Genomic DNA, 54,746 nt, shown 5'->3' with positions numbered 1-54,746 from the left:
CCACCGGCGGGTGGTGTGGGCCCCTTCCTCGTGTGCGTACGTGCCGGCCGGTCAGTCCCGGGCGGGCGCCAGGCCGGCGGCGGTGAGCGAGCGACGCACCGCGGGCTGCACCCGGGTCAGCCGCAGCGGCACGCCGGTGCGCTCGGCCGCCTCGTGTCCCGCCATCAGCGCGGCGATTCCGCCGGCGTCGAAGCCACCCGCGCCGACCAGGTCGACGACGACCTCGCTCGGTTGGCCGTTGACGGCCTCCAGCATCGCGCGGCGCAACTGGTCCGCGCCGTCCCGGTCCACCTCGCCGCCGACCTCGACGACGACCCCGTCGCCGTTCTGCCGCACCGAGATGCGGGTCTTGCCCGGGTCCGGTTCGGCGGCGCCGTTCTGCCAGGGCGGTGGCGCGTCGGCGAGCATGGCCTGCCGCAGCCAGGTCAGCGCCCGCGACAGCAGCCGGGAGACGTGCATCTGCGAGATGCCGAACCGGGCGGCGATCTCCGCCTGGGTCTGGTTGCCGTAGAAGCGCATGGCGAGGATGCGGCGTTCGCGCCAGGGCAGCCGGTGCAGCAGGCCGCTCACCGTCACCCGGTCGTCGACCGATTCCAGCGCGTTGTCCGACTCGCCGACCAGGTCACCGAACTCCGCGGAACTCTCCCCGCCGACCGGCGCGTTCAGTGACGCCGGGCTGTAGCCGGCCGCCGACTCCAGCGCCGCGAGGATCTCCTCCTGCGGCGTCTCCAGGCGGGCCGACAGCTCGGCCACCGACGGCGCCCGGGACAGCTCGCTGGTCAGCGCGGCGGTGGCCTGGCCCACCTCCAGGATCAGGTCGCGCAGCCGCCGGGGCACGTGCACGCCCCAGGTGCGGTCCCGGAAGTGCCGTTTGATCTCCCCGACGATGGTGATCGCCGCGTACGCGGTGAACGAACCCCGTTCCGGGTCGTACCGGTCGACGGCGTTGACCAGCCCGAGGCGGGCCACCTGCTCCAGGTCCTCCAGCGGCTCCCCCCGGCCCCGGTACCGGCGGGCCAGTCGCCCGGCGAACGGCAGCGCGAAGCGCACCAGGTCGTCGCGCGCCTCCCCCCGCCGCTCCGGCGGCAGCCCCTCGATCCGGGCCGCGTACGCCAGCGCCGCCGCGTCCAGGTCCTCCAGACCACGCTCGGTGGGTGGTGGTGTGGTCGTGGTCGTGCTCGTCTGTCCGAACATCCGCGCCTCCCTCAGGAAGGTCCCCCGCCCGGATCGGGAAACCGGTCGTGCGCGTGGTCGGGCCACGCACCGGGCCGGAAAGTGGGTCAGTGACTGGGATGCCAGCGGGCGACAACGCCTCTACGCGGCGCAATCAGGCCGTCGCAGCCAGCGATGTTCCCGCTCCGTAGGTACTCAATCACGGGACCCCGGGTTCGCGAGGAAGTTTCGGCGTGCTCCCCTCAGGAGACGAGCAACCCCTGGTGGCCGCCGCTCTCGCGGAGCACCGACAGGGCCTCAGCGGCCCCCAGCGGGGGCGGAGCGGGCAGGTCGTACGGCTGGGCGCGCAGGACCTCGGTGGCCCGGCGCGTCGGCACGGACGTCACCGGATAGCCCCGGGCGGAGGTCCGGTCCAGCGCCCGCCGCCGCCGGCCGAAGCCCGCGACGGCCAGCCACTGCGGCAGCCCGGCCAGGGCGGGCGAGCGCATCCCGGGAGGCTCGGGCAGGACGTCCACCGAGCTGAACGTCTCGCTGCCGGCCAGCCACCACTCGGCCTCGTCGACGCTGCGCCGGGTGGCGTTCTCACACCAGTACGGCACCAGCCCCGCCCGTACCACCTGCCACGGATCGAGCAGCCGCCCACACTCCACCACCAACCGGTCACCGGTCTTGCCGGCGGCCCGCAGCCACCGCCGGTACAGGTCGGCCACGCCCGCGCTCAGCGCCGCCGGCCGGGGCGTCAGGACGCGGTGCAGCGGATGCTGCCGGGCCGCGGCCCAGTCCCGCGTGGTCCGCTCGAAGTCCGGGTCCACACCGTGCTCGGCGTCGCCCGACGGCGCCGACACCTCCGGCGGCGTCCACCGGGTCGCGTCCCCGCCCACGGCGCGCAGGACCTGCCGTAGGGCGTGGCTGTCGGGGTGGAAGTCCACCGGGTCCAGCCCGCTGGCCGGGCAGCCGACCTGGAAGCTGTGCCCGGCGCCGCGCTCCACCACCGGCCACGTGCGCGCGTCGCGGACCAGCAGCATCGGGGCGCCCGCGCTCAGCCGGTCGGTCAGGAACTGCGCGTACGCGGGCGGCAGCGCCTTCCAGCGGGCGGCCAGCGACACGGTGGCCCCGGTCAGCGGCCCTCGGCTGGCCGGGCAGTGCACCTGGCGCAGGTGCACGTCGGGGTTGCCGGCGAGCAGCCGTTCGGCGAGCGCGCCGCCGTGCTCCAGCGCCGCCTCCGGGCGGTCCACGGCGCCGTCGCTCCAGTGCGCGGTCATCTCGAAGCCGGCGGGCAGCCACGGCACCCCCAGGGCCACCGCGAGGTGGGCGGCCGCACCGTGCGGCGAGCCGATGAGCACGCCGGGGTAGCTCCGGCGCGGGTACTGGTCGACGAACCAGCGGGCGACCCGGGCCGCGTCCACCTCACCGACCTGCTCGGCGGTGAGGGCGACCCGCCCGGCGGCCCGGCTCACCGCGGCGCGGCGTACCGGCTCCGGGGCGCCCGGGAACCGCGACGTGGGCCCGGTGTGCCCGAGGTCGGCGCAGTCCGCGCCACGCAACGCCCGGGCGGTGGCGGCGACCAGCACCCGGGCGGCGCTGCCCTGGGCCACGACCCGGTCGCCGGCCAGACCGGCGCCGTCGGCCGTCAGCCCCTTGTGCACCTTGTGCACCTTGTGCACCGGGCCCACCTTGCCTCGTTCGCTCACCACGCGGCCCGGCTTCCCGTCCCGATGGGGTTCAAACGGGGCATCACCCACCCGGCGGCACCAATCCACAGGTCAACGCCGTTCGGCGACGATCGGCTCCGGGCGGCTTGAGCGGGCCGGCGGGGACGATCGGACCTGAGGGACCCCGGACGCCCGCACGGGTTTCGTCGCGGCCGGGGCGGGCACTTCCGGGCTCATGCGCACCGAGGACACCGGCGAGTCCGCCGCCACGATCACCCCGTACGAGGACGGCCCGCTGCTGGTCCGCGGCGACTTCGCCCTGCTCACTCCGGACGGTGAGCGGATCGACGCGCGCCGGGGCACCGTCGCTCTGTGCCGGTGCGGCAAGTCGGCGCTCAAGCCGTTCTGCGACGGCACCCACAAGGTGATCAACTTCCGCGCGGGCGTCGCCCGCGAGGGGTGAACCCACCTCGCTCGGCCCCTTTGCTCTGCTTCCACCGACGCAACGGAAAGGGTCCGTCACTGTCGCTTGGGCGGAAGCAGAGCAAAGGACGGAACTGGACCGGGCGGACCCGCCCGCCCGGCCGGCGGTTCAGGTCGGGTCGGGTCGGGTCGGGTCGGGTCAGACCAGCACGCTCGGCGCCAGCGGGACGACAGGCGTCACCGGGGTCGGCCCGACGAGCGGGACGGTCGGTGGCGGGCACGGCGGCGCGGGTGACCGCAGTGAGCTGCGGCCGGCGGCCCAACTGTCCAGCAGGTGCGCCGCGAACAGCCGGTCCACCGCGAGCGCCGCCGCCGCGCCGAAGAGCACGTCCGAGGCGAGCGCCGGCTCGGCACGGACCAGGCCGCCGCACAGGTCGTGCGCGGCGATCTGCTCGTGCACCGCGTCGGCCTCCACGTGCTCGTCGTAGAAGCGGGTCGCCACCTCGTCCAGGCCGAGCCGGCGCAGGCCGTTGCCGTAGCGGCGGTTCGGCAGGGACGAGGTCATCTCGAAGGCCGCCAGGTGCCCGAGCAGCGCGCCGCGCAGCCGTCGGTGCAGCCCGAACAGCGACATCAGGTTGTTCGTCGCCAGCGTCACCGCGGGCACCGCGTCCAGGTGGGCGCCGTAGCCGGTGTCCATACCCAACCGGTCGAGGGTGCGCCGAAACAGCTCGGAGTGCATCCGGTCCAGCCGGCCGTTGCCGTACTCGTCGGTCTGGATCTCGACGAGGGCGGCCTTGGCGGGACCGCCGAGCCGGGGCAGCGCCCAACTGTGCGGGTCCGCCTCGCGCAGGTGGTAGACGGAGCGGTGGGCGACGAACTCGCGGAACTGGGCGAGGTCGGCGTGCCGCTGGAGCGTGGCGGCCAGCGGCGGCCCGTCGTCGGCCGCGACCAGCTCGCCCAGCCCGGCAGCGATACCGCCGGCCGGTACCGCCGGGGCGCCGGCCAGCCGACGCAGAGCCGCCTCGAAGGGCCGCTCGACGCGGGCCCGCAGGGCCAGCAGGGTGGGCTGCCACTCCCAGCTCTCGTCCACCCCGCTCCAGCCGCGGTAGTGCAGCTCGTAGCAGAGGAACAGGGTCAGTTGCAGGTCCTCGTCGCTGAACGCGTCCGCCGGGTCCAGGTCGGCGCCCAGGTCGGGAGGCAGGTCGTGCGGCGGCTGCCGCAGCGCGTCGGTCACCGCCACGGACAGTGGGCCGCGCGGCTGCGGCAGGGGCGCAGGACCGTAGCGGCGGTCGGCGGGCTCCAGCATGTGACCTCCAGCGTCGTCGGGCCGCTACTGATGCCCTGGTGAGGTACGCCTAAACGAGATCCTCGACGGCCACCGCCTGCTCGACCTGCTCGCGTACCCGCCGGGCGGGTTCCCCGTCGGCGTACAGTCCGCGCAGGTCGGCGAAGGCCGGCTCCGGCGGCGCCAACGACACCGCCGGGTCGACCACCGCTTCCAGGACGCACGGGCGGTCCGCGGCGAGCGCCTCGTCCCAGGCGGCGCCGACCAGTTCCGGGCGGTCCACCCGGACACCGTGCAGCCCGAGCAGGCGGGCCCAGCCGGCGTACGGCACGTCCGGGCGGCGGCGGGTGGGGTCGGACGACGGCGCCCGGCCGCCGCCCATGCCGTTCTGGTCGCGGTTGTTGAGCACGAGGACCACCAACCGTGGGTCGGCCCACCGCTGCCAGTGGTGCGACACGGTGATCAGCTCGGCGAGGCCGTTGAGCTGCATGGCCCCGTCGCCGAGCAGGGCGATCACCGGCCGGTCGGGTGCGGCGAGTTTGGCGGCCACGGAGTACGGCAGGGCGCAGCCCAACGAGCCGAGGGTGCCGCACAGTTGCGCGTTCACCCCGGGCGGCAGGACGAGGTGCCGGGCGTACCAGTAGAGGACCGAGCCGACGTCGACAGCTACCGACCCGGTCTGCGGCACCCGGGTGGAGAGCTCCTGGAGCACGAGCTGCGGGTTGATCGGGTCGGCGGGCGCGGCGGCCCGGTCGGCGGCGGTCGCCCGCCAGCGGTCGACGGCGCTCTCCACCGTGGCACGCCACTGCTGGTGGGGCCGCGACGGCACCCGGGCCAGCAGCGCGCGCAGCGTCTCGGCCGCGTCCCCGACCAGGGGCACGTCGGCCGGGTACCGGCTGCCGATGCGGGTGCCGTCGATGTCGATCTGCACGATGCGGGCCTGGTCGGGCATCGGGAAGTAGTCGGTCCACGGGTCGTTGGTGCCGACCAGCAGAAGCGTGTCGCAGCCGCCCATCAGCTCGGCGGCGGCCGGCGTGCCGACCTCGCCCAGCACCCCGGCGTGAAACGGCAGCCGCTCGTCGAGGACCGGCTTGCCCAGCAGCGAGGTGGCCACCCCGGCGCCGAGCCGGTCGGCCAGTTCGACGATCTCGGCGGCGGCGCCCCGGCCCCCCTGTCCCACCAGGATGGCGGTGCGCTGGCCGTTGCCGAGGACCTGCGCGGCGGCGTCGAGGTCCACCTCGTGCGGCAGCACCCGGGCCAGCGGTTCGCCGGGAGTCGCCGTGATCACGCCGACCGCGTGGGTGCCCAGGTCGGGCACCACTGCCTCCTGCAGGTGCCGGGGCAGCACCACGCAGGTCGGGCTGCGCGTCGCCGCCGCGGTGCGGAACGCCTGGTCCAGCAGCGCCGGCACGCTCTCCGGGCTGCGGCCGTACTGCACGAACTGGTTGCACACGTCGCCGAAGAGCCGGCTCAACCCGATCTGCTGGTGCGCGCCGCCCAGGGGGCCGGTGACGTCCTCGCCGACGATCGCCACGACCGGTTTGCTGTCCAGCTTCGCGTCGTAGAGACCGTTGAGCAGTTGCACCGCGCTGGGCCCCTGGGTGGCCAGGCAGACCCCGATGCCGCCGGTGAACTTGGCGTGCCCGGTGGCCATGAACGAGGCGGTCTCCTCGTGGCGGGCCGGGATGAACGCCGGGTCGCCTCCGGAGCGGTCCAGCGCCTCGACCAGCGGGGCGATCGCCGCGCCGGGAAAGCCGAAGGCGCGCGGGACCCGCCAGGCGCGCAGCCGCTCCACCACCAGGTCCGCGACGCGGCGCTCAGCCATTGCCGCGCCCCGGGGTGCCCTCGTCGACGTAGCGCAGCACCGCGCCGACGCCGTCGGTGAGCTGGGGCGCCTCGTCCGCGCCGAGCACCGTCAACGCCGCGTCGGTGCCGACCAGCGCCCGGACCAGCGCCGCGTCGGCGCGTACCCGCTGCGGGTCGTCGACCGACATCGCGCTGAGCTGGGTCGGGTCGACGGCGATCTCGGTCGGCTCGGGGCCGATCCACAGCTCGCCGTTGGCCGACGGGTCGTCGACGATGATCATGGTGTCGACCTGGTTGCGTTGCAGGGCGGAGACGACCGCGTCGAGGCCGGCGCCGACGTCCTCCTGCACGCCGAACCGGTCCAGCGCGGCGGTGATCCGCTGGTCGGCGACCTCCGCGATGGTCTGCACGGTGAGGTCGTCCAGCATCGTCTGGTCGGCGCCGCCGGCCCGGGATCCGGCGTCCGTGCGGACGACCAGGTCCTGCCAGCGCTCCGGCATCTGGGCGGCGATCATCCCGGTGGCCCGGACGTCACCGGCCACCACCACGACGTCGGCGCCCACCTTGTCGGCCAGCTCCACTGTCGCGGCGGTCACGTCGCCGGCGTTCTGGTGCCACGCCTCCATGGCGGCCCGCTGGTAGCGCGACTGGGACCACCCGCCGGGCTGGACGCGCCGCAGCGGGAAGCTGTCCCGGCCGGCGACGTGCGCCCGTCGGGGCACCCCGCCCGCGCTGACCGCCATCGCGTCGCCGCCGGTGCGGTCGGCCACGACCCGGACCCAGGCCACCTGCTCGCCGCGCTGGGCGAGCAGCGGCATCACGTGCGGCAACGGCCCGAAACTGGCCAGGTCGCGCAGCGGTGGCGCGGACAGGTACTCGGAGAGCGCCACCCGCCCGTGGCTGGCGAAGACGGCGAGGCCGTAGTCCCCGACCATCGGGTCGTGACCCCGGATCACCCGGTCCAACGCGGCGATGCTCGCCTCGTCGGCCCCCTGTTCGGCAAGGCGCCGTTCCAGTGCGCGCCAGCGCAGGTCCAGTGCCGGGTGGGCGTCCTCCGTGTCCGCGGAGGCGTCCAGGTACACCGAGCACCACGGCCCGGGTCGGTCGTAGAGCGGGCGCAGGAAGGACAGCTGCATGCTCGACCCCTTTCCAGCTCGGCCCCCCGCTTACCCTGCTCGCCCGGGATGTCACCTCGTGGCCGTGAGCCCGTGACCAGGTTTCATTCACGTCGTTCAACCGGGGACATCGATACGATCAGTGAACACAAGCGGACTCTCGGTGGTGGGGATGGACAGCGGACTCGATACCCGACGGATCGTGCACCCGACGGAGCGGATCGTCACCGGGCGGCTGGTCCGCCTGCTCGACGGCTACACCCGCGAGATACGCGTCGGCCAACCGGTGCTGGTCGCGGTGCTCGCCGCGGCGGCGTTCGCCCGGCTGCCCGCCCTGCTGCTGCGCGCGCTCTTCTCGTTCGGCGGCGGCGGCACCCGGCGGCGCTGGAAGGAGCTGAAGCAGGGCCCGGAATACCTGGTCACCCCGGTGCGCCTGCGCAACACCGCAGGTCAGCTCTGCGAGGTGGAGCTGCACGGGCACCTGCCGCAGAGCGCGCTGCACCCGGCCGACCAGGTGCAGCTCACCCTGCGCCCGCAGCGGGATCCGGAGTTGCCGCCGCGCATCGAGCGGATCGTCAACCTCACCACCGGGCAGTTGCTCACGCCGCGTACCGCGACGCTCTGGTCGCACCTGGGGCCGCCGCTGCTGTTGCAGGCGATGATCGGCGCTCTACTGCTGGCCGGTGTGGTGGCCTGTTCCGCGCTGACCTGAGCGTCGGGGGACGGCCCCCCTCCCGCGGAGGGTTTCCGGGCCGCGACGGGCGGGCACCGGCACCGGCATGTTTCCCGGCTTCACCCTCGACGAGATCGACGTCGGTCCGGTACGCCTTCGGGTCCGCCACGGCGGCTCCGGCCCGCCCGTCGTGCTGCTGCACGGGCATCCCCGTACCCACGCCACCTGGCACCGGGTGGCGCCGTTGCTCGCCCGGCGGCACACCGTGATCTGCCCGGACCTGCGCGGCTACGGCCGTTCGACGAAGCTGGCCGACACCCCCGACCACTCCGCGTACGCCAAGCGAGCCATGGCCCGCGACGTGGTGGCGCTACTCGACGCGCTGGGCCACGAGCGCGCCGCCGTGGTCGGCCACGACCGAGGCTCGTACGCGGCGATGCGCACCGCGCTGGACCACCCGGATCGGGTCAGTCGCCTGGGCGTGCTCGACGGGGTGCCGATCGGCGAGGCGCTGCGCACCTGCGATGCCCGGTTCGCCGCTCGCTGGTGGCACTGGTTCTTCCTGGGGCAGACCGACAAGCCGGCGGAACGGGTGATCAACGCCGATCCGGACGCCTGGTACGGGGGTGACCCCGCCGAGATGGGCGAGGAGGCGTACGAGGACTACCACCGAGCGATCCACGACCCGGCGACCGTGCACGCAATGTGCGAGGACTACCGCGCGGGGCTCGGGCCGGATCGCGCGGCCGACGACGCGGACCGGGCCGCCGGGCACAGGATCGGCTGCCCGGTCCTGTTCGTCTGGTCCGAGCGCGACGACATGGTGGAGTTGCACGGCGACCCGGCGGCCATCTGGCGGGAGTGGGCCGACGACGTACGGGCGGCGTCGGTCGACTCGGGTCACCACATGGCCGAGGAGGCGCCGGAGGCGCTCGCCGCTCTGCTCGCCGACTTCCTGACGGAGTGAGCGGGGGCCCGCACCCCGCATGGCTCCCGCCCCAGCGCGCGGGTTCGGCGGCGGGTCAGCCGACCGGCGTGGGCTCGCGGGTCGGCTGGTCGACGCTGCCGAGCAGGCCCCGGCGGTGTGCCCAGCGCTCGAAGATCACGGTGGCGAACGGCGGCACGGCGCAGGCCAGCGCCACGACGCTCACCGGCAGGCTCCAGCGGCGCAGCCGGGCCACCGCGAGCACCAGCAGCCCGTACGCGACGAACAGGCCGCCGTGGATCGGGCCGAAGATCTTGACGCCCAGCTCATTGCCGGGCGGGCCGTACTTGACGGCCATCCCGACCAGCAGGGCCAGCCAGGAGCAGGCCTCGGCGATCGCCGCCGCGACGAACAGCCGGGTCACCTTCTCGCGCATCCGGCAATGCTAGCGGTGCCGGCCGTTCGCGCCCGCGCCGACCACGCAGCGTGCGACAGGGGTCACGGGGCCCGCTACTGGGTAGGAAAGAACCCTCGGGTCTTCCCCCGCCCGCCGGCTCCGTGCGAGGTTTGGGGGGACCAGCGGTGACAGGGTGGTGACCATGGGCGAGGATGTCGGCGTACGGACCTTCAGTCGGGAGGACCGGGCGCGTTACCGCGAGAAGGTGCGCAACTGCCTGGACGTCTTCGCCGAGATGTTGCGCGAGTCGCGGTTCGACATCGACCGGCCGATGACCGGGCTGGAGATCGAGCTGAACCTCGTCGATGAGGCGTCGAACCCGGCGATGCGCAACGCCGACGTGTTGGCGGCCATCGAGGATCCGAGCTTCCAGACGGAGCTGGGCCAGTTCAACATCGAGATCAACGTGCCGCCGCGGCGGCTGACCGGCACCGGCACCGCCGACTTCGAGGAGCACGTGCGGGCCAGCCTCAACGCCGCGGAGGAGAAGGCGCGCGCGATCGGCGCGCACATGGTCATGATCGGCATCCTGCCGACGTTGCGCCCCGAGCACCTGACCGCCGAGACGCTCTCGGCGAACCCGCGCTACAAGCTGCTCAACGAGCAGATCTTCGCCGCCCGGGGTGAGGACCTGCCGATCGCCATCAGCGGGGTGGAACGCCTGGCGGTCACCGCCGACACGATCACCCCGGAGGCGGCCTGCACGAGCACCCAGTTCCACCTGCAGGTCAGCCCGGCGCAGTTCGCCGACTACTGGAACGCCGCCCAGGTGGTCGCGGGCATCCAGGTGGCGTTGGGCGCGAACGCGCCGCTGTTCTTCGGCAGGGAGTTGTGGCGCGAGACCCGCATCCCGCTGTTCCAGCAGGCCACCGACACCCGGCCGGAAGAGATCAAAGCCCAGGGCGTACGCCCCAGAGTGTGGTTCGGCGAGCGGTGGATCACCAGCGTGTTCGACCTGTTCGAGGAGAACGTCCGCTACTTCCCGGCGCTGCTGCCGGTGTGCGACCCGCAGGACCCGGCGCAGACCCTCGCGGCCGGCGAGGTGCCCAACCTGGCCGAGCTGCGGCTGCACAACGGCACGATCTACCGCTGGAACCGCCCGGTGTACGACGTGTCGCGCGGCCGGCCGCACCTGCGCGTCGAGAACCGGGTGCTGCCGGCCGGGCCGACCGTGCTGGACACCATCGCCAATGGCGCCTTCTACTTCGGACTGGTCCGCGCCCTGGCCGAGTCGGACCGCCCACTGTGGTCACAGATGTCGTTCAGCGCCGCCGAGGAGAACTTCACCAGTTGCGCCCGGCACGGCATCGACGCGCAGGTCTTCTGGCCCGGCCTGGGTTACCTGCCGGTCACCGAGCTGGTGCTGCGCCGGCTGCTGCCGATGGCGCACCACGGCCTGGACCGGTGGGGCCTCGACCCGGCCGAGCGTGACCGGCTGCTGGGCATCATCGAGCAGCGGTGCCTGACCAGCCGCAACGGCGCGACCTGGCAGGTGGAGACGCTGCACCGGTTGGAGTCCGCCGATCACCTGGACCGGCCGGAGGCGCTGCGCGAGGTGGTCCGGCACTACGTGACGCTGATGCACAGCAACCGGCCGGTGCACGAGTGGCCGATCCCCTGAAGCGGGGCGACGGTCAGCCGCGCGGTGTCGGCACGCCGAACAGGTCGGTGATGCCGCCCGGCAGTTGGGCGAGCAGGTCCTGTCGCTCGTCGTCGTTGAGGGCCTCGGCGACGGTCCGCAGCACCGCCTGAGCGTGTTGACGCACCTGGTCCGGGTTCGCGACCTGCTCCCGGTCACCGACGTGCTTGAGGAACTCACCGATGTCCCACCGGCGGCCCTGCGGGTTGCGGGTGACCGACGTGTCCAGCCGATCCGGTAGCTGTGCTGCCAGGTGGTCGGCCTCCTGTCCGGCGAGCCGTTCACCGAGCACCGACAGGACGGCCTGTACGGACCGTACGGCCTCGTTCTCCCCGAGGCCCGCGCGCTGGCGTACCGTGGCGATCATCTGGTCGTACTCCATGACCCGCTCCTTCCGTCGGCTCGGCCGGCCGTGCGGCCCGCCGGGCGAACGGGGCGGTTTCCCCGGCTGGCCGGGCACAAACGGGGTGGCGCGGTGTCCGGTGCCGAGACGCCTGGGTGGCGGTGGACCGGAATCAGCCGGCGAGCGCCGCGGGCGGCGGATCGTCGCGCAGCCGGCTGTAGAGATAGCCGTCGCGCCAGGCGCCGGCCCGGAACTCGCAGGCCCGCACGACACCCTCCAACTGGAAGCCGGCCTTCTGCAGCGCCCGCTGCTCGGCGACGTTCTCCGGGTGGGTGCCGGCCTGGATGCGGTGCGCCGGGGTGTGGGTGAACAGGTAGTCGCAGAGCAGCGCCTGGGCTCGCCAGCCGATGCCCCTCCCCCGCCACTCGGGGAGCAGCACGATCCCGATCTCCCAGTACGACGCCGACCCCGAGTACCGCCTGGACGTGTAGCTGACGATCCCGGCGGCCTGATCCTGCTCCACCTCGACGACGAGCCGCCCGTCGTCGGCGCCCAGCCAGCCGTCGACGGCGAAGCGCCGCGCAGGTGCGCCCGGGTCACGAAAGCCGGCCCAGTCGAGGCCGATCAGCCCGGGCTCGACGCAGAACCGCCGCAGCATCGCCAGGTCGGGCTCGCCCACGGGCCGCAGCCGAACGCCTGTGTCGTCCGTCGTCGGTGTCGACGTGTCCACACTCTCCATCGTCGACACGCTAGCCGCAGGCGCTCCGCTGGTGGGGGCGTCCGGCCGTCCGGCGAGCGCCCCGCCTGCCGGCCGACGCTCAGACCTTCAGCAGCACCTTCGTGCAGTCGTCCTGCTTCTTCTGGAAGATCTTGTAGCCCTTCGGTGCGTCGCGCAGCGGCAGGCGGTGGCTGACGATGAAGCTCGGGTCGATCTCGCCGCGCTGGATGCGCTCCAACAGTGGCCGGGTGTAGCGCTGCACGTGACACTGGCCGGTCCGCATGATCAGTGACCGGTTCATGAACGCGCCCATCGGGAACTTGTCGACGAGTCCCCCGTACGCGCCGATGACCGACACGACCCCGCCGGAGCGGCAGGCCAGGATCGCCTCGCGCAGCGCGAACGGGCGTTCCGTCTCGGTCCGCGTGGCCTGCTTGGCCCGGTCGTACGCGTACAGGGCCGCGTTGCCGTGGTGGCCCTCCAGGCCTACCGCGTCGATGCACGCGTCCGGCCCCCGACCGGCGGTCATCTCGTTGAGGGTGTCGAGCACGTCGGCCTGCTCGTAGTTGATCGTCTCGGCGCCGGCGTGCTCCTCGGCGAGCCGCAGCCGGTACGGGAGCCGGTCGATGACGATCACGCGCTCCGCGCCGAGCAGCCGGGCGCTGGCGGCGGCGAGCAGCCCGACCGGTCCCGCGCCCCAGACCGCGATGACCTGCCCCGGTTTGATGTCGCACATCTCGGCGCCCATGTAGCCGGTCGGGAAGACGTCGGCGAGCGTGACCGCCTGGTCGTCGGGGATGTCGTCGGGCACCTTGAGCGGGCCGACGTCGGCGAACGGCACCCGGGCGTACTCGGCCTGACCGCCCGCGTACCCGCCCAGGAGGTGGGAGTAGCCGAAGATGCCGGCCGGCGAGTGGCCCATGACCTTCTCGGCGATGCCGGCGTTGGGGTTGGAGTTCTCGCACACCGAGTACAGGCCCCGCTGGCACGACGAGCAGTGCCCACAGGCGATCGGGAAGGGCACCACCACCCGGTCACCGGGCTTGAGGTTGCGCACCTGCGGGCCCACCTCGACCACCTCGCCCATGAACTCGTGGCCGAGGATGTCTCCCTTGCGCATGGCCGGGATGTAGCCGTGGTAGAGGTGCAGGTCGGAGCCGCAGATCGCGGTGGTGCTGATCTTCACGATCGCGTCGCGGGCATTCATGATCGTCGGGTCGGGCACGTCGATCACCTTGACGCTGTCGGTGCCCATCCAGGCGGTGGCCTTCATCTCTGGGATCCCTTTCGAAGGCGTGGGTGGTCAACGACGGGACGTCGGCAGCGGCTGCGCGGGCCGCTGCATGGCCTGCTGGCGTACGGAGGTGCCGTTCGGGCTGCCCTCGGAGCGGACCACCTCGCCGGCCTCCAGCACCTGCTTGAACCGGCGCAGGTCGTCGCGGACCTGCTGCTCGGGCTCCTCACCGAAGAGCTTGGCCACCGCCCGGCCCAGTGCGCCGGCCGGGGGCGCGTAGCGCAGTTGCACCCGCACCTCGGTGCCCCGGTCACCCGGGGCGGGCACGAACCGGACCCGCCCGGCGTTGGCGACCCGGGCGCCCGGCAGCGAGCGCCAGGTGAGGGACCTGTTCGGCTGGTCGTCGATGATCTCGGCGTCCCACTCGATGTGGCGACCGGCCGGGCCGCGCGCGACCCAGTGGGAGCGGCGCAGGTCGTCGGCGCGTACCGACTCCAGGTGCGCCATGAACTTCGGCAGGTTCTCCACGTCGCGCCAGAACCGGTACGCCTCCGCGGGCGACCGGTTCACGGTCACCGCGATCTCCATCCGGATCACCCGGGCGCGGGCCCGTCGTGCGCGGCCGGCGCCGATGGCGACTGCCGTGTCCAGGGCGGTGATGCCGGCGATCGCGGCGGTCGTCAACGCCAGGCGGCGTCGGCGTTCACCCCGACGGTCGGCCATCGCCCGGCCCAGCAGGGTGAGGTCGAGCGCGTCACCGGCCACCCGCGTCCACGCCCAGCCGGCGGGGCGGCGGCCGCCGAGCAGACCGGCGGCGTGCACCAGCTCGCGTGCGCCGACGGCCGGGATGACCGCCTGCGCCGCCGGGGAGTCGTCCACCCCGGTCAGTCGCGCGAGGGACCGGGGTACGGCCAGCGCGCCCACGCCCAGGGCCAGGCTCAACAGGCCCAGCGCCCTCGGCAGGGTCGTCGGGACCGGCCCGTCCAGCTCCGGCAGGAGCACCGTCTCGACTCGATCCATGTCGGGTTCCTTCCGCGGGGCCGTGCCCGCCGACGCGCGGCGCCTCGGCGGTGGGTCCGCCTCCGTGACGCTATGCGGTACGCCCACCCCGCGAGACCGATTCGGGACAGAACGCCCCGCACCGCGCCGCATCGATCGCGAAGTCCGGACCTGGCGGAGTTTTTTCCACAGTCGCCGGGTCGGCATGGCGACATCGACTGACGCGAATCCCTCGGGCGCCCGTACCGTCCGGGCTCATGAGCCCTGCTCTCCTTCGTTCGCTGGCCACCACAGTCGTCGTCGGCCTGCTGGTCGTCGAGGCGGCGGCGCCGGCTCTCGCGAGTCCCCCCGAGTCGTTCGCGCCCGCGCCCGGTGGCGTCCGCACCGTGGTCCGCGACGCCGCCACGGGCGCAGCGGCGCCTCGGGCCTGCGCCGCGCTCGTGCCGGCCGACGCAGCGGCCTCGGGCCGTACGACTGGCCGGTGCAGTTCGCCGCCGCCGGGCTGGCGACCGTGTGGTCCGGTGGGGCCGGCGCTCGGCAGCAGGCGCGGACGGTGCGCGTGCGCGCCGGGCGGACGGCGACCCTGGACCAGGCGCTTCCCGCCGGCACGCTGGTCAGCGGTGCGGTACGCGTCGACGAGTTGCTGACCTACGCCCAGGTGCTCGCGTTCGACGCCACCACAGGTGATCTGGCCGGTGTGGCCGACGTGGGCACCGGATACGCCCTGCGCCTGCTGCCCGGCCAGCGGGTGCGGCTGCGGCTGCGCTGCAACTGCGCGTACGCCCCGCCGGTGTGGCACCGGCACGCGGCCGACTTCGACGCGGCGACTCCCGTGCGGGTCCGACGCGCGCCGGTCGTGGTGGACTTCGACCTTTGACCGGCCCGCCGGCTACAGGGCCCAGCGCAGCACGGTGATCAGGCCGACGACGGTGAGCGCCACCAGGACCAGGCCGATCACGGTCGTCACCAGGCAGCCCAGGGCGTCGTGCCACGAATCGGGCTCGCCCGAGCGGGGGCCGAGGTCGGTCCAGACGACCGGGGCAGGACCCTCCCGTTCGGCCTGAGCGACCAGGTGGGCGAGCCGCGCGCCCGCCACCGGACCGAGCCGGTCGGTGGGGTCGGCGACCACCCGCAGCGCGCGCAGACGTGACCAGGCGCCCGGGTAGGCCCTCTCGAACGCGACGATCTCCGGCGCGTCGGCGTCCTCGGTGAGGAAACCCCACCGACCGGCCTCGGCGACGTTGCCCACCTGCCGGTACAGCGCGGCACGCCGGGAGCGCAGCTCCAGGTCGTCGGGGTGCGCGGCGGTCAGGCTCGCCAGCCGCTGCATCGCGGGGTGGACGTGCCCACGCCGCAGGTCGGCCTCGACCCTCGCCAGTACGTGCTCTCTCGCCATGGCGGCCATTGTGAGCGGTACGCCCGCCGCGCCGACATCAGATTTCCGCCGGGCCACATATTCTGGCCGGCCACCGGAACCTTCCTCCCGCCCCGTTGGTGGGAGTGGTGGAGAAGGGGGGTGACGGGTGTCCGACGGCGATCTGATCTCCGAGGTCTACGCCGGCTGCTACCGGCGCCTGGTGGTCCAGCTGTACGCGGTGACCGGCGACCTGAACGAGGCGCAGGAGGCGGTCCAGGAGGCCTTCACGCGAGCGCTGGTGTCGCCGGGGCGCTTCGCGGGGCTGGAGAATCCAGAGGCCTGGTTGCGTCGGGTAGCCGTGAACTGGGCCCGCAGCCGGTACCGCCGTCGCCGCGTCCTCGACGGGCTGCTGCGCCGGATCGGCCCGCCGCCGGCCGTCGCCGACCACTCCCCGGAGCACCTCGCCCTGCTCGCCGCGCTGGGCGTGCTGCCGGAGGGGCAGCGGCACGCCCTGGCGTTGCACTACCTCGTCGACCTGCCGGTGGACGAGGTCGCGGCCACGCTGGGCGTGTCGGCCGGGACGGTGAAGTCCCGGCTGTCGCGCGGTCGACACGCCCTGGCCGCGCTGCTCGCCGACGCCGAGAGCGACGGCACCGCCACCACCACGAACGCCACCAATGCCGGTGCGGACGCTACACAAGTCGGGAGGATCGATGTCCGGTCGTGAGTTCTCTGGATTCGACGCGGACACCCTCACCCGGGCCATTTCCGCGCCGCCCCTCGACGAGCTGCGGTCGGCTGCCCGTTCCCGTCGGCGTCGGTCGGTCACGATGGTGGCGGCCGCTCTGGTCGCGCTGGTCGGTCTGGCGGTCGTGCCGTTGGTGGCGGGGGCGGACGGGGCCGACCGGGTGATTCCCACGCAACCGTCGACCGCGCACGGGGACGCTTTCACGCTGACCGGGCCCGACTCCGGGGTCGACGTGTGGAGGGACGGCTGTGTCGTTCGTTTCACGTACACCGGTGACCGCGGCCGAACCTGGTCGGACTGGGACGCGGCGGTGTTCGACGGCACCAGGTGTGCGACCACCACCACCGGAACAGTGGACACCCGCATCGAGGTCTCCGTGCTCAGCGACCGGACCTACCTGGTGAGCGACGTCGGGGTGCTCTTCCTCTCCACCGACTACGGTCGCACCTGGCGGGACGCGGCTTCCGCGATCCTCGACGTACCCGCGTTCCCGGCAACGGCCCGGCCGGTCTTCTGCTGGTTCGGCTGTGAGCCACTGTCCGAGCCGCTGGCGGTGGACCCGTCGAGCGGGACGGTGTACCGGCTCACCACGGCGCCTTCGTGGCGCCCACTGTTCAGCCTCTATCCGGCCGCCGACGGCAGCATCTGGGCGGCGTACCAGATGGGGAGCGTTTCGGGAGCGACGGTCGCCCGCAGTGTCGACCGGGGCGCGACCTGGACCACCTGGACCGTGCCCGGCGACGCGATGGTGACGGCGGTGGTGGGGCTCGACGACCGGGAGGGGTACGTGCTGACCGAGTCGTCGGCGGTGGGCGGCGGAGCGCGGCTCCTGCGCACCACGGACGGCGCGAAGACCTGGACCGACACCGGCACCGACCTGCCGGACGAGGCGATCTGGGACCTCACGGTCGGGTCGGACGGCTCCCTGCTGGCGATCAGCCCCGGCGGGGGCACCGGGGCCGACCGGCTCGCGCGGCTCCTGGTCAGCCGGGACGACGGGAAGACCTTCACTGTCGTGCGGGAGTACGGCCCGCTCGTCGGAACCGCCAGCGTGGCACCCGGGTACGCCTGGCTCTTCGGGAACGACGCCGATCCGACGAGCCAGCCGGACCACCTCCTCGTCACCTCCGACGCGACCACCTGGACCCGCTTCACGCTCTCGCCCTGAACGAGGCCCGCCCTGGGTGTTAACAGCGCCTCGCACCGGGTAGCCGGCATCCGCTTCTACGAAAGCGGGCCCGGGGAGGTGGGATGACGGCGACCAGCGCCTTCTTCGAGCGGCTGGCCGCTGACTGCCAGGACCCGCGTTTCCGCAAGGTGTGTGGGAGCGTGCGCTTCGACATCGGGGACGGGGATGACCTGGAGCAGTGGTTCCTCGTCATCGACCACGGCGACATGCGGGTGTCCAGGAGCGGCGACCCCGCCACCACCGTGATCAGGGTGTCCGTGCAGGTCGCGGAGGCGATGGCGCGCGGTGAGGTGAACGGCTTGGCGGCGATCACCCGCGGCGAGATCATGGTCGACGGCGACCTCGGCCTGGCGTTGCGCCTCGGACGGCTGTTCCCGCGCGCAGCCGAACCGCGGCGCGCAGCCGAGCCGGCCAGTGGGACGTAGCCGATGAGGGACATCCCCGGCACCGTGTCGTGTATCGACGGGAACACGTTCCTCGTGTCGGACGCCAGTGGGGACGTGCATTCCTCCTCGGCCACCCCGGTCGGGCTGTTCGCCGCCGACACCCGTTACCTGTCCCGCTGGGTGCTCACCGTCAACGGTGAACGCATGGCCGCCCTGTCGGTGGACGACAGCCAGTACTACGAGGTGACGTTCTTCGTCGTGCCGGGCGGGGCCGTCGACTACGTCGAGGCGGACGTGTCCGCCATCCGGCGCCGACACATCGGCCCGGACCTGACCGAGTCGCTGACGATCTTCAACTACGGTCAGTCGGTTGTCGACCTGGACGTCCGCCTGGAGGTGGAGGCCGACTTCGCCGACATCTTCGAGATCAAGTTCGACCTGCACGACAAGGCCGGGACCCGCTACACCCAGGTCGACGCGAACGAGCTGCTGATGGGCTATCGGCGCGGCACGTACCGGCGGGAGGTGGTCGTGTCGACGAGCGAGCCGGCCACCATCGACCCGAGCGGCCTACGGTTCGCCGTGCACCTGGAGCCCGGGCAGCAGTGGACCACCCGGTTGCAGGCCGCCATGCGGGCACTGCGCCCGGACGGCGTCGACCTGCGGGACGCCCTGCGGGCGCAGCGACCGGACGATTCCACCCTGCCGGACAGCGTGCGGGAGTGGGTCGCGCAGGCCCCGACACTGGACACCGACAGCGCGGCGCTGCAGCAGGTCTACCACCGCAGCCTGGTGGACCTGGCGGCGCTGCGCTTCGCGCCGCTCTCGCTCGGCGGCGCGGCCGTACCCGCTGCCGGGTTGCCCTGGTTCATGACCCTGTTCGGCCGCGACAGCCTGCTGACCTGCCTGCAGACCCTGGCCGTCACACCGTCGTTGGCCCCACCGACCCTGCGGATCCTCGCGTCGCTGCAGGGCGCCCGGACCGACGACGTCCTGGAGGAGGACCCCGGGCGGATCCTGCACGAGCTGCGCTACGGGGAGTCGGCCGCGTTCGAGGAGCAGCCACACTCGCCGTACTACGGCACCGTCGACGCGTCGCCGCTGTTCGTGGTGCTGCTCGACGAGTACGAGCGGTGGAGCGGTGACATCGCGCTGGTGATGGAGCTGGAGCAGGAGGCGCGCGCGGCGCTGACCTGGATCGACACGTACGCCGACCTGACGTCGAGTGGCTACGTCTCGTACCAGAAACGCAACCGCGCCACGGGCCTGGACAACCAGTGCTGGAAGGACTCCTGGGACAGCATCTCCTATGTCGACGGCCGGCTGCCCGGGTTCCCGAGGGCCACGTGCGAGACCCAGGGGTACGCCTACGACGCGAAGATCCGCGGGGCGCGGATGGCGCGTGCGTTCTGGGGCGACCCGGACTACGCCGACCGGCTGGAGAGCGAGGCGGCAGCGCTGTTCGACCGCTTCAACCGCGACTTCTGGCTCGACGACCGCGGCTACTACGCCCTCGCCCTGGACCACGACGGGACCCCGGTCGACAGCCTCTCCTCGAACATCGGGCACCTGCTGTGGAGCGGCATCGTGCCACCCGAGCGGGCCGCACGTGTCGTCGAGCACCTGATGGGCCCGGCACTCTTCTCGGGTTGGGGGGTGCGGACCTTCGCGGAGGGGCAGAGCCGCTACAACCCGCTCGGCTATCACAACGGCACCGTCTGGCCGTTCGACAACTCGTTCATCGCCTGGGGCCTGCGCCGGTACGGGTTCGACAGCGAGGCGGGTCGCATCGCCGAGGGGATCCTGTCCGCCGCGACCTTCTTCCAGGGCCGGCTGCCCGAGGCGTTCGGCGGGTACGACCGCGGCACCACCCGGTACCCGGTCCGGTACCCGACCGCCGGCAGCCCGCAGGCGTGGTCCAGCGGGGCGCCCATGCTGCTGCTGCGCACCATGCTCGGCATCGATCCGCACGACGACCATCTCGCCGTGAATCCCGCGTTGCCCGCCGCCTTCTCCCGGATCGCGCTGCTGGACATTCCCGGCCGCTGGGGCCGGGTCGACGCGTTCGCCCGGCACCGGCCGGACCGGCCGCCGTCGACGCACGGAATCGCCTGACGGTCACTCGGGTCGGCTGTGCAGGACGTCGCGGGCCTGTTCGGCGGCGCGGGTGATGCTCTCGCTGATGAAGTCCAGGAAGCGGGCGATGTTCTCCAGGCGGGCGGCGGCGGGGGTCTGCGGACCGAGGACGGCGACGCCCTGGCGGGCCGTCTCGACGAGCTGGTCGTTGGCGCGGGCGCTGGCGATCGTCGCCTGGTAGAAGAGCTCGTTGTCGACGACGTAGCGGTCGCGGCGGCGCTCGTCGCGCTCTCGGCGCACGAGGCTCTGGCTCTCCAGAAAGGCGATCGCCTTGGAGATGGACGCCGGGCTGACCTGGAGGCGCTCGGCAAGCTCCGACGCGGTCAGGCTGCCCGAGTCGGTGGTGAACAGGCAGGTCAGCACCCGCGCCCCCATCTTGTTCAGGCCGGTGGCCATGAGGACGGTCGTGAACGTCTCCGTGTACTCGGCGACGGCCTCGGTGTCTCGGCCGTGCGGCTGCGGGACCGACTCGGCCACTCGGGTGGAGGCGGGCACACGTCGGCGGGCACGGCGTTCGGTGGCGCGGTGGGCCAGGTCGGCGCGGTAGGCGTTGGGACCGCCGTTGCGCAGCACCTCGCGGGTGACCGTCGAGGTCGGACGGTCGAGCCGCCGGGCTATCTCGGCGTACGGCAGGCTGTCGGCCAGCCCCAGCGCGATCTGCTGGCGTTCCTGCTGGGTGAGTCTGCCTCCCGGCATCGCGATCTCCTCGGTGGTGGTGTTTTCGGAGCGCCCCCGCGCGCCCCCACCATAGCGTTCACCGTCATTCGATTGCAATGACACATCGGTGCAGCGTTGCGTTACATTCTGATCCATTGCAACACTTGCAGCCTGTTTACCTGGGCATATGCACTTTGGAAGCAACGAGCTTGTTGCCCTCTTGTGGAAAGCAACGTAGCGTTTCTCATATCAGAAACACCGTTGCGAGCAGCAGGAGAACGACATGCCGAGCTTCCCGACCCCCGCACCCATCTCCGCCGTCCTGGACATCCCCGCCGGGCGCGTCCAGTTCATCGCCGCCGACCGCGCGGACACCACAGTCGAGGTCCGGCCCACCGACGTCGGCCGCAACCGCGACACCCGGGCCGCCGAGCGGACCACCATCGCGTACGCCGACGGCGTCCTGCGAGTCACGACCGCGACCCCCGCCAACCGGTTCCTCGGCCCGTCCGGCTCGGTGGAGGTGACCGTCCAACTCCCCGCCGACTCCCGCGTCGAGGTCCGGGCCGCCAGCGCCGAGCTGCGCGGCGTCGGACGCCTCGGCGACGTCACCGTCGACGGCGCGTACCGCCACATCAAGATCGACGAAGCCGCGAGCGTGCGTCTCACCGCGATCGACGGCGACGTCGAGGTCGGCCGGCTCAACGGCCCGGCCGAGATCAGCACGACGCGGGGCGACATCCACGTCGCCGAGGCCCGACGCGGCGCGGTCGTGCTGCGTACCCAGTCCGGCGACATCTCGATCGCCGCCGCCAACGGCGTCTCGGCCGCCCTGGACGCCGGCACCGACCACGGCCGGGTCAGCAACGCGCTCACCAACACCGGCAGCGCCGACCTCGACATCCACGCCACCACCTCGCACGGCGACATCACCGCCCGCAGCCTCTGAAACCCCCGAACCCCCCAAGGAGTACGACAATGACGACGAACAACCCCTCCTCGACCAGCTCGACGTGGACCGGCATGGTGCCGGTCGACGACACGGCCCTGGCCGTCACCGACACCGGCGGTACGGGCATCCCGGTGGTCTTCCTCAACGGCCAGTTCGCCACCCAGGGGTACTGGCGACGCGTGATCGCCGACCTGGGCACCGGTTGGCGGCACATCACCTACGACGAGCGAGCCCGCGGCAGAAAGTCGGGACGTTCGGCGGACTACTCCTTCGAGGCCGCCGTCCGGGACGTCGACGCCGTTCTCGCCGCCCGGGGCGTGGACCGTGCGGTGCTCGTGGGTTGGTCGTACGGCGCGGTGGTCGGCGCGCACTGGGCCAGCCGGAACCCGGACCGTACCGTCGGGGCGGTGCTGGTGGACGGCGCGTTCCCGCACGACTGGCTGGACGAGGCCATGGAGCAGCGCATCCGCAAGCTGTTCCGGCGGATGAACCTGTTCATGCCACTGCTGCGTCCGACGGGCCTGACCCCACGAATGAACGCCGCTCAGATGGCGGAGAGCAACATCGAGCTGGGCAGGCTCTCCCGCGAACGGGAGCTGGGCCCGGTGCTGGACGCCATCACCGTTCCGGTGCGGTACGTGGTCGCGTCGGGGACGTCCCTGGGCAGCAAGGGCGACGAGCAGGAGCGCATCCGCGCCAGCCTCGACGCGGTAACCGTCCGCAACCCGAACATCCGGGTCGGCGCGAAGGTCGCCAGCAACCACGGCGCGATCCTCAAGAAGGACTTCGCAGCGGTCGCCACCGCCGTACGCGAGGTCGCCGCCCTCGACCACGAGGCCCGCTGACGACACCGGGCCCACCGGCGCCCCGGTCGCCTCGCGCGACCGGGGTCGCCCGGTGGGCGCAGTAGCGGTCGTAGCCGTCGAGTTCGCCATGCAGGAATTCGGCAGCCTGCCGATCGTCGTCCTCGGGCACGAACGCTGCGGCGTCCGTCCGACGCGGGCGGCGGGGGCAGCCGTGGCTGGACGTGACCCGGCAGGGCATTGCGGTGGGCACGAACCATCGGCGTTCGTGAAACCACTCACCGCCCCCGGCCGGCAGCCTCCCCATCGGTTGCGAGGGCTGTCGTGATGGCGCGCAAGGGCAGAGAGTTCGTCGATCGTCTGTATCCTGACGTCGTGCATGTTCCGGCTGCAGACATCTACCTGACCTACCGCTGCAACATGCGATGTCGACATTGCTTTGTGGGGCCCGCCCTCGACCGGGGTACAGATCTTCCGAAAGCTGCTCTCATCAGCTTTCTCCAAACCGCCCGCCCGGAATGGGAAACTCGTGAGATCTCTTTCCTAGGGGGCGAACCAACACTCTATCCCCACATAGATTTTGCTATTCAGCTCGGCCGGGAGCTCGGCTATCACATGAGGGTCGTGTCGAACGGTGGGTCCTCGCTGCTCCGTCTCATGAAGCGTCACGGCGCGGAGGATTTCGATCTCGCGGTGAGCCTGGACGCTGCCTCGCCGGCTCGACACGACGCGCTGCGGCGGCGTGGCTCCTTCCGCACGGCGGTCGAGTCCATCACTGTTGGTCGACAACAGGGCCGCCGGGTTTCTGCGATCCTGTCGGTAGGGCGGCACAACCTTGATCAGGCACTCGACACCTTGCTCCTACTGGGCAGACTCGGCGTCGATCACGTCAATGTCCATTACGTCACCGACCGAGGCTTCGCCTCGGCGGACATGCTCGCCAGTCCGGAGGAGTGGCGTCACCTCCGAGACCAGATCATCGGTTCGTCGGGGCTTCCCGACGTGCGTTTCGAAGGAACCTTCCGGCCGGCCGGCCGTTCCCTGTCCTGCGCGGCGGAACAAGAGTCGATGCTGATGCTCTTCCCGGATCAACGGATCTACTCCTGCACGATGTTCGTGGGCCTTCCCGATGGCAATGCGCACCGGTGGCGTGATGGTTCTCTGATACGCAATGAAAGATTTCGTTCCCGATACCGCCCCACCGGCGAACCGTCGGGGCACTGCCCCGCCGCCTCATTCGTGAACGAGGGGCTCCCGAGGTCGGCCGAAGCCGCGGGCTGCACGATCGGTTGCATCTTCGACAAGGAATTCATCACCGCCAGGCAGGCGGGCCACGCGGCAGTAACCCAAAAAATCGACAGGAGAGCGCAGTGACCTCGAACCGGCCGGTGGAATACTTTCGCCAGCACTCGGCGCTGGCGGACTGGTTGAGAGCTGTCCGGGCCGAGGCGCGGAACACTATTCTCGCCGAAGACTCCACCCGCTCCAGCCGTCTCGAGTTGCTGTCTCAGCTCATGGGCCTGCCCATCATCGAGGCGATCACATTCGACGGCAGCGAGGTGGCGAGCAGGTCCGAGAGATTCACGAGCTTCGCCAGGTCCGCCCAGGGCCGCTACGCCGTGCGCGCCTTCCCGCGGCGGGAGGATGGCGGACAGGTGCACCGCAACCGCAACCTCCCTTTGCCCGCGCTCGTCGACTGGCTGACCCAGCAGGATCTCGACCTCGACTCCTACGAGATCGAGATCAGTCAGCACCTACCCAACCATTGGGCCACCATCTTCGTGGTCAACAGCGACGGGGTGATCGGCGAGATCGTCCGGGGCAGCCTGCGCCAGCTGACGCAGGGCGGGCCCGGCACGGCACCGTCGGTCAGCTACGTCCACGACTTCCAGAACTGGAAGACGGAGGCGCCGACCCCGGAGTGGCAGCAGACCGCAGCCGCCGCAGTGGCCTACACGGCGGTGCCCGACGCTGACGTTCGCGCGCGACTGCACGACGCCCTGAACTGCGATTTCGCGCGCGATCTCCACTTGTGCGGATACTTCGAGGCGATCGTCACCCCAGAGGGCGACATCCGGTTCATCGACTACAACATCTCCCTCGGCGACCAGGTCCCCGCAGCGTTCGTGCACCTGATGATGGACCAGCACGGCAGCGGCGGTGACGTTCGCGGCCGGACCGCCAGTCGCGGCAGCGTCACCGGCAGGGCACGGGTCGTGGTCTTCGAGGACGTCGCTTCGGCCCACCTCACCGACGGCGAGGTGCTCGTCTGCGTCGAACCCACTCCGGACATGGTGCCCCTACTCGCCAAAGCCGGCGGGTTGGTCGCCGACCGTGGCGGGGTCCTGAGTCACGCCTCGATCGTGTGCCGTGAGCTGGCCATTCCGTGCCTCGTCGGTACCACCAACGCCACGGAGATCATTCCCGACGGCGCGATGATCGAAGTCAATGCAGACGCTGGGCTGGTCCGGGTGCTGCCCTGATCCATATTATTCAATCGCAGACCCGGAGGAGCCCAGCGGCGAGGAGACACCCATGCACCTGTGCAGCCGGGAGGACTTCGCACGGCTGAGGCAATCCGGTGAGCTGAGCCTGTCGGCGCCCGACGGGGCCGAGCCGGTCTTCCTCGACGAACACCGACTCGCACTGCACATCGCGGATATTCACCGGCTCACCGACGACGTAGATCTACGTAACACGAATGCCGCGTCATCCGACCTGCTGGACCCCACCGATCTCTGCCTCGATCCAGGGTCCTTCTATCTCGGCATCACGAGGGAGAGATTCGCTCTCGGCGGCGGCCTCGCCGCGTCGTTGCACACCCGGTCACGCTACGCGCGGCTCGGCCTCGAGCTGCTCGGGTCGTCGAACTTCGTCGTCCCCGGTTTCGGCTCCACCGGCGCGGCACCGCTTGTCTTCGAGATCTCTGTCAAGAAACTGACAAGGGGCTTCTCCACCACCACGCCATACTGCTTCCTTCTCCTATATCGCCTCTCCTCGCCCCGCAAGGCGCCAAACCCAATGGATTATCGTCGGCGATTTCCGCTACACCACCCAGCACAGGTGGGGGACCTAACAGCGTGACAACACACCCCTATACCGGCGCCTGGTCACCGGACCAGTTCCGCGGCAAGACACTCGTCGGCGTGGATTTTTCCAACCGATGCCTGGTAGGCGTCGACTTCACGGGGGCAGTCCTCAAGGACTGCGACTTCTCGAACAGCGACCTCAGTCATGCGAAGTTCACCGGGGCGGACCTCTACCGATGCAACTTCTCGCGCTCCGTGCTGTACGCCGCGGAGCTGGACAACGCCAACCTGACCCGGGCGAACTTCACGCACAGCTTCATCTACGGATGGCTGCTGAACTCGACCGCCAACGTCACGTATGCGCAGCTCCTGAATTTCTCCATCGAGGAGCACCGGCGAGCGGTCCTCATCAGCGAAACCCACCCCGAGTACATCAGGGCCATTACCTTCGGTCAGCAGATCGGCCCGACAACCGAGCTATGCCGGCAGGACTACCAGGTGGGAAACTATCGGTACACGTTCACCGAGCTGGAACCGCAGGAAGCAGCGCTCCAAAAGTCGCAGGTCTACAATCGCCTCAAGCGGCTGTACCGGGAGAATCAGAACGGCGAAACCGCCCTGCACTGCCTCTACCAGGAGCGGTACTGGTTAACCCGCTCCTACTACCGGCTCAGTCCACTGACACTCGGCCGCTTCCGCGAGAGCATGGTGAAGACGGCCGTCCGCACCGCCGGTGCGTACCTCGCCGAGGTGATCAGCGGATACGGTGTACGGCCCGGCAGGATCGTGCGCAATCTTCTGTTGCTGTGGCTGATCTTCACCATCGCGACCACCATCATCGGTGCTACGTCAAGCTCGAACGGGGTGCTCTACACGACGCCCACCCGTCCACCAGTGACCGTGGCCGGCCGCGTTGAGGCCCCGCAGACGGCGCCGCCCGTCGTGGACATCGGTAAACCTGACCTCCAGTACGGACGTACGCTGCACTACACCCTGCTGTCCACCGTCACTCCCGACCCGCAGCGCTACACCGCGTACGGAATCATGGATCTGGTCTCGCTGGTCTATTTCTTCCTCGCCGCGATGCTGCTCGCGCTGCTCTTCTCGTCGGTGTTCATCCGCCTTTTGAGCGAGTGAGCGCGTCAGGTCGGCGTTAGGTGAGGGATGAGATGGGTCTGCTCTGCAGGATCCACAGGTCGCCGTCGCGCGCGGCCCACTCGATGTCCTGCCCCTCACCGAGAACCTCGTCGCAGGTTCGTGCCACGCGGGCGAGTTCGGGGAGCAGCGAGGCGAGGGCGGGCGCCACGTCCTCGACATCGGGGGTGACAAGGGCCCCGCCCGGCTCCAGAACGACGTAGTCGGCCGCACCGGAGCCGGCACCGGGCACGATCGCTTCGATGACGAGTTGCCGGGCACCGGTTACCGGGTCGCGGGTGAACATGACGCCGGCACAGTCACCTTCGATCATCGGCTGGACGATCGCGGACATGCTCGATGGTGCGAGGCCCATCGCCTGGCGGTAGGAGTTGGCCGGCGCCTCGTGCAGCGACCGCTGCACCGCGTACAGCGCCTGACGGACGCCGTCCGGCTCCGGTGCCACGTCGAGAACGGTGCGGAATATCCCTGCGTACGACTCGTGCTTGCCGTCCTCGGCGACGGCGGACGAGCGCACGGCGACCTTGCCCTCGCCGAGCACGGTGAGAGCCTCGGCAAGGCCGGCCGCGACCTGGGCGGACTCCAGCCGTTCCATACCCCGCACGGTGACGCAGAAGCCCGGCGGTACCCGAACATCGTGCTGCATCAACCTGGCGAGGGCGAAAGCCTTGCCGCCTACCGTCTCGACGCCAACCGCCGTCGCGGCCTCCAACGAAACGATCTCCACGTCAGCCCTCATCGCACTCATCTCGCACCGTACCCAGCCGGCAGTTCGGTCCAGACTCGGGCGACCGGCGGCCAATCGGCCCGCAGTCTCTCAGTGGAAGCATCAGCGACAGTCTAGAGAGACACCCGTCGTTCACCGTGCACGGGCGATCAGCGTCCATCGACGAAAGGGCCGAAATTCGGTGGGTGACCGCGGTGGCCCCAGCGTCACGGCGACGCGAGCAGAGGCAGCGCGGGCCGCAGACAGCCGGGAACACCAATCGGCGCCCGCGCCCGGGCAAACCCGCACGCCATTCATGTTCTCCAATAGACTGCGGGTCGAAAACACCCGGGCGACGGAAGGACCCCCGATGGACGATCGAATCCTCACCCGGCTCCTCTCCGTCCTGCTGGCCGCCGTCGTCGGCACCGGGCTGTCCGTGCCCGCCGCCGGGCCGGCGGAGGCCGCGCGGACAGGTCTGCGGGCCGCCGACCCGAGCGTGATCCGCGTCGGCGGCACGTACATCTCCGCGCAGTCGGCCAACGGTGGGATCGCCGTCCGGCAGGCGTCCTCGACCGACGCGCTCGCCGGGGCCACCGCCCGTCAGGTCTGGTCGGACACCCGCGACCTGGGCGAGGTCTGGGCACCGGAGATCGTCACCGACGGTGGCCGCTACCACATCTACTTCTCGGCGGGGCGCGGCGCGGCGCACCGCATGTACGTGATCAGTTCGGCGTCACCGGCCAGCGGCTACACGGCCGAGCGGCAACTCGCGCTGCCCGGCGGCAAGTGGGCCATCGACGGCAGCCTGTTCACCTTCAACGGGCAGCGGTGGTTCGTCTGGTCGGGGTGGGCCGGCGACACCAACGTCGAACAGAACATCTACCTCAGCCGGATGAGCGACCCGCTCACCCCGACCGGCAACCGGTTCATCATCTCCCAGCCCCGGGAGAGCTGGGAGCGCGTCGTCGGCAACCCGTACATCAACGAGGCCCCCGAGGCGATCCGGGACCCGAACGGGCAGCTCCACATCGTCTACTCCGCCAACGGCAGTTGGAGTGACCAGTACTGCCTGGCCGACCTGCGCCTGCGGGCCGGCGGTGACCCGACGTACGTGTGGGACTGGTACAAGTCCAACGGCTGCCTGTTCGGCTCGAACCCGGCCACCATGATGGCCGGCTGGGACCCGACCCTGCATGTCAACGGCCCCGGCCACCACAGCTTCGTCCTGCTCAACGGCGACATCGCCACGAGCCCACCGGCCGGGCCGCGGTTCCCGCTGATGTTCCACGCCGTCCCCAAGGGCACCCCGTACTCCTGGGCCAACCGCTACTGGTACACCGGGACGTTCTGCTGGTGGGGCAACACCACCTACCGCCGCGCCAACGTGCCCGGCCCCACGGCCGACACCGGGTTCGGCATCAAGTTCTTCGAGTGATCCGCGCGCGGCCGCACCGCGTCCGCGCGCGGACCGGTCAGCGCGACACACGGGTACGGCGGTAGTAGGACCAGCCGGCCAGCGGCAACGCGATCGCCCAGGCCAGCAGCAGTGGAAGGCCGATCAGGACGCCCGTCGGTGTGAAGATGTCCTGCGCGTCGGACTCGGACAGGTCGGCGGCGAACTGCCAGGGCAGGGTCGCCGAATATCCGATCATCACGGCGGATCCGAGGACCGTCGGGGTCAGCGGCACCCACGGCGGCACCCGGCGTCCGCGCAACCACGGCACCCACCGGGGAAAGGTCAGTCCCCAGTCGCGGATCAGGCCGAGCGCCAGGACGCCGCCGAGCCCGGCGAGGACGCACAGCAGGCCCAGATAGAACGCGCCGGCCGGCAGGCCCAGGAAGCCGTCGACCGGGTGATCCCCGACGCCGGGCCCGCGACCGTGGTACCACTGCGCGAACGGGTCGGGATTGGCGAACAGCGGGATGCCGAGGATCCAGGGCACGTGCAGCGGGATGAACCCCAGCACGGGCGCGATCCACGCCACGTGACCGGCACGGCGGGCCCATCGCGGTGGCGGTGGTGTCGTCGAGGCGTCGACGGTCCGGGTCTGCGTCACGGTCGTAACCCCCATCGGTGGGAAGCGTCGGTTCCTTCCGCGATGACGCTGCCCGAACGGCACGACCAGCGAATCCCCGCTCCGAGGGAGCCACGTCCCCGCCCCCGGGGAGCGGGACCGTCGGGGGCGGGACGCGCGGCCCGCGTCGCGTCACCCGCCGTTGAGCGGGCGGTACTTCATGAGGACGACGCCGGACTCGAAGGGTTCGGCGGACACCAGCGCCAGTCGTGCGGGCGGTCGCCCGCCGTCGAACAACGCCTTGCCCTGGCGCAGGAACAGGGGGTGCACCAGGAGGTGGAGTTCGTCGATGAGCCGGAGATCGGCAAGGGACCGGATAACCGCCAGACTGCCGTAGACCACGATGTCGCCGCCGGACGCGCGCTTGGTCTCGGCGATCTCGTCTGGGTCGACGCGCGTGATCCTGCGGGTGCCCTTCCAGTCCGCGATGTTTCCCGAGGCGGAGACGACGATCTTCTCCAGGGCGTCGAGTCGCTGGGCGTAGCCACGGACGGCGGCCGGTTCGTCGGGGTTGCGGGCGGCGACCGGCCAGTAGCCGGCGAAGTCGGCGTGGGTGATCCGGCCCAGCAGCAGGCTGCCGGCGCTCTCCACCAGATCCCGCTCGTACGTCTGCAGCTGGTCGTCGGCCAGCAGCCAGTCCATCTCGTCGTCCGGGCCGGCGACGAATCCGTCCAGGGTGATCCACATCGACACGACGATCTTCGACATGCGCTCCTCCATCATGGTGCCTTGATGCTGGTCAGCGACCGCCGGCGAGCGCGGCTCGGACGGGTTCCGGGGTCCGGTCGGGAAAGCGCTCCTGGAAGTCGACGACGCCGACCCACGTCGGGCGCAGGCCGATCCGGACCATCCGCAGGCCCGGTTTGTCGATCGCCGCGAGGTAGGCGTCGCCCACCTCGTCGCCCATCCCCGCACGCTGGATGACGGCGTACTCCGGCAGGACGCCCTCGACCTCCGTCAGGGTGACCTTCCCGCGCAGCATGAGCACCTCGGGTAGCCCGTCGGCGGTGTCGATGCAGATCGCCACGTCCGGCCGGGCCCGCAGGTCGCGGATCTTGTACGTGCCGGCGAACGCGCCGACGACCAGCTCGTCGCCGGTCCACAGGAAGTTCACCGGGATCAGTCGCGGCGTCCCGTCCCTGCTGGTCCAGGCGAGCCGCGCCACGGGGGCCGCGAGCAGGCGCCGCGCCACGGGGGTGTCGAGCAGCTTCACATCACCCTGCGGCAGGCTCGCCGTCTCGGTCTTGGGCAGGCTCATGAGAGTCAAGCTAGAGGCACAACTCCTACAAAACAAGCGTCACTCCTAAATTAGGAGCCGTGTAGTGTGGAGATCGTGAGCGGCGGGCGTAACTACGGGGATCCGTGCGGTGTCGCACGTGGACTGGACATCATCGGCGAGCGGTGGGCGCTGCTGGTGGTCCGCAACCTGCTGCTCGGCCCCCGGCGCTTCAACGACCTGCTCGGCGGGCTCCCCGGGGTGAGCCCCAACGTGCTGAGCCAGCGACTGCGCGAGCTGACCGAGCACGGCGTGGTGCGACGGCGGGACCTGGGGCCGCCGGCGCGGGTCCACCTCTACGAGCTGACCGCATGGGGGCGCGCGCTGGAGCCCATCCTGCTGGAGTTCGGCCGCTGGGGAAGCCAGTCCCCGCAGCTACCCGAGGGCGCTCTCGGCATCGACTCCCTGCTGCTCACCATCAAGGTGGGGTTCGATCCGGCGCGGGCGGGCGATCTCCGCGGCGTCTACGCCTTCCACATCGACGCCGACACCTACCTCGCCGAGGTCGCCGACGACTCGGTGCAGCTGCGCCGCGGCACGACAGCCGAACCCGACGCGACACTCACCACCGACATCGACACCCTCCGAGCCGTCTGCGGGCAGCAGATGACCATGGCGGCGGCAGCGGACGCGGGCGTGCTCGCGCTGACCGGTGACACGGACGCCACACGGCGCCTCACCGATCTCCTCCTGACCCCGTTCACACCCCGCGACCTCGCCGACGACGAGACCTAGCGGCGCGGGTGACGCCGGCGCTGCCCCGCCAGCCGGGCCAGCAGGTCCTGGTACGCCCGGGCCCGGTCGGCCGCTCGCGGTGACAACACGTCGGCGCTCATTCCCGCGTACGCCTCCCGCTCGGCCGCGACGGCCGCCTCGTCGACGAGTGCCCGGGACGCTCGTTCCCGCTCCCGGTGCTGCTCGTACCAGGGTCGGACGGCTCTCGCGGCGAGGTACAGGCCGGCCGCGACGCAGCCGACCGCGATGAGCAGCAGGAACAGGAACGCCACCACCTCGTCGAAGGAGGGCAGAGCCCCGGCCCGGCCGACGGACCGCTCCAGCTGCCGGTCGTCGCGGGCGTCGAGGTAGTCGGCCGCGCCAGCGCCGCCCAGGACGACGAACACCACAAAGGCGAGCACCTGCACCAGCAGGCCGTACCGGGATCGATCGATCCAGGCCACCGCCGAGGCCGGCCTGGGCGCGTACGCCGCGCCGAGTCGCAACGCCGACGGTACGAGCACGATCGCCGCGGCCAGCCCGCCCGCCACGAGCTGGGCGCTCAGGACGCCCGCGACCCGCGGATCGGGCCAGCCCCGGGCCAACCAGGTGAGCAGCACGAGGAGCCCCGTCCACCCGGCGACGAACGTCAGCGCCCGGCGTACGGCTGCCGCCCGCGCCGCCGGCCTGGCCCGTTCCACCTCGGCGGCCCGCCACTTGTCGATCTGCCGCTGCACGGCTCGGCGCTCATCGGCGGCCTGGTGTCGCTCCGCCTCCCGCCGGACCCGCTCGTCGGCATTGCGGGCGTCCCGCGCCTCCCGTCGGGCCTGCTCGTCGGGGCCGACGAACGGCGCCAGCAGGTGGGGCCGGTGCGACTCCCGCAGCGGGTGCCGTGGTGGCAGGTCGGCCGGGACCCGCCACCCGAAGTCGGTGCCGAGGACCACCCGCATTCCACCGACCAGCCGGTCGGGCAGGAGCGTCGCGACACCGGCGGCGTCCCGCCGGTCGTCGAGGCCGTCGACGACGAGCACCAGCCGCTCGCCCCGCCGTTCGCACGCCTGGGCCGCGTCGAGGTACCCGCCCAGCAGGTGCGCCTCCCGGGTGGACCCGGTGAGATGACCCGGCATGGACCCGTCGGTCAGCTCGACCAACTGCTCCAACACGACGTCGATGAACGCGTCGCGGGTCTGCCGCTCGGTGCGGCCGGCGACGACGAAGTACGACACGACCCGTACGCCCGGCGGCGGGTGCAGCACGAACCAGGACAGCAGCGCGGTCATCCCGGCGCCCCGGCCAGCCTCCCACCGCAGGTACGCGCCCGACCCGTCACCCGTGCAGAAGGCCGTGAGCCGCGCCAGCTCGTCCTCCCGGTCGAGCAGGTCGGCCGGGGCGATCCGGTGCACCTCCGCCAGGTACGCCGACCGTACGACCGGGCCGAAGATGTTGTACTGGCGGCTGTGGGGGCCGAACTGCACGCCCCGGGCGTGGCGGGCGTCGACGCCGCGAGACGGGTCGTCCTCCGGCTGCCGACTGTCGCCCATCTGCCGGTTGCCTCAGTTGAAGGTGATGTGCTGGGTGCTGTAACTGCCGAACTGGACGCCCTTCGCCCCGCGCAGGTCGACCTGGCCGATCTCGGTGCGCACGTCGGCCGTCTCGGCCTGCGCCAGCAGCTCCCGCGCGAGGCTGAGGATCTGCTCGTCCCGGTCGACGCCCGCGCGGGTGAGGTCGTCGGCGAGGCGTACCTGCCAGACGCCCGAGTCGGCGCCCTCGGCCTCGAACGCCCGCAGCGCCTCCTGGCCCTCGCCGGTCAGCCGGCGACGCACCAGGCCCCGGAAACTGTCGGCGGCATCGCGGACCACGGCGCTTGTCGCGTCGGTGACGCCCGTCGACGCACCGAGCGCCAGCGCGGCGAGAAGCAGTTCCACACCGTCCACACGCACCTCCGTCATCAATGCCAGCATCGTGCCCCCATTGCACCATCCGGGCACCGCTCGCGGACACCCCGTCGGGATCAGCGGGTGCGACGCCGACTGTCCACGCAGGTCGCGCCGGGCGCGTCCGGCGATTGTCCGGATCACGACAGCCCGGCCACCGCACCATTCAGGACGGCGGAACGCCGCCGCCCCAGCGCGACGGTGACGACGCATGGCGGCGCGTTCGGGCCAGAGGCGGGGGGTGACCGTGCGCTTTGTCGACGCCGCCCACTCCGGGCGGACACTGGACGGGTGGTTCGAACGACGCGGACATCTCCATCTGCGTACGCCGGAGCTCACCTGCGGAGCCGCAGACCGCCGCGACGGCCGCTAGCGCGACATGAGGCGGCGCAACGCGTCCGGCACCTCGATGATCTCGGCGTCGCTCGGCTTGCCGATGGTGACCGGCTTGGCGAAGTCGGAGAACGTGGCCGTGGTGGCGAAGGTCGGCAACGAGACGGTCAGCGACGTGAGGTAGCCGTGAGCGTCCACCGACGCCTCGTACGGCACGGACTGCGACACACCGCCGTGGCGTTCCAAACTCTCTGCCTTCGCGGGGAGGAGGCCCCGAGACACCCCTGCCGGCGCCACGCCGAAGTCGAGCTTGCCGGAGTAGGTGCCCTCCCCCGTACGCGTGGCGGCCGTCATGGCTGCGGCGAAGCCCTTGATCCCGGCCGGATCGAACGCGTCCCCCAGGTGCACCACTGACGCCGAGGCGAACTCCGCCGTCGGGAACCAGATGAACTTCGTCGGGTCGAGGTTCGGCATGTAGGTGCTGCCCAGCGTCATCCACGCGTCGTCGCCGACCACCCGCACCCGGGACTCGACAGCCTCGCCGCCGGTGCCCGTGGTGACGGTCAGGGTCAGCGCCCGGCCCGCCGGGTCGGTGTCGCCCGCCACCTCGACGTTCGGCGCGCTCAACGTGACGTGCGCGGGCACCCCGGCGGTCTTGGCGGCCGCGGCACGCACCTGCGCGAGCGGGTCGGTGGGGGCAGGTTCGGGCGTTCCCTTTCCGCCCGACTCGCAGCCTGCCACCAGCACCAACAGCCCGACGAGCAGCCAGCTACGAATTGCCATTTCCGAACCCCCGTTGATCGACAGCCGGGGCAGACTACCGCGCACCAGGGATCGACGTGGCCCTCGGCGTTCCGCCTCGGCGCGCACCGCTTCGCCGCTCTCGCCAGGGTGGCCGAGAAGGGCGCGTCACGGCGCTTCGCGGGTCGTGGGCGCTGGAGAACTGGCGAGTCTCGCTGGTGGCCCGACGACGGAAGCGCCGCCCGTGGCTAGGGTGCAGGCATGGTTGATCGGCGCCAGGTGATGAACTTCCGCGTCCGGGCCCAGCAGCTCGACCGGGATCAGGGCACGCTCGCCGACACCGCCCTGCTGGACATCGGGGTGCAGAACACCGGCCCGGACGGCGCCCGGTGGGCCCTCGCTGCCCGTGGGGTCGACGTGACCGCGCTGTCCGACGCCGACGTGGTCCTGCTCTGGACGGTGCGGGGCGCACCGCACCTCTACCGCCGGGCGGACGTCGGGCACGTGGTGGCCGCGGTCGAGCCCTTCTCCGACGCCGACGCGGGCAAGCGCATCTACGACGCCGCCAAGCCGTTGAAGGCCGCCGGCATCGGCAACCTCGCCGCCCTCGACGAGGTTGCCGGCCGGATGCGGGAGATCGTCGCCACGCCGACGGTCAAGGGAGACGTCTCCGGCCGTCTGGCCACGGTGCTGCCCGAGCCGTACCTGCGGTTCTGCCGGGTCTGCGACGCCACACACCTGTACGAGATGCCGTTCCGGCTCGCCGCCGCGCGGGCGGGGTTGGAGTTGCAGCTCGACACGTCACCTCCGGTCCTGCGGCGCATCACCGGGTTCGGCAAGGCGTCCGCCCCGGCTGACCGGTTCGACGTCATCCGCGCGTACCTGCGCCTGCTCGGCCCGGCCACCCCGAAGCAGGTGGCCGGCTATCTCGACGCCCCGGTCAAGGACGTGAAGGCGCGCTGGCCCGACGACGTGGTCGAGGTGACTGTCGACGGCGAGTCCCGTTCGCTGCTGGCCGCCGACGAGGAGGCGTTGACGTCGGCCGGCGGCGGCGTGACCCGCCTGCTCGGCCCGTTCGACCTGTTCCTTCAGGCGAAGGACCGGGCGACCGTGGCACCCGACGCCGCCCGCGCGAAGGAGTTGTGGCCGGTGCTGGGCCGCCCCGGCGCGGTCCTGGTCGACGGCGACCTGGTCGGCACCTGGCGTCCCCGCAAGTCCGGCCGGACGCTCACGGTCGCGGTCCAGCCCTGGCAGAGGCTGTCAACCGGCACGCGCGAGGCCATCACCGCACAGGCCGAACGCCTCGCCGCGCACCGCGAGGTGTCGCTCGCCGGCGTCGACTTCGACAGTTAGCGGGCGCGGGGGCCAGACCGACGCGCGGCGGCCGTGCGCGACCGCGGCCAGCAGGACGCCCGATCCGCCGGTACGCACGGGTACGGCGTGACAGACTGTGGGGCGTCCTCGGCCGTCGACACCGGTCAGCGAACCCCCTCCACGTTCGGCCGCGGCAGGCACCGGCGCCCGGCGCGTGGAAGGGGCGGGGATGCAGCCAACCTGGCTCCTGGCGCTCTCCTGGGCCTCGCTCGCGGTCGGCGTCGTCAGCTTCGCGATCGTCCTCGCCGACACCTACCTGCGCGGGCATCGTCAGCCGGTCAAGGTCATGGAGATCGTCTGGCTGGTGACCGTCCTCTACGTCGGCCCGGCGGCCGTCCGCCTCTACTGGAACTGGGGCAGGCCGCAGGCGCTTGAGCCACGACGGCGGGACGACAAGCCTCGACGGCCGCACCGGGGCGTCATCCTGACGCAGGTGTCACGTTGTGGCGCGCACTGCGCTCTCGGCTTCATCGTCGCCGAGGTCGCCCTGTACGCGCTCAGGTTCGATCCGGCTCGCAACGGGCTGTGGATCGCCTACGTCGGCGACTATCTGGCGGCGGTGACGATCGCTGTTCTCTTTCGGTTCTTCGAGGGGCCGGCTCGCCGCGTCGCGCAGATCTGGCGCGCGCTGACGGCAGTCGTGAAGGCGGAACTGCTGACCATCACGGTGTTCGAGTCGGCGCTGTTCGCGTGGCTGACGCTGGCGCACCACATGGTCTTTCCCGAGCCGCCCCTACGGCCCGACAGCCCCACCTTCTGGTTCGCCGGTCAGATCGGGCTGATCGCCGGCTTCGTCACGGCCTGGCCCGCCGCCTCCTGGCAGGTCGGCCGAGGGCTGCGCGTCGGGCCACGCTGACGGTCGCGGCGGGACCCGTCCGGGTCCCGCCGCGACCGATCACCTGCCTCGTGGCACGGTCACGCCGCGAAGGCCGCCTGGCCGACCGGGAACCGGACGCCGGTGAGGTCTTCCGAGACGGCCCAGAGGCGTTGTTGCACCGTCAGGTCGTAGGAGTCGGGGCTGGACGTGACGAGCTTCGGGTAGCCGCGCGTCTCGCCCAGGCCGTCGGGGCCGTAGTACTGCCCGCCGAGGACGGCCGGGTCGGTGGCGGCGCGCAGGGTGGGCAGCGCGCCCGCCGCCGCGGGCTGGGTGATCACCGGGGCGAACCAGGTGATCGGTGCGCGCACGACCGCCGGGGCGTTGCGGACCAGTTCGGTGTTGGAGACGCCGGGGTGCGCGGCCACCGCGACGGTGGTGCTGTGCGGGGCGAGCCGGCGCTGCAACTCGTAGGTGAACATCAGGTTGGCGAGCTTCGACTGGCCGTAGGCGGCGACCCGACTGTACGAACGCTCCCACTGCAGGTCGTCGAATCCGATGGCGGCGCGGATGCGGTGCCCGACGCTGCTGACGGTTACCACGCGGGAGCCGGGCACGGGCAGCAGCACGTCGAGCAGCAGGCCGGTGAGCGCGAAGTGGCCCAGGTGGTTGGTGCCGAACTGCATCTCGAAGCCGTCGCGGGTGGTCTGCTTCGGGGTGTACATCACGCCGGCGTTGTTGATCAGCAGGTCGATCCGCGGGTGGGCGGTACGCAGGTCGGCCGCGGCGGCGCGCACGGATTCCAGCGAGGTCAGATCCAGTTCCTGGACGGAGACGTCGCCGTTGATCCGGGCGGCGGCCCGCCTGCCCTTCTCGGTGTCGCGTACGGCCAGCACGACCGACGCCCCGCGCTCGGCGAGCAGCCGGGCGGTCTCGAAGCCCAGCCCGGTGTTGGCGCCGGTGACCACTGCCACCCGGCCGTCCTGGCGCGGAATCTGCTGCTCGGTCCAGTTCATCTCAGGCTCCTAATGTACCGCCGGTAAGTTATGCCTGAACGGTAATGTACCGCCGGTACACTGTCAAGAGACCGGCGGTACCTAAGTTAGGGTTGGCGTCATGACGTTCCAGCGGGCACGCAGCGAGGAGCAGCGTGCGGTCCGGCGCCAGGCGATCCTGGAGACGACCTCGGCGATGCTCGACGAGATGTCGGTGGCCGAGGTGACCCTGAACGAGCTGAGCCGGCGGGTGGGCCTGGCCAAGACGGCGGTGCTGCGCTATTTCGAGTCCCGCGAAGCGGTGCTGCTCGACCTGCTGGACGACCGGACGGCGACCTGGCTGACCGAGCTGGAGCAGGAACTGGGCCAGGGCGTCGACCCGAGCCGGTCCGCGCGGGAACGGGCCGAGCAGGCGGCGGACGTGCTCAGCCGGTCGCTCGCCGCCCAGACGGTGCTCTGCGATCTCTTCGGCGCACAGGGCGGAGTGCTCGAGCACAACGTCTCGGTCGAGGCGGTCCGCCGCCACAAGCGCGCCTCACTCGCCAACCTCGCACGGATGGCCGACCTCATCCGGCGGCACCTGCCCGAGGTCGGCGAACGCGCCGAACTGTTCTGCCTGCAAGCCCTGCTCGTGGCGGGCGCGGTGTCCGCCTACACGTCGCCGCCGCCGAGCCTGCTCGCCGTCTACGAGTCCGAGCCGGCGCTCGCGGTCTACCACATCGACCTGCGGACAGCCCTGCGGCTCGCGATCAGCACGTCGCTCGTGGGCTTCCTGCCGCGCCCCTGAGCCCGCTGCGCCGCAAGGCTTGGAGGCTCAGCACCTGGCGCCGCGCGGAATTCGATGGCCATGAGGCTGCGCGCGGTCTACCCTGGCCCGCCGTGCCCTCCAACGAACAGATAATCCGACAGGCCCTGGACCGGATCGAGGCGGGATACGTCTTTCCCGCGAAGGTCGCCGACATCGACGCCGCGATCCGGCGTCGTCTCGCTGCCGGCGAGTACGACGACCTGGACGGGCCGGCGCTCTGCACGACGGTGACCGCCCACCTTCAGCAGGCGTGCCCGGACAGGCATCTGCGGCTGCTCTGGACGGACCAGCCGCAGTCGCTCGATCCGGCGGACGAGGACGGCGGGCGGGCCGCGTTCCGCGCGCTGCTCAGGGCGGAGAACCAGGGGATCCGCCGGGTCGAGCACCTGGAGGGGAACGTCGGGCTCATCGACGTGCGGCGCATCGCGTACGCCGACGAGGGCGCCGCCGCGATCGGCGCGGCCATGCAACTGGTCGCCCTCAGCTCCGCGCTCATCCTCGACCTGCGGGCGTGCACCGGCGGAACACCGGAGGGCGCCGCGATGTGGTGCAGCTACTTCTTCCGCGACGACCAGGTGCATCTCAACGACTTCTACGAGCGGTCCACCGGCGCCACCCGCCAGTTCTGGACGACAGCGCACCTTCCCGCGCCGCGCTACGCGGACCGCCCGGTTCAGGTGCTCACCAGCGCGACGACGTTCTCCGGGGGCGAGGACGTGGCGTACACCCTTCAGGCGCACGGCCGGGCGGTCGTCGTCGGGGAGACGACCCGCGGCGGCGCGCACCCGACGGCCCGCCACCCGGTCACCGAACACATCCTCGTGACCGTGCCGACCGCCCGGACCATCAACAGCGTCACCGGCACCAACTGGGAGGGCGTCGGCGTGGTCCCCGACGTACCCGTCCCGGCCGACCAGGCGCTCGACACGGCGCTCAAGGCCATCTCGGGCGCATAGACGCGCACGCGGCGGGACCGCACCGGGTCCCGCCTCGGCCCGTGTTCCCGGCCGGTCGGTTGCCGACCGGCCGGGAACATCGCGTCAGGCGGTCGTCATCCCGCGGGTCGCCAGCTCGCTGAGCGACACAGCGCCGCTCGCGCCGAACGCCGCCCGAGCCACCGCCGGTTTGCGCAGCTCGAACACCTCGACGAGGATCGTCGGCGCTTCGGACCGGCGGCGGATCCCGTCGATCTCCTGCCGGTCCGGATTGAACGGCAACGTCTGCCACTGGTTCGCGGCCTGGTGCCAGTCGGACGAGATGGCCGCGGCCAGGCCGTCGAGCAGGCTCTCGTAGTTCTCCTTGCTGATCGCCCGACCCAACCCGTACCGCTCGCGCAGGGCGAGAATCTCGCGCGAAGCCTCTCCGGAGTAGCTGTCGTTGATGCCGAGCCACCAGTGCGCGAAGTAGGTGCCCTGGTAGCCCTGGGCCAGGTAACGCGAGCCGTCGTGGTGCACCTCGATGACGAAGTTGTGCACCTGCGGGAACTGGCAGTCGAGCAGCAGGACGGTCTGGGCGGTGGCGGGCTGGACGCGCAGCGCCTGCTTGAGCGCGGCGCCCTTGCCCTTGCCGTAGGTCTGGCTGGACAGGCGGACAGGCTCGCCGCCCCTGTCGCGCAACTGCTCGCGAATCTGGAACGCGGCTATTCCGCAGTTCGCCCACCTGCGGCTCTCGTCGCGCCGGGTGATCTGCGGGTCGCCGGTGCGTCCCGTGCTCCCCACCGCCGCGTTGAGCTTCGCCAGGTCGCCGTCGCCGACAGCCTCGTCACGCTGGCGTTGGCCGTCGTCGGTGGCACGGGCCATGTCGTTGCGCGCGTAGCTGGTCGCGGCGGTGATGGCTTCGGCCCAGGTCCCGAAGGTGCGGTGCTCCAGCAACGTGCTCGCCGACCAGTCCACCAACGCCCCGACCACCTCGCCCCTGAGGTCGCTGGGCAAGAGCGGTGTGATCCGGGCCAGGATGTCGCCGCACGCCTTCTCGTCGGTCTCCAGGTTGGGGATCTGACCCTTCGGCGGGTAGGTGTCCCGCTCCTCCGCGATGATCAGCATCCGAACCTCCACTGTCCGCTGTGTACGGCCGCCCCACGGCGGGCCGGGTTCCAGATTGGACTGTGCGTGAGCAGGCGAACACGGAACGTCGGACTTCCGTCCCGAACCGCGACGTCACCGCCCGGTCGGCGAGGACCCACGCGCGCGCCGTCGGGAGAGAGGCCTGGCGGTGATCCGCCGCTGTCCGAGACCAGGCCGCCGCGCCGCGGCCTGGGCCCAGACGGTCATCGAGGCAGCCGAACGCCGACATTAAGAAAGTTAAGGTCCGACTCTTGGAAGTTGAGGATTCTTAAGGTAGAAATTTAGGTATGACAGATCAGGCGATGGACTGGCAGGAACTCACCAGCCTGACGCGGGGGCAGCCGTTCGTCGTCGAGCGGGTGCGCCTGGCGGGCAACGGCGTCGCGATCGAGGGCGAGTTCGAGCTGCCGCAGCTGGCTCAGCTCAACGTCGAGGATCAGGTTTTCGTCACGGCGTTCGTGCGCTGCCACGGCTCGATCAAGGAGATGGAACGCATCTTCGGGGTGAGCTACCCGACGATCAAGTCACGGCTCAACCGGATCACGCAGATGCTCGACTTCGTCGAGACCGACCCGGCGCCGTCGCGGGCCGACGTCATCGACCGGTTGCGCCGCGGTGAGATCAACGCCCAGCAGGCGTTGGCCGAGCTGGAAGGCCGGTCGTGATGCCGCAGTTGGTGACCGTGAAGGTCGATCGCCCGGGCCACCGACCCATCCGCCTGTGGGTTCCGGTGCTCCCGGTGGTGCTCCTGCTCTTCCCGGTCGTGGTCCTGGTCGCGCTCGCGGCGATCGTGGCCTGCCTGGTGTTCCGCATCGGCGCGGTGCGGGCACTCGGCGCCGGTTGGCGCGTCATCTCCGCGCTGCCCGGCGCCCGTTTCGACATCGAGCAGGGCCGCACGGCCGTGCTCGTGGCCATCCGATAGGAGAGGTTCGACATGACCGAACAACGCAAGGACATCCTCGACATGCTGGCCGCCGGCAAGATCACCGCAGAGGAGGCGGAGCAGCTCATCGCCGCACTCGAACGGGACCAGGCACCGGCGGCGGCAGGTCTCGACGCCCGACCGAAGGGCAAGCTGAAGTACCTGCGGGTGGTGGTGGACGCCACCGACAACGGCGAGCCGTCGCGGGTCAACGTGCGGGTGCCGCTGCAACTGCTGCGGGCCGGCGTACGGCTGGCGGCGCTGGTCCCGCCGCAGGCGCTGGTCAAGGCCAACGCCTCACTCAGCGACTCGGGCGTGCCGATCGACCTGACGCAGCTCAAGCCCGAGCAGTTGGAGGCGCTCGTGGAGCACCTCGACGACATGACGGTGGAGGTGGACTCCCCCGATGCCACCGTGCGGGTCTTCTGCGAGTAGGCGCCGTCCGACCGGACGGCCCCTCGAGAGGGTGCTGCAACACCCTCCCGAGGTCTGCGTCCGCCGCAGCAGAGCACAGGTGAACTGCCAACCTGAAGTCTAGCCACGCGACCCAGCGGAGGGACCACTCGTGCGAGTGGTCCCTCCGCTGCGGTTCTCGGCGCTGCGCGCCCGCCCGCCCGCCCGCTCGCTCGCCAAGATCCGCGCAACTTCCCTGATACTGCTGCCTCCGCCATGCGGGAGACAGCAACATCCCTGATGTTGTGCGGATCTTGAGAGCGAATCAGTGTGACGGGGGCACGCTGATCGGGGAGCGGGGATCCGCCGACCTCGTCAGCCCACCCGGCGGAAAGATCGCGATCACGATTCGCGCTTGGCCCTGGTGCGACGGACGCGCCGGCGAGGGGTCTCATCGCCGCCGGCAAGCCGGGTGAAGGTCAGCATGTTCGCCAGTGCCACGGCGATGATCGCGAGGCCGACCTGGATCGCGAGCACGATCCAGTCCCAGCGCAGCACCCACACCTTCACGCCGGCGTCATCGTCGACGTGCAGCGCCCTGGCGACCACGGTGCCCAACACCGCCGAGCCGACGCCGAGAACGAACGTGGCGAAGATGCCGATCCGCTGCCTCCCCGGCAGGATGAGCCGGCCGAGCAGGCCGACGAGAGCGCCGATGAGCACCGCGCCGAGATAACCAGTCACCAGCATTGCCGTCTCCCCTCCAGCAGTGCCGGGGTACATGCCCGCTTTTCACGTTCCCGGAAACCCCGGTCGGGTTCGCCCGTGACATCAGCGGCGGAGGGACGTTCGTGGGTGGATCCCCACCACGCGACTAGCAGGAACCGTGCCAGTTCACCTTGGTCACGATCACCTGAAGGTAGAAGATGTTGCCGCGCGGGGTGGCACAGTGCGTGATGACCGTCGAGGCGTCCTGCCACGTGTGGTGGTATTCCAATTCGACGTTCGCGGTCGTGTAGTTGTAGAAGGTCTTCGTCGGGGCGCTGCCGGTCCACGGGCCGGTGGTCACCAGGGACGGGGTCTCCGTGGGGCCGGTGTTCACCGGAGCCCAGTTGGGCCAGGCGCAGAAGGTGCCCTGCTGGCAGTTGCCGGGCGGCCACGGCTCCTCGTCCGGCCACGGGCCGGCGGCGGACGCCGACGCGGCGGGGACGGTGGCCAGCAGGCCGGCGGTGGACAGGGCAAGGGCGAGGGACTTCAGTAGCACAGATCTCTCTCTTCCCAGAGGCGTCGATCGATCGATGAAAGTTACCACCGGGAAAATTGAGAGGTCAAGCATTCAATTCACCGACGTCTACGTCCAGAATCGCGGAAATTGCTGGTCAGCGTGGATTTGTCGCGGCCCGTCAACGGGTGAGGCCGACCAGCGTGGCCAGTCGCGCCACGCCGGCCGGCGCCGGCTGCGCGCGGGCGACATCGGCGATGGCCGTACGCGCCGACGGCAGTGCCCGGGATACCTGCCCGGATCTCACGTTCCCGGAAACGCCGCCGGCGTCGAACCCCGGGATCACCGGTCCTTGCGGAGCAGGACGGTCAGCGCCTGTCCGTCGGTCGTGCCGAAGGTGCCGTCGGTGGGATGTCCCAGCGCGGCGGCGAGGGTGCGGACGTGCAGATCCACCACCGCCTCCACCAGGTCGGCCAGCACGGAGACGGTGCCACGCCCCCGTCGCCAGCCCGCCACGCACAGGCCGAGGCCGACGAGCGCCGCGGGCCACCACAGCAGGCCGAGCGCCAGGTACAGCAGCCCCCAGCCCACCCGTCGGGCGGCGGCGGCGAAGTCGGCCTGCGCGAGGGCGAGCGGGCCCCGGGTCTCCTCGGGCAGCAGCAGCCACAGTCGGGGCCAGGCGGCGGCCAGGTCCAGGCCGTAGCAGGCCCGCACGCGTACGGCCGTGGCGAGCATGCGGTCACCGATCCACGTCGGCCGGTCCGGCTCGGTCACCGCGATCCGGTCGCAGGCGCGGGCGAGCGCCTGGGTGTCCGGCAGCGGTCCGGTGGTGTGGTCGGCGGACCGCAGCCGGCGTGCCTTGTCCCGCAGGGCGTTCTCGTACCGGTCCATCGCGGCGTTCCACAGGCGTCGCCGCCTGCGGGTCAGTGCCTCGCCGGCCCGCCCCCAGTCCTGGGTCCACAGGGCCAGGACCAGGCGTTCCAGGCTCTGGGCGGCCAGCGCGGCGACGACGCTGCCCAGCACGACACCGAGCACGATCAGCAGCGCGGACCCGGTGCTGCGGGCCGGTGGCCCGAGGGCGAGCCGGTCCACCTCCTGACCCAGCAGCGGCAGGTCCCACCAGTGTGCGTGGCCGAGGCGCACCGCCGCGGCGGCGATCGCCACGAACACCAGACCGGGCAGCGCCAGGGCGGCGAGCCACCGCTCGGCCAGCTTGCCGCCGAGCGAGGCGATGACCGCGTTCACCGGTCCATCCGGAACGTCGGCAGCGGGCAGTCCCACACGGCGCAGCGCGGCGGCGAGCCGGCGTCCGGCCGGGGGATCTCGACCCGGTCGCACAGGTCGCCGGGGCACACCTGCACGATTTCCGGGCGGCGGCCGTGGATGCCGGCCAGCGGCAGGTATCGGTCTCCCCGGACCGTCGTGTCGCCGCCGACCAGCCCGCCGACGCGCATCAACTCGGTCACCTCGGCGAGCACCGCGTCCACGGCCTGGTCGGACAGCGACAGGTCCCGCAGCCGCGCGAGGGCCCGCGCCGGTTCGGGGCCGAGCAGGTCGCCCACCTGCGCGATGTCCGTGCAGACCCGGGCCAGCCGGGTGGCCCGGTCGTCGTCGAGCTGCCGGTCCGGCGCCGATTGACTCATCGGCTGATTATCTCCTGTCGATGTGGCGTGCGGCTGGCAGGCTGGGGAGCAACCGCGACGGGGAGGTGCGCTGGTGAGTCGCTCCGCAAGGGACGTTGTCGACCACTGGCGTCGTGCCGCGGCCGGGCAGCCGCGCGGCGACCGGCGGTGGGCCGAGGCCCAGGTGGAGCTGGGGGCCGCGCTGCTCGACAGGTACGACACGGACCGGGCGCGGGAGGACCTGATCGAGGCCACCGTCGTGCTGGAGGCCGCGATCCGCACGATGGCCGACTCCTTTCTGGCCCAGGAGTTGGGTACGCCGCACGGCGTCCGCGCGCTGGCCACGTACACCGACGTGCTGCTGGCCCGGGCCCGGATCGAGAGCGAGCCGCAGCTCCTGGACATCGCCGAGCAGTATCTGCGGTTCGCCGAGGACGCCTCGGCCGACCTCGCCAACAGCGCGGTGCTGATGCTCAAGACCTGTCAGGTCTACCGGGTCCGGCACGACTTCGACGGCTCGGTCGACACGCTCTACCGGCTCACCGCGATCGCGAAGATGGCCGAGACGTGGATCAGCGCGGAGCACCGGCCCGCGTTGCGGGGCATCCACGCGGAGGCGCTGCTGCGGGCCTACCAGCTCACCGGTGTGGAGGACTACGTCGACGAGGCGTTGGAGCTGGTGTCCTCGGTGGACGCCACCGGGCCCAACCAGGACCAGATCGTCATGCTGCGAGCGCGGTGCCTGCTGGCCAGGGCGGCCGGGACCACCCACGTCGCCGATGTCGAACGGGCCATCGCGGTCCTGCGGGACCACACGCCGCAGGGCGTCGATCCGCGTTTCCTGCTCGGGCAGACGTTGCTCACCCTTGTCGACCGCACCGGCCGCGCCGAGGTGCTCGGCCAGGCCTGGGAGGAGTTCGCCGCCGCGCTGAACACCGTTCCCGAGCGGCATCCGCACCATCGGACGGCGCTGGCCAGCCTCTCCACCGTCGGCATGAAGACGCACCAACTGACCGGCGACATCTCGGCCCTGGAGATGGCGATCGGCCTGCTGCGCCGGGCGCTCGCGCTCTCCGTACGCGGCGAGGCCAACCACGCGTTGTACCTGGACCAGTTGGGCTACAGCCTCCGGTTGCTCTACGACGCGACCGGGGAGCCCGCCTACCTCGAGGAGTCGCTCGTCCTGCTGCGCGGGGCGCTGGACGCCCTGCCCGCGCGGCATCCGCAGCGTGTGGAGACCGGGTTGTCCATCGCCCAGGGGTTGCGGGCGACCTATCTGCGTACCGGTGAGAAGGCCCTGCTCACCGAGGCCGCCGAACGGGCGCGCGTCGCCGGCCGCATCGACTCCGGGGCCGTGCCGGTCCGGATCCAGGCCTTCGACAAGGCGGCGTACACGCTCACCGCGCTGGGCCGGTGGGAGGAGGCGACGGATGCCTTCGACGAGGCCGTCACGTTGCTGCCCCGGCTGGCGTCGCGGGGGCGTACCCGGCACGACCAGTACGCCGACCTCGGCTCGACGGCCGGGGTGGCGGCGACCGCCGCCTCCTGCGCGATCGGCGCCGGGCAGCCGGAGCGGGCTCTGGAGCTGTTGGAGCGCGGGCGGGGCCTGCTGCTGCACCAGCGGTTGACGGCCGACGGCGAGTGGGCGGCGCTGCAACGCGCCGACGGGCGTCTGGCGGCCGACTTCCAGCGGATGCGCCGGGACTTCGAAGCGCCCGTCCCCGAGTCGCCCCGACCCACCACCTTCGGCCGGGACCGGGAGACCGAGTGGAACGTGCTGCTGGACACGATCCGTAAGCTGCCCGGCCTGGGCGATTTCCTGCGCCCGCCCAGCGCCCGGCAGCTGCTCGACCGGGTCGACGGGCCCGTGATCGTGCCGATCGCCAGCGAGTTGCGCTGCGACGCGCTCATCCTGCGCCAGCACCGCGTCACGGTGCTGCCGCTGCCGGATCTGTCGCTCACCGACGCGATGACGCAGTTACGGCGGCTCCAGGAGGCGACCACCACGGCGTACGATCCGGCGGCGGACGCGCGGAGCCGGCTAGGCGCCCAGTCGGCGCTCACCGGCGTGCTCGAATGGTTGTGGCACGCCCTGGTCGGGCCGGTGCTGGACCATATCGACCCGCCCGGGGCGGCCGGCGAGCTGCCGCGCGTCTGGTGGTGCCCGGTCGGCCCGCTGGCGTTCTTTCCCCTGCACGCCGCGCAGGCCGGCGCCGGCCGGTCCGCCCTCGACCGGGTGGTCTCCTCCTACACCCCGACCGTGACCGCGCTCGCCCGCAAACGCACCGCGCCGCGGCAGTCCCGGCCCGACGCCCGGTCCTGCGTGGTGGCGATGCGCGCCACCCCCGGCGGCCCGGGGGCGCTGCCCAGCGCCGAACGCGAGGCCGCGTCGGCGGCGCGGGCGCTGCCCGGAGCGTGGCTCGGGCTGGACGCGCAGGCTACCCGGGAGCAGGTCCTGGACCGGTTGGCCGACTCGGCGTACGCGCACTTCGCGTGCCACGCGGTGGCCGATCCGAACGACCCGGCGCAGGGCCGGCTGCTCGTACACGATCACCAGGACAGCCCGCTCACCGTGGCCGACGTGTCCCGGCTGGACCTGGACGCGGAGTTCGCCTTCCTGTCGGCCTGCGCGACAGCCCAGGCCCCGCCGACGCTCGTCGACGAGTCGCTGCACATCACCGGCGCCTTCCAGCTCGCCGGGTTCCGGCATGTCATCGGCACCCTGTGGGAGGTCGACGACGCGGTCTCCCTCGCCCTGACCACCGCCTTCTACGCGCACCGCGACACGACCGGGTCGGCGACGTACGCGCTGCACTCGGCCGTACGCGGGCTGCGGGACCGCTACCCGCTGGCGCCGACGCTGTGGGCGGCGCACATCCACACCGGAGGCTGACCTTTCAACGCCCGTCGATGAGCCGGACCAGTGCCCGCGCCTTCTCCGTGTCGGGATGACCGGGGCCGTGCACGCGTTCGCACCCGGCCAGCGCGGCGCGCGCCTCCGGGCCGGCCCGCCGGTCACCGTCCTCGACAAGCAGTTGGGCGAAGAGCGTCCGCATCTCCAGGGTCGCGGGATGGTCGACGCCGCGGCCCCGTTCGCTGTCCGGCAGCGTGTCGGCAAGCAACCGGATCGCCTCGGTTCGCCGGCCCACCCCGGCGAGGGCTCTGGCCAGGGAGTGCCGGGCGTGCAGACGTACCCCGTCGGTGTTGCTGAGAGCGCGCCCGGCGTCGTCGGCGAGCGCCCGGGCGGCCTTGACCGCCTCGGCCGCCCGGCCGTTGTCGAGCAGGACGACGAGCAGGTTGCTGCGGGCCTGGAGGGACACCGGGCTGGTGGGGCCGACCGTCCGGGTCAGCCGCTGGACCACGTCCCGTAGCGCCCGCTCGGCCTGCTGGCTGCTGCCCTGCAGGTGCTGGAGACCGGCCAGCTTCATCTGGCAGGCCAGGGTCTCGGCGTCGTCGCGGCCCAGCGTCCGCGCCATGCCGTCGGCGACCCGACGCAGCAGCGGCTCGGCCTCGCCGAGGCGACGCAGCTCGATCAGCAACCAGCCCAGGTTGTTGCCGCTGCGCAACGTCTCGGCGTCGGCGTCGCCCAGCACCCGACGCCGCGCCTCGTAGACGTCCCGTTGCACCCGTTCGGCCTCGGCGTGCGAGCCGCGCTGCCAGAGCGCGAAGGCCAGGCTGTGTTTGCTGCGCAGGGTGTCCGGATGCTCCGGCCCGAGCGCCGAGCTGCGCAACGCGACGACCTCCTGATAGACGGCCACGGCCTCGGCGACCTCGTTGGTGCGCATCAACTCCCGCGCGTACTGGGTCCCCGCCGCCAAGGTCCGCGGATCGGTCGCGCCGTACTCCTCGTGAAAGGCGCGGTACTGCAGCCCGTAGGCGGTCGGACCACCGACCGTCTTGGTGGTCGAGCGCCCGCCGTGGGTGACGGTGATCTCGATGACCGGCTCGGACGACGTCGATTCGCGCGGTGGCTCGTCGTCGCGTTTACGGTCGCGGTTGAACCATCTGCCCACTGCGCGCACCCCCTGCGGTGTCGACGACCTCACGGCCGTCACGAGGAGCAGACTATCGACCCTGGCTGATTCCGTCGCCACAGCGGCCGCCGTGCGGAGCGCCCGGTTGGGACAGGTCAAACCGGTACGGCAGACCCAGGAACCCCGAGGCGGGACGTTCCTCGCAGTGAGGCCAATCGGCTGCAGGCACCGACGGTCCGACCACGCCAGCGTCAGCCACTGACTCGTTGCTCATCGGATGCTCATCGGTCTGCGGCAAGGTCGAGAGGAACGCCTGCCGACGTCCGGCAGGTGCACCGTTCTGGCACCAATCGGCGACCACTCACCAGGAGAACAGCACGTGGACCTGCAGCTCAGCGGCAAGACCGCATTCATCAGCGGATCCAGTCAAGGCATCGGTTACGCGACCGCGAAGGCCCTGGCCGGCGAGGGTGTCAACGTGGTCCTCAACGGCCGCGACCCGGCAAAGCTGGCCGAGGCTGTCGACGTGTTGCGTCGGGAGGCGCCCGGCGTATCCGTCACTGGTATCCCCGCCGACTTCTCGGTTGTCGATGACGTCGACAGGCTGTGCGACGAACTGCCAAGCGTCGACATTCTCATCAACAACGTCGGACTCTTCGAGCTCAAGCCTTTCGACCTCATCTCCGACGAGGAGTGGCGGCGCTACTTCGAGGTGAACGTGCTCAGCGGCGTCCGGCTCGCGCGGCACCTCATGCCGGCAATGCTCGATCGGGATTGGGGCCGGATCGTGTTCGTGAGCAGCGAGTCGGGCGTCAACATCCCCGCCGACATGATTCACTACGGCACGTCCAAGACGGCGATGCTCGCAGTGGGCAACGGCCTGGCGAAGCTGACGAAGGGCACCGCGGTGACCGTCAACTCGGTGCTGGGCGGCCCGACCTATTCCACAGGCGTCGCCGAAACGGTCAGGTCGCTGGCCGATGCCCAATCCCTCCTCGAGGACGACCTGAAAGTGGCGATCATCGGCGCCAACCAGACCTCCCTCCTGGGACGCTTCATCGAACCGAGCGAGATCGCCAACACCGTGACCTTCCTCGCCAGTCCCGCCGCGTCCGCAATCAACGGATCGGCGGTACGCGTCGATGGAGGTGTGCTGACAACGATCCTGTGAGTCCGCGGCGGGATTGACCCGCCGTGGCCGGCACCGGTGGCAGGTCGTGGGCTCGCCGGGGCGGCGATGCTGCTTCCGTCGCCGGTCGAGCAGGACCCCGGCTGCGGTCCTGATCGCGATGCCGGGCATCGGGGTCAGGACCGCGCATCATGACACCCCGGCGTAGCCACCGCACGATCGTCCTGGGCCGGAGCAGCCGGCCAGTCAGCGGGTGAGGCCGACGAGCGTCGCCAGTCGCGCCACGCCGGCCGGCGCCGGCTGCGCACGGGCGACATCGGCGATGAGAGTACGCGCCAACGGCCGGCACCGAACCTCAGCCGGCGCGACACTGTCCGCGTCGACAAGCGCGCGGGCCGCCCCGCGCAGGTCACCCACCTGGAGGTACGCCCGAGCGGCATCCACCAGGTACGCGCCCCGATACTCGGCCGGCAACCGCCGCCACCCCTCCCGCCGCACCACAGTCGAGTGCCGTCGCAGTGCCTCGACGGCGTCACCTTGCGACGCCGCCACCAGCACCCGCGCCAGCTCGACGGCGACCGGGCCGAAGCTGGTGCGGTGCTGATCGTCGTACCCCCGAAGGTTTGCGGCGACGCCCGCGGCTTGGTCGGCCAGCTCGTCGGCGCGATGGTGCTCGCCGCAGCCGGCGGCGGCCAGGGCGGCCTGGAGCAGCAGAGTCCCACCCACCGCCCACTCCCCAGCCGGCCTTTCATCGCGTCGATCATGAGGTTGACGGGCGAATTGATCTCTATCTAGCCCGCCAACCTCATGATCGACGCGGTGGAGCGGGGGCGGGAGGACGCGGTTGGCCGCCTTTTGGGTTGCGGTTAGGGCCAGGTGGTCGCGGTTGGCGGCGCGGAGCGCCTGGGCTACCGAGATGGCTGCTGTTGCCGCGAGCGCCGGGTTGTCGGCGGCGACGGTCATCGCGCGGTCGGCGGCCAGCCAGCCGAGGTCGGCCTCGCCGAGCTTGACCAGCAGCGACGAGGTGATGCGGTACGCCTCCACCAGCAGCTCCGCCGACCGCGCGCCCTGGGCGGCGTCGAGCAGACCCGGCAACACCCGCGTCAACTGCCCGTAGTGCGCGTGCTGGTAGGTCAACCAGGCGTACCCGACCTGCCGCCTCAGCTCGTCCGTCTCCTGTGGGGCCTGCGGAGTGTCGTAGCGGGCGAGCGCGGCCCGGATGTCGTCCACCCCGTCCGGCGGGCCGGCAGGAGTGCCCCGCGGCTGGCCGAGCAGCACCTCCGGGTCGACGCGCAGGACGTGGGCCAGCTCCTGGATCACCGAGTACCGGTCCAGGGGGCGGACGCCCCGCTCGATCTTGTCGACCCAGCTCTTCGACCTGCGCAGTCGGTCGGCGAGCATCTGTTGGGTCATCTGCCGCCGCACCCGCCAGCGGGCGACCCGGCGGCCGATCGGGAGGTCATCGCTGGTCACGCCGCCACCGCCGGTCCGGGACCGCGCGAGTCGTGTCCTCCAGGGGTACGCGCTCCGCCTCGGCCTGAGCGAGGAGACGCTGTTTGGCCGCCTCCCGCTCGGCCGCTTCGGATTGCTCGCCTTTGCTCGCTGACTCGTCACCTTGCATGCCCACCTCCGTCAACCCGGGGCGCGACGATCAGCTCGCCATCACCCACGACTCCTCCGATCAGCGAAGCGGGCGGCCGGTTGACGGACCAGATGGCAAGCAATGCGCTCCATTGCGCTGCTCAGGACGTGGGTTGCGCAGGGTTGCGCGGGTCCCCATCGGACCGAAGCAGCCCATAGGCTCGTCACTACTAGTAGTTGGCTGATGCCTGGAGGCGGAACCATGGCGCGACCGGTGACGAACTCGGCGTTCGAAGGGCTGCTACTTGCCGCCGGCTACGGCAACGCCCATGCCGCCTTCGCTCGCCAGCTCAATCACGCCGGCCGCAACGAGGGCACCTGGCGCTACGACGCTGCAAGCGTCTACTGGTGGCTGCGCGGTCGCCGGCCTGGCGATCACGTACAGGCCGCGATGGCCGAAACACTTGCTCGCAAGCTCGGTCGCTCAGTCGCTGTCACGGAGCTGGGGTTCGGCGCACCCGACAGCATCGGAATCTGTGTCTACCCCGCGTCCGTCGACGGAGCGATCGATACCGCCGAGCAGATCTGGACCAGGTTGGCCAGGCACCTCAACCAACAGGCCAGCGGGGTGTTCGACAGCGGCAAGGCGTTAGAGGCGGCGCTCGGCTGGCGGTATGACCTGTCCGACGAGGCGGTTAGCCGGAACGGCCTGCAACAGGTTACTTCGACCGATGTTCAATCGCTATACGCGCTGGCGGACCACTTCACCGATCTCGACCGACGTCATGGCAGCGGCTCTCCGCGCACACGGGCTGTCATGGCCGACCTCCTGGTGCGTCAGGTCGCGCCGATGCTGCACGGCACCTACACCGATGTCGTGGGGCGTGACCTTATGCGCGCAGCGGCCACACTCTCCGGGCAACTCGCGTTCATGTCGTATGACGCGGGCGAACATGCGATGGCGCAGCATCATGTGACGCTCGGCCTGCGGCTCGCAAAGGCCGCCGGCGACCGCCTCTACGGTGCTCACCTGCTGGCGAACCTCGCTACACAGGCTGTGTTCTTGGGGCACGCTCGGGAGGCGGCCCGGCTCGTCGAAGCAGCCATCGATGGTGCCGGCCGTGCACCCGCCGCAGTCCTCGCTCGTCTGCACGCCACAGCAGCTACCGCTTACGGACAGTCGGGCGAGCGACGTGCCTGCCAGCTCGCTCTAACTAAGGCTGAGCGTGCTCTCGATCGGACGGGCACAGACCACGGCCCGCGGTGGGTCGCCTACTTCAGCCCTGCCCACTTGGCCGGGGCAGCAGTGAGGTGTCTGGGAGACCTCCACCTGCACGCTGAAGCCCTCGGGCACGCCACCGAGGCGCTCAACCTCGGTAGCAAGAACACGCGAACGCGTGCCCTTCACACCGCCCTCATCGCCGTGACTCACGCCCGCGCTGGGGACACCGACGCCGCCTGCATCTGGGCCTCGAAGACTGGGCAACGCGCTGCGGGCATCCAGTCGGCGCGTGTTCAACAACGGGTCCGCGAACTCGCTAAAACGCTCGGCTCGCAGCAGGCGTCACCCCAGGTGAACGAAGTCCTGCACACCCTCGCGGCCTTGCCAGCAGCCCCCTAAAACCAGAGCACACCTAGACATGTCCGCTAGCGTCTCCGAGGTGACCTGGACGGAGCCCGCCACGTGGTACGCGAACTTGGCTTCTTTCTACGCCGCCGCCGCGGCCTTCATCACCGATCCGGCCGACAACGTGCTGCTGGTCAAACCCACCTACCGCGACTACTGGGCGTTTCCTGGCGGCTACGTGGACGAGGGTGAATACCCGCATGATGCGTGCGCTCGGGAGATTCGAGAAGAACTTGGCCTCGATCTAGTGGTGGGCGACCTCTTGGTGGTGGATTGGGCACCGCCGAGCGGGCAACGGCCGCGCGCAATCATCAGCCTGACGTTTGACTGCGGTTATGTCACAAGTCTCGACGGCTTGAATCTGCCGGGAGAAGAGCTAGCGGAAGCAGCCTTCTTTCAGCACCCAGAGGCCGAGCGGCGCCTTCCCACCAACGTCGCCTCCCGGTTATCGGCGGCGAGGTGCGCCCGAGCCCGCAACGTCCCGCTGTACCTCGCCGGCGGCTCGGCCACACGGCCGCCCTACTGCGCTGAGGCGGACGAGCAGGCTGGGACCACTGCGGAGGCCACGTGATCAAGGTTCCCGAAAAGGTCGACCCGTCCTCACCCCGGCCAGCCACCACTCAGCAGGGGCCGACCTTGGAACCCGGATGCTCGTGGTCCCCCCGATCGTCTGGGCCGTTTTGCGGCTCGGACGGCCCATGCGGCTGCTATTGCCGGGTGTCGCCGAGCGCGGCAGTTGCGTTAGGCCTGCCTACCGGTAACCTCTGGGGTTCAGCTACTCAAGGAGCAACGGGATGCCCTCTGCCGCCGCCACCGATGCTGTCAAGCGGCTAGCGTCACGCGCTGCAGGTCGGACCGAAGCGGACCTCCAGGCCGACGTCTACCTCCTCTTAACCACCGGCGATCTCGCCCTGGACCCTACTCAAGTCGCTCGGCTCGAGGTGCAGACTGGCGATGGCACCAGGCGACGGCTAGATGTAGAAATCGGCCACGCCGTCATTGAGGTCAAGAGGGATCTCCGCGTCAGCGGTATTCGGAATGACGCCGAAAGGCAACTCGCCGGGTACGTCGCTTCTCGCTCCCGACTACTGGGGACGCGGTACGTTGGCATCCTGACCGACGGGGCGGAGTGGCACCTTTACAACCTCGCTAACGAACAGTTCGGACACGTTGCGAAGCTTGAGCTCAGCAACAGCGAGCCGGACATTGAAAAGCTTCTCGTCTGGCTTGAAGCAATTCTGGCCACTCAAGAACTCGTAAAGCCAACACCCATAGAGATCCACCGCCGACTCGGAGCCGAGTCCCCTGCGCACCAGCTCGATCACGCAACGCTGCAGAACCTATACCGACAAGCACGAAACATCCCCGAGGTTGAACTCAAGCGTGAGCTATGGGCCAAACTACTGAGGACCGCGTTCGGCAAGGAATTCAGGGACTACGAAGAGCTTTTCGTCGATCATACGCTCCTCGTGTTGACCTCTGAGATCATCGCACACGCGGTGGTTGGATTTAATATTTCACGCACAGGAACCTTAACTCCCGCGATGCTCGCCCAGGGGTCCGCATTCACCACCTCGAAGGTACAC

At 71.2% G+C, this 54,746-nt stretch carries 56 protein-coding genes (1 of these 56 only partly in view); 29 read left to right on the top strand and 27 right to left on the bottom strand.

The genetic code is table 11. The annotated features are described in order from the left end of the window. Positions 1–51: 51 nt before the first annotated feature. Positions 52–1,194 carry a SigB/SigF/SigG family RNA polymerase sigma factor gene (locus tag ACLQ27_RS00530; RefSeq protein WP_234583626.1) on the bottom strand — a complete coding sequence of 381 codons (1,143 nt, stop codon included), beginning with the start codon at positions 1,192–1,194 and terminating at the stop codon, positions 52–54. Positions 1,195–1,415: 221 nt separating this feature from the next. Beyond that, a complete protein-coding gene (locus ACLQ27_RS00525) occupies positions 1,416–2,828 on the bottom strand; it encodes a hypothetical protein (RefSeq protein ID WP_425865923.1) in 1,413 nt (470 codons plus the stop codon). Between the two features lie 232 nt (positions 2,829–3,060). Between ACLQ27_RS00525 and ACLQ27_RS00520 the strand changes: the two genes are divergently transcribed. After that, positions 3,061–3,288 (top strand): CDGSH iron-sulfur domain-containing protein, encoded by a 228-nt coding sequence (locus ACLQ27_RS00520; protein ID WP_234583627.1) that lies wholly within the window; start codon positions 3,061–3,063, stop codon positions 3,286–3,288. A 159-nt stretch (positions 3,289–3,447) separates the two neighbouring features. Here ACLQ27_RS00520 and ACLQ27_RS00515 read toward each other — a convergent pair whose 3' ends face one another. From ACLQ27_RS00515 to ACLQ27_RS00505, 3 genes are read right to left on the bottom strand one after another with little or no spacing between them, the layout of a single operon-like run. Further along, complete coding sequence (locus ACLQ27_RS00515; protein ID WP_425865286.1) at positions 3,448–4,554, bottom strand: iron-containing redox enzyme family protein; 1,107 nt, start codon at positions 4,552–4,554, stop codon at positions 3,448–3,450. A gap of 49 nt (positions 4,555–4,603) precedes the next feature. After that, positions 4,604–6,358 (bottom strand): thiamine pyrophosphate-binding protein, encoded by a 1,755-nt coding sequence (locus ACLQ27_RS00510; protein ID WP_425865285.1) that lies wholly within the window; start codon positions 6,356–6,358, stop codon positions 4,604–4,606. Continuing rightward, the gene (locus ACLQ27_RS00505) at positions 6,351–7,475 is read right to left on the bottom strand and encodes a Vms1/Ankzf1 family peptidyl-tRNA hydrolase (RefSeq protein WP_357575347.1); all 1,125 of its coding nucleotides are present in this window, start codon (positions 7,473–7,475) and stop codon (positions 6,351–6,353) included. Before ACLQ27_RS00505 ends, ACLQ27_RS00510 begins: the two co-directional genes overlap by 8 nt. A 142-nt stretch (positions 7,476–7,617) precedes the next feature. Between ACLQ27_RS00505 and ACLQ27_RS00500 the strand changes: the two genes are divergently transcribed. Both ACLQ27_RS00500 and ACLQ27_RS00495 read left to right on the top strand, forming a co-directional pair. Then, on the top strand, positions 7,618–8,166 hold the full coding sequence (locus ACLQ27_RS00500) for a hypothetical protein (protein WP_357490603.1): 549 nt from the start codon (positions 7,618–7,620) through the stop codon (positions 8,164–8,166). 67 nt (positions 8,167–8,233) lie between these two features. Then, a complete protein-coding gene (locus tag ACLQ27_RS00495) occupies positions 8,234–9,094 on the top strand; it encodes an alpha/beta fold hydrolase (protein WP_357490144.1) in 861 nt (286 codons plus the stop codon). A gap of 55 nt (positions 9,095–9,149) precedes the next feature. On the opposite strand, the gene ACLQ27_RS00490 is transcribed toward ACLQ27_RS00495, so the two are convergent. Further along, positions 9,150–9,488 carry a DUF3817 domain-containing protein gene (locus tag ACLQ27_RS00490; RefSeq protein WP_357490143.1) on the bottom strand — a complete coding sequence of 113 codons (339 nt, stop codon included), beginning with the start codon at positions 9,486–9,488 and terminating at the stop codon, positions 9,150–9,152. A 163-nt stretch (positions 9,489–9,651) separates the two neighbouring features. On the opposite strand from ACLQ27_RS00490, the gene ACLQ27_RS00485 reads away from it, so the two are divergent. Continuing rightward, positions 9,652–11,130 (top strand): glutamate--cysteine ligase, encoded by a 1,479-nt coding sequence (locus ACLQ27_RS00485; RefSeq protein WP_234583634.1) that lies wholly within the window; start codon positions 9,652–9,654, stop codon positions 11,128–11,130. A 13-nt stretch (positions 11,131–11,143) separates the two neighbouring features. Here ACLQ27_RS00485 and ACLQ27_RS00480 read toward each other — a convergent pair whose 3' ends face one another. The 4 genes from ACLQ27_RS00480 to ACLQ27_RS00465 all read right to left on the bottom strand — a co-directional run bounded on the left by ACLQ27_RS00480 (position 11,144) and on the right by ACLQ27_RS00465 (position 14,463). After that, entirely contained in the window at positions 11,144–11,530 is a 387-nt protein-coding gene (locus ACLQ27_RS00480) for a DUF2267 domain-containing protein (RefSeq protein WP_357490141.1), read from the bottom strand. A gap of 133 nt (positions 11,531–11,663) precedes the next feature. Continuing rightward, positions 11,664–12,230 carry a GNAT family N-acetyltransferase gene (locus ACLQ27_RS00475; protein WP_357490139.1) on the bottom strand — a complete coding sequence of 189 codons (567 nt, stop codon included), beginning with the start codon at positions 12,228–12,230 and terminating at the stop codon, positions 11,664–11,666. A 79-nt stretch (positions 12,231–12,309) separates the two neighbouring features. Further along, on the bottom strand, positions 12,310–13,482 hold the full coding sequence (locus ACLQ27_RS00470; protein WP_357575346.1) for a zinc-dependent alcohol dehydrogenase: 1,173 nt from the start codon (positions 13,480–13,482) through the stop codon (positions 12,310–12,312). 30 nt (positions 13,483–13,512) lie between these two features. Then, positions 13,513–14,463 (bottom strand): SRPBCC family protein, encoded by a 951-nt coding sequence (locus ACLQ27_RS00465; RefSeq protein ID WP_357490136.1) that lies wholly within the window; start codon positions 14,461–14,463, stop codon positions 13,513–13,515. A gap of 460 nt (positions 14,464–14,923) precedes the next feature. Between ACLQ27_RS00465 and ACLQ27_RS00460 the strand changes: the two genes are divergently transcribed. Next, a complete protein-coding gene (locus ACLQ27_RS00460; protein ID WP_425865284.1) occupies positions 14,924–15,319 on the top strand; it encodes a hypothetical protein in 396 nt (131 codons plus the stop codon). Between the two features lie 12 nt (positions 15,320–15,331). Here ACLQ27_RS00460 and ACLQ27_RS00455 read toward each other — a convergent pair whose 3' ends face one another. Then, the gene (locus tag ACLQ27_RS00455; protein WP_357575344.1) at positions 15,332–15,838 is read right to left on the bottom strand and encodes a DUF6584 family protein; all 507 of its coding nucleotides are present in this window, start codon (positions 15,836–15,838) and stop codon (positions 15,332–15,334) included. Between the two features lie 127 nt (positions 15,839–15,965). Between ACLQ27_RS00455 and ACLQ27_RS00450 the strand changes: the two genes are divergently transcribed. The 4 genes from ACLQ27_RS00450 (at position 15,966) to ACLQ27_RS00435 (ending at position 20,237) form a co-directional block, all read left to right on the top strand. Then, positions 15,966–16,526: an RNA polymerase sigma factor gene (locus ACLQ27_RS00450; RefSeq protein ID WP_425865283.1), complete on the top strand. Its 561-nt coding sequence runs from the start codon at positions 15,966–15,968 to the stop codon at positions 16,524–16,526. Then, the gene (locus tag ACLQ27_RS00445) at positions 16,513–17,715 is read left to right on the top strand and encodes a WD40/YVTN/BNR-like repeat-containing protein (protein ID WP_425865282.1); all 1,203 of its coding nucleotides are present in this window, start codon (positions 16,513–16,515) and stop codon (positions 17,713–17,715) included. The genes ACLQ27_RS00450 and ACLQ27_RS00445 overlap by 14 nt, the downstream gene beginning before the upstream one ends. A gap of 83 nt (positions 17,716–17,798) precedes the next feature. Further along, positions 17,799–18,161 carry an SCP2 sterol-binding domain-containing protein gene (locus ACLQ27_RS00440; protein ID WP_357490128.1) on the top strand — a complete coding sequence of 121 codons (363 nt, stop codon included), beginning with the start codon at positions 17,799–17,801 and terminating at the stop codon, positions 18,159–18,161. A 12-nt stretch (positions 18,162–18,173) separates the two neighbouring features. After that, positions 18,174–20,237 carry a glycogen debranching N-terminal domain-containing protein gene (locus tag ACLQ27_RS00435; RefSeq protein ID WP_425865922.1) on the top strand — a complete coding sequence of 688 codons (2,064 nt, stop codon included), beginning with the start codon at positions 18,174–18,176 and terminating at the stop codon, positions 20,235–20,237. Between the two features lie 3 nt (positions 20,238–20,240). Here ACLQ27_RS00435 and ACLQ27_RS00430 read toward each other — a convergent pair whose 3' ends face one another. Then, positions 20,241–20,954, bottom strand: a complete 714-nt coding sequence (locus ACLQ27_RS00430) for a helix-turn-helix domain-containing protein (protein ID WP_425865281.1) — start codon at positions 20,952–20,954, stop codon at positions 20,241–20,243. A gap of 244 nt (positions 20,955–21,198) precedes the next feature. Between ACLQ27_RS00430 and ACLQ27_RS00425 the strand changes: the two genes are divergently transcribed. The 6 genes from ACLQ27_RS00425 (at position 21,199) to ACLQ27_RS00400 (ending at position 26,836) form a co-directional block, all read left to right on the top strand. Continuing rightward, entirely contained in the window at positions 21,199–21,864 is a 666-nt protein-coding gene (locus ACLQ27_RS00425) for a DUF4097 family beta strand repeat-containing protein (protein ID WP_234583649.1), read from the top strand. 29 nt (positions 21,865–21,893) lie between these two features. Further along, positions 21,894–22,712 (top strand): alpha/beta fold hydrolase, encoded by an 819-nt coding sequence (locus tag ACLQ27_RS00420; RefSeq protein WP_357575338.1) that lies wholly within the window; start codon positions 21,894–21,896, stop codon positions 22,710–22,712. A gap of 285 nt (positions 22,713–22,997) precedes the next feature. Beyond that, a complete protein-coding gene (locus ACLQ27_RS00415; protein WP_357575337.1) occupies positions 22,998–24,044 on the top strand; it encodes a radical SAM protein in 1,047 nt (348 codons plus the stop codon). Further along, positions 24,041–25,153: a PEP-utilizing enzyme gene (locus tag ACLQ27_RS00410; RefSeq protein WP_357575336.1), complete on the top strand. Its 1,113-nt coding sequence runs from the start codon at positions 24,041–24,043 to the stop codon at positions 25,151–25,153. The genes ACLQ27_RS00415 and ACLQ27_RS00410 overlap by 4 nt, the downstream gene beginning before the upstream one ends. Positions 25,154–25,205: 52 nt before the next feature. Continuing rightward, positions 25,206–25,754: a dCTP deaminase domain-containing protein gene (locus ACLQ27_RS00405; protein ID WP_357575335.1), complete on the top strand. Its 549-nt coding sequence runs from the start codon at positions 25,206–25,208 to the stop codon at positions 25,752–25,754. Then, a complete protein-coding gene (locus ACLQ27_RS00400) occupies positions 25,751–26,836 on the top strand; it encodes a pentapeptide repeat-containing protein (protein ID WP_357575334.1) in 1,086 nt (361 codons plus the stop codon). The genes ACLQ27_RS00405 and ACLQ27_RS00400 overlap by 4 nt, the downstream gene beginning before the upstream one ends. Positions 26,837–26,852: 16 nt before the next feature. Here ACLQ27_RS00400 and ACLQ27_RS00395 read toward each other — a convergent pair whose 3' ends face one another. Further along, positions 26,853–27,593, bottom strand: coding sequence for a PEP/pyruvate-binding domain-containing protein (locus ACLQ27_RS00395; RefSeq protein ID WP_357575333.1), 741 nt, complete (start codon positions 27,591–27,593; stop codon positions 26,853–26,855). Between the two features lie 337 nt (positions 27,594–27,930). Here ACLQ27_RS00395 and ACLQ27_RS00390 point away from each other — a divergent pair, with 337 nt between their 5' ends. After that, positions 27,931–28,998, top strand: coding sequence for a glycoside hydrolase family 43 protein (locus tag ACLQ27_RS00390; RefSeq protein WP_357575332.1), 1,068 nt, complete (start codon positions 27,931–27,933; stop codon positions 28,996–28,998). A gap of 37 nt (positions 28,999–29,035) precedes the next feature. Here ACLQ27_RS00390 and ACLQ27_RS00385 read toward each other — a convergent pair whose 3' ends face one another. The 3 genes from ACLQ27_RS00385 to ACLQ27_RS00375 form a co-directional block, all read right to left on the bottom strand. Further along, positions 29,036–29,620: a hypothetical protein gene (locus ACLQ27_RS00385; protein ID WP_425865280.1), complete on the bottom strand. Its 585-nt coding sequence runs from the start codon at positions 29,618–29,620 to the stop codon at positions 29,036–29,038. Between the two features lie 150 nt (positions 29,621–29,770). Then, positions 29,771–30,346: a dihydrofolate reductase family protein gene (locus ACLQ27_RS00380; protein ID WP_357575330.1), complete on the bottom strand. Its 576-nt coding sequence runs from the start codon at positions 30,344–30,346 to the stop codon at positions 29,771–29,773. A 31-nt stretch (positions 30,347–30,377) separates the two neighbouring features. Further along, on the bottom strand, positions 30,378–30,896 hold the full coding sequence (locus ACLQ27_RS00375; RefSeq protein ID WP_425865279.1) for a pyridoxamine 5'-phosphate oxidase family protein: 519 nt from the start codon (positions 30,894–30,896) through the stop codon (positions 30,378–30,380). A gap of 75 nt (positions 30,897–30,971) precedes the next feature. Between ACLQ27_RS00375 and ACLQ27_RS00370 the strand changes: the two genes are divergently transcribed. Beyond that, positions 30,972–31,649: a winged helix-turn-helix transcriptional regulator gene (locus ACLQ27_RS00370; protein WP_357490110.1), complete on the top strand. Its 678-nt coding sequence runs from the start codon at positions 30,972–30,974 to the stop codon at positions 31,647–31,649. Here the strand turns inward: ACLQ27_RS00370 and ACLQ27_RS00365 are convergent. From ACLQ27_RS00365 to ACLQ27_RS00355, 3 genes are all read right to left on the bottom strand, one after another. Beyond that, positions 31,646–33,169: a hypothetical protein gene (locus ACLQ27_RS00365; protein WP_425865278.1), complete on the bottom strand. Its 1,524-nt coding sequence runs from the start codon at positions 33,167–33,169 to the stop codon at positions 31,646–31,648. The genes ACLQ27_RS00370 and ACLQ27_RS00365 overlap by 4 nt on opposite strands. Before the next feature lie 12 nt (positions 33,170–33,181). Next, entirely contained in the window at positions 33,182–33,577 is a 396-nt protein-coding gene (locus tag ACLQ27_RS00360) for a hypothetical protein (RefSeq protein ID WP_357490106.1), read from the bottom strand. A 354-nt stretch (positions 33,578–33,931) separates the two neighbouring features. Next, a complete protein-coding gene (locus ACLQ27_RS00355; RefSeq protein ID WP_357490104.1) occupies positions 33,932–34,678 on the bottom strand; it encodes a hypothetical protein in 747 nt (248 codons plus the stop codon). Between the two features lie 219 nt (positions 34,679–34,897). Between ACLQ27_RS00355 and ACLQ27_RS00350 the strand changes: the two genes are divergently transcribed. Then, entirely contained in the window at positions 34,898–35,989 is a 1,092-nt protein-coding gene (locus tag ACLQ27_RS00350; RefSeq protein ID WP_425865277.1) for a winged helix DNA-binding domain-containing protein, read from the top strand. A 190-nt stretch (positions 35,990–36,179) separates the two neighbouring features. Then, the gene (locus tag ACLQ27_RS00345; RefSeq protein WP_425865275.1) at positions 36,180–36,866 is read left to right on the top strand and encodes a DUF4396 domain-containing protein; all 687 of its coding nucleotides are present in this window, start codon (positions 36,180–36,182) and stop codon (positions 36,864–36,866) included. Positions 36,867–36,925: 59 nt separating this feature from the next. On the opposite strand, the gene ACLQ27_RS00340 is transcribed toward ACLQ27_RS00345, so the two are convergent. Further along, positions 36,926–37,840 carry an SDR family NAD(P)-dependent oxidoreductase gene (locus tag ACLQ27_RS00340; protein ID WP_425865274.1) on the bottom strand — a complete coding sequence of 305 codons (915 nt, stop codon included), beginning with the start codon at positions 37,838–37,840 and terminating at the stop codon, positions 36,926–36,928. Between the two features lie 100 nt (positions 37,841–37,940). On the opposite strand from ACLQ27_RS00340, the gene ACLQ27_RS00335 reads away from it, so the two are divergent. Beyond that, the gene (locus tag ACLQ27_RS00335; protein ID WP_357490097.1) at positions 37,941–38,606 is read left to right on the top strand and encodes a TetR/AcrR family transcriptional regulator; all 666 of its coding nucleotides are present in this window, start codon (positions 37,941–37,943) and stop codon (positions 38,604–38,606) included. Positions 38,607–38,698: 92 nt separating this feature from the next. Continuing rightward, the gene (locus ACLQ27_RS00330; protein ID WP_425865272.1) at positions 38,699–39,583 is read left to right on the top strand and encodes a S41 family peptidase; all 885 of its coding nucleotides are present in this window, start codon (positions 38,699–38,701) and stop codon (positions 39,581–39,583) included. A gap of 84 nt (positions 39,584–39,667) precedes the next feature. Here ACLQ27_RS00330 and ACLQ27_RS00325 read toward each other — a convergent pair whose 3' ends face one another. After that, entirely contained in the window at positions 39,668–40,669 is a 1,002-nt protein-coding gene (locus ACLQ27_RS00325; protein ID WP_425865271.1) for a hypothetical protein, read from the bottom strand. Between the two features lie 308 nt (positions 40,670–40,977). Here ACLQ27_RS00325 and ACLQ27_RS00320 point away from each other — a divergent pair, with 308 nt between their 5' ends. Genes ACLQ27_RS00320 through ACLQ27_RS00310 form a run of 3 tightly spaced genes read left to right on the top strand, consistent with a single transcriptional unit; the run spans position 40,978 to position 42,047 of the window. Next, entirely contained in the window at positions 40,978–41,355 is a 378-nt protein-coding gene (locus ACLQ27_RS00320; RefSeq protein WP_357490092.1) for a DUF2089 domain-containing protein, read from the top strand. A gap of 17 nt (positions 41,356–41,372) precedes the next feature. Beyond that, positions 41,373–41,612, top strand: a complete 240-nt coding sequence (locus ACLQ27_RS00315) for a hypothetical protein (RefSeq protein ID WP_425865270.1) — start codon at positions 41,373–41,375, stop codon at positions 41,610–41,612. Positions 41,613–41,624: 12 nt separating this feature from the next. Continuing rightward, positions 41,625–42,047, top strand: coding sequence for an SHOCT-like domain-containing protein (locus ACLQ27_RS00310; RefSeq protein WP_357490091.1), 423 nt, complete (start codon positions 41,625–41,627; stop codon positions 42,045–42,047). Positions 42,048–42,407: 360 nt separating this feature from the next. Here ACLQ27_RS00310 and ACLQ27_RS00305 read toward each other — a convergent pair whose 3' ends face one another. From ACLQ27_RS00305 to ACLQ27_RS00290, 4 genes are all read right to left on the bottom strand, one after another. Beyond that, positions 42,408–42,755, bottom strand: coding sequence for a GlsB/YeaQ/YmgE family stress response membrane protein (locus ACLQ27_RS00305; protein ID WP_425865269.1), 348 nt, complete (start codon positions 42,753–42,755; stop codon positions 42,408–42,410). Positions 42,756–42,879: 124 nt separating this feature from the next. Beyond that, positions 42,880–43,269 carry a hypothetical protein gene (locus ACLQ27_RS00300; RefSeq protein WP_357575324.1) on the bottom strand — a complete coding sequence of 130 codons (390 nt, stop codon included), beginning with the start codon at positions 43,267–43,269 and terminating at the stop codon, positions 42,880–42,882. A 300-nt stretch (positions 43,270–43,569) separates the two neighbouring features. After that, positions 43,570–44,472 (bottom strand): hypothetical protein, encoded by a 903-nt coding sequence (locus ACLQ27_RS00295; RefSeq protein ID WP_425865268.1) that lies wholly within the window; start codon positions 44,470–44,472, stop codon positions 43,570–43,572. Next, the gene (locus ACLQ27_RS00290; RefSeq protein WP_425865267.1) at positions 44,469–44,870 is read right to left on the bottom strand and encodes a hypothetical protein; all 402 of its coding nucleotides are present in this window, start codon (positions 44,868–44,870) and stop codon (positions 44,469–44,471) included. The genes ACLQ27_RS00295 and ACLQ27_RS00290 overlap by 4 nt, the downstream gene beginning before the upstream one ends. Before the next feature lie 73 nt (positions 44,871–44,943). Here ACLQ27_RS00290 and ACLQ27_RS00285 point away from each other — a divergent pair, with 73 nt between their 5' ends. Continuing rightward, positions 44,944–47,742 (top strand): CHAT domain-containing protein, encoded by a 2,799-nt coding sequence (locus ACLQ27_RS00285; protein WP_425865265.1) that lies wholly within the window; start codon positions 44,944–44,946, stop codon positions 47,740–47,742. A 4-nt stretch (positions 47,743–47,746) separates the two neighbouring features. Here ACLQ27_RS00285 and ACLQ27_RS00280 read toward each other — a convergent pair whose 3' ends face one another. Next, positions 47,747–48,862, bottom strand: coding sequence for a tetratricopeptide repeat protein (locus tag ACLQ27_RS00280; RefSeq protein WP_425865264.1), 1,116 nt, complete (start codon positions 48,860–48,862; stop codon positions 47,747–47,749). A 340-nt stretch (positions 48,863–49,202) separates the two neighbouring features. Here ACLQ27_RS00280 and ACLQ27_RS00275 point away from each other — a divergent pair, with 340 nt between their 5' ends. Beyond that, positions 49,203–49,994 (top strand): SDR family NAD(P)-dependent oxidoreductase, encoded by a 792-nt coding sequence (locus tag ACLQ27_RS00275; protein WP_358112346.1) that lies wholly within the window; start codon positions 49,203–49,205, stop codon positions 49,992–49,994. A 204-nt stretch (positions 49,995–50,198) separates the two neighbouring features. Here ACLQ27_RS00275 and ACLQ27_RS00270 read toward each other — a convergent pair whose 3' ends face one another. After that, positions 50,199–51,425, bottom strand: coding sequence for a helix-turn-helix domain-containing protein (locus tag ACLQ27_RS00270; RefSeq protein WP_425865262.1), 1,227 nt, complete (start codon positions 51,423–51,425; stop codon positions 50,199–50,201). A gap of 370 nt (positions 51,426–51,795) precedes the next feature. Here ACLQ27_RS00270 and ACLQ27_RS00265 point away from each other — a divergent pair, with 370 nt between their 5' ends. The 3 genes from ACLQ27_RS00265 to ACLQ27_RS00255 form a co-directional block, all read left to right on the top strand. Beyond that, complete coding sequence (locus tag ACLQ27_RS00265) at positions 51,796–53,154, top strand: hypothetical protein (protein WP_425865260.1); 1,359 nt, start codon at positions 51,796–51,798, stop codon at positions 53,152–53,154. A gap of 40 nt (positions 53,155–53,194) precedes the next feature. Continuing rightward, positions 53,195–53,731 carry an NUDIX domain-containing protein gene (locus ACLQ27_RS00260; protein WP_425865258.1) on the top strand — a complete coding sequence of 179 codons (537 nt, stop codon included), beginning with the start codon at positions 53,195–53,197 and terminating at the stop codon, positions 53,729–53,731. A gap of 223 nt (positions 53,732–53,954) precedes the next feature. Then, positions 53,955–54,746: the start of an N-6 DNA methylase gene (locus ACLQ27_RS00255; protein WP_425865257.1), read on the top strand. Its footprint extends 2,277 nt past the window's final position; only the first 792 of its 3,069 coding nucleotides appear in the window; the start codon lies at positions 53,955–53,957; its stop codon lies off the right edge, out of view.

Origin of the sequence: Micromonospora sp. DT63 (genome assembly GCF_049841615.1) — a bacterium.
Classification (GTDB): domain Bacteria; phylum Actinomycetota; class Actinomycetes; order Mycobacteriales; family Micromonosporaceae; genus Micromonospora.
The sequence above is the reverse complement of the archived record's forward strand: the minus strand, read 5'-3'. Positions and strand labels throughout refer to the sequence as shown.

Bases quoted from the DNA above. Each gene is read 5' to 3' on its own strand.
- ACLQ27_RS00455 (WP_357575344.1), bottom strand. From the start codon at position 15,838: ATGGCGAGAGAGCACGTACTGGCGAGGGTCGAGGCCGACCTGCGGCGT.
- ACLQ27_RS00510 (WP_425865285.1), bottom strand. From the start codon at position 6,358: ATGGCTGAGCGCCGCGTCGCGGACCTGGTGGTGGAGCGGCTGCGCGCC.
- ACLQ27_RS00395 (WP_357575333.1), bottom strand. From the start codon at position 27,593: ATGAGGGCTGACGTGGAGATCGTTTCGTTGGAGGCCGCGACGGCGGTT.
- ACLQ27_RS00345 (WP_425865275.1), top strand. From the start codon at position 36,180: ATGCAGCCAACCTGGCTCCTGGCGCTCTCCTGGGCCTCGCTCGCGGTC.
- ACLQ27_RS00425 (WP_234583649.1), top strand. From the start codon at position 21,199: ATGCCGAGCTTCCCGACCCCCGCACCCATCTCCGCCGTCCTGGACATC.
- ACLQ27_RS00470 (WP_357575346.1), bottom strand. From the start codon at position 13,482: ATGAAGGCCACCGCCTGGATGGGCACCGACAGCGTCAAGGTGATCGAC.
- ACLQ27_RS00505 (WP_357575347.1), bottom strand. From the start codon at position 7,475: ATGCAGCTGTCCTTCCTGCGCCCGCTCTACGACCGACCCGGGCCGTGG.
- ACLQ27_RS00310 (WP_357490091.1), top strand. From the start codon at position 41,625: ATGACCGAACAACGCAAGGACATCCTCGACATGCTGGCCGCCGGCAAG.
- ACLQ27_RS00365 (WP_425865278.1), bottom strand. From the start codon at position 33,169: ATGGGCGACAGTCGGCAGCCGGAGGACGACCCGTCTCGCGGCGTCGAC.
- ACLQ27_RS00445 (WP_425865282.1), top strand. From the start codon at position 16,513: ATGTCCGGTCGTGAGTTCTCTGGATTCGACGCGGACACCCTCACCCGG.
- ACLQ27_RS00290 (WP_425865267.1), bottom strand. From the start codon at position 44,870: ATGAGTCAATCGGCGCCGGACCGGCAGCTCGACGACGACCGGGCCACC.
- ACLQ27_RS00335 (WP_357490097.1), top strand. From the start codon at position 37,941: ATGACGTTCCAGCGGGCACGCAGCGAGGAGCAGCGTGCGGTCCGGCGC.
- ACLQ27_RS00265 (WP_425865260.1), top strand. From the start codon at position 51,796: ATGGCGCGACCGGTGACGAACTCGGCGTTCGAAGGGCTGCTACTTGCC.
- ACLQ27_RS00340 (WP_425865274.1), bottom strand. From the start codon at position 37,840: ATGAACTGGACCGAGCAGCAGATTCCGCGCCAGGACGGCCGGGTGGCA.
- ACLQ27_RS00320 (WP_357490092.1), top strand. From the start codon at position 40,978: ATGACAGATCAGGCGATGGACTGGCAGGAACTCACCAGCCTGACGCGG.
- ACLQ27_RS00355 (WP_357490104.1), bottom strand. From the start codon at position 34,678: ATGGCAATTCGTAGCTGGCTGCTCGTCGGGCTGTTGGTGCTGGTGGCA.
- ACLQ27_RS00375 (WP_425865279.1), bottom strand. From the start codon at position 30,896: ATGAGCCTGCCCAAGACCGAGACGGCGAGCCTGCCGCAGGGTGATGTG.
- ACLQ27_RS00360 (WP_357490106.1), bottom strand. From the start codon at position 33,577: ATGACGGAGGTGCGTGTGGACGGTGTGGAACTGCTTCTCGCCGCGCTG.
- ACLQ27_RS00530 (WP_234583626.1), bottom strand. From the start codon at position 1,194: ATGTTCGGACAGACGAGCACGACCACGACCACACCACCACCCACCGAG.
- ACLQ27_RS00380 (WP_357575330.1), bottom strand. From the start codon at position 30,346: ATGTCGAAGATCGTCGTGTCGATGTGGATCACCCTGGACGGATTCGTC.
- ACLQ27_RS00390 (WP_357575332.1), top strand. From the start codon at position 27,931: ATGGACGATCGAATCCTCACCCGGCTCCTCTCCGTCCTGCTGGCCGCC.
- ACLQ27_RS00325 (WP_425865271.1), bottom strand. From the start codon at position 40,669: ATGCTGATCATCGCGGAGGAGCGGGACACCTACCCGCCGAAGGGTCAG.
- ACLQ27_RS00405 (WP_357575335.1), top strand. From the start codon at position 25,206: ATGCACCTGTGCAGCCGGGAGGACTTCGCACGGCTGAGGCAATCCGGT.
- ACLQ27_RS00490 (WP_357490143.1), bottom strand. From the start codon at position 9,488: ATGCGCGAGAAGGTGACCCGGCTGTTCGTCGCGGCGGCGATCGCCGAG.
- ACLQ27_RS00350 (WP_425865277.1), top strand. From the start codon at position 34,898: ATGGTTGATCGGCGCCAGGTGATGAACTTCCGCGTCCGGGCCCAGCAG.
- ACLQ27_RS00415 (WP_357575337.1), top strand. From the start codon at position 22,998: ATGGCGCGCAAGGGCAGAGAGTTCGTCGATCGTCTGTATCCTGACGTC.
- ACLQ27_RS00430 (WP_425865281.1), bottom strand. From the start codon at position 20,954: ATGCCGGGAGGCAGACTCACCCAGCAGGAACGCCAGCAGATCGCGCTG.
- ACLQ27_RS00515 (WP_425865286.1), bottom strand. From the start codon at position 4,554: ATGCTGGAGCCCGCCGACCGCCGCTACGGTCCTGCGCCCCTGCCGCAG.
- ACLQ27_RS00305 (WP_425865269.1), bottom strand. From the start codon at position 42,755: ATGCTGGTGACTGGTTATCTCGGCGCGGTGCTCATCGGCGCTCTCGTC.
- ACLQ27_RS00495 (WP_357490144.1), top strand. From the start codon at position 8,234: ATGTTTCCCGGCTTCACCCTCGACGAGATCGACGTCGGTCCGGTACGC.
- ACLQ27_RS00420 (WP_357575338.1), top strand. From the start codon at position 21,894: ATGACGACGAACAACCCCTCCTCGACCAGCTCGACGTGGACCGGCATG.
- ACLQ27_RS00475 (WP_357490139.1), bottom strand. From the start codon at position 12,230: ATGGAGAGTGTGGACACGTCGACACCGACGACGGACGACACAGGCGTT.
- ACLQ27_RS00520 (WP_234583627.1), top strand. From the start codon at position 3,061: ATGCGCACCGAGGACACCGGCGAGTCCGCCGCCACGATCACCCCGTAC.
- ACLQ27_RS00440 (WP_357490128.1), top strand. From the start codon at position 17,799: ATGACGGCGACCAGCGCCTTCTTCGAGCGGCTGGCCGCTGACTGCCAG.
- ACLQ27_RS00485 (WP_234583634.1), top strand. From the start codon at position 9,652: ATGGGCGAGGATGTCGGCGTACGGACCTTCAGTCGGGAGGACCGGGCG.
- ACLQ27_RS00465 (WP_357490136.1), bottom strand. From the start codon at position 14,463: ATGGATCGAGTCGAGACGGTGCTCCTGCCGGAGCTGGACGGGCCGGTC.
- ACLQ27_RS00480 (WP_357490141.1), bottom strand. From the start codon at position 11,530: ATGGAGTACGACCAGATGATCGCCACGGTACGCCAGCGCGCGGGCCTC.